General features: G+C 41.8%; 51 protein-coding genes, 1 tRNA gene and 1 CRISPR repeat array (2 of these 53 only partly in view). Of the genes, 27 read left to right on the top strand and 25 right to left on the bottom strand.

The genetic code is table 11. From position 1 onward, the window contains the following. Positions 1–328, bottom strand: the beginning of a protein-coding gene (gene rsmI, locus Q8J82_RS03725; protein WP_305327232.1) for a 16S rRNA (cytidine(1402)-2'-O)-methyltransferase. The gene continues 515 nt to the left of window position 1, outside the view; only the first 328 of its 843 coding nucleotides appear in the window; its start codon is at positions 326–328; the stop codon falls past the left edge of the window. Between the two features lie 35 nt (positions 329–363). Here rsmI and Q8J82_RS03720 point away from each other — a divergent pair, with 35 nt between their 5' ends. The 3 genes from Q8J82_RS03720 (at position 364) to Q8J82_RS03710 (ending at position 1,798) form a co-directional block, all read left to right on the top strand. Next, positions 364–717, top strand: coding sequence for a YraN family protein (locus Q8J82_RS03720; protein WP_305327233.1), 354 nt, complete (start codon positions 364–366; stop codon positions 715–717). 63 nt (positions 718–780) lie between these two features. Next, on the top strand, positions 781–1,365 hold the full coding sequence (locus Q8J82_RS03715; RefSeq protein WP_305327234.1) for a BON domain-containing protein: 585 nt from the start codon (positions 781–783) through the stop codon (positions 1,363–1,365). A 136-nt stretch (positions 1,366–1,501) separates the two neighbouring features. Further along, positions 1,502–1,798: a DUF3579 domain-containing protein gene (locus tag Q8J82_RS03710; protein WP_370868140.1), complete on the top strand. Its 297-nt coding sequence runs from the start codon at positions 1,502–1,504 to the stop codon at positions 1,796–1,798. A gap of 51 nt (positions 1,799–1,849) precedes the next feature. On the opposite strand, the gene Q8J82_RS03705 is transcribed toward Q8J82_RS03710, so the two are convergent. Next, positions 1,850–2,302 carry a TlpA disulfide reductase family protein gene (locus tag Q8J82_RS03705; protein WP_304890700.1) on the bottom strand — a complete coding sequence of 151 codons (453 nt, stop codon included), beginning with the start codon at positions 2,300–2,302 and terminating at the stop codon, positions 1,850–1,852. 247 nt (positions 2,303–2,549) lie between these two features. On the opposite strand from Q8J82_RS03705, the gene Q8J82_RS03700 reads away from it, so the two are divergent. The 5 genes from Q8J82_RS03700 (at position 2,550) to Q8J82_RS03680 (ending at position 8,251) form a co-directional block, all read left to right on the top strand. Next, positions 2,550–4,133 (top strand): hypothetical protein, encoded by a 1,584-nt coding sequence (locus Q8J82_RS03700; RefSeq protein ID WP_305327786.1) that lies wholly within the window; start codon positions 2,550–2,552, stop codon positions 4,131–4,133. 144 nt (positions 4,134–4,277) lie between these two features. Beyond that, complete coding sequence (trxA, locus tag Q8J82_RS03695) at positions 4,278–4,604, top strand: thioredoxin TrxA (protein ID WP_013149111.1); 327 nt, start codon at positions 4,278–4,280, stop codon at positions 4,602–4,604. A 138-nt stretch (positions 4,605–4,742) separates the two neighbouring features. Beyond that, a complete protein-coding gene (gene rho / locus Q8J82_RS03690; RefSeq protein WP_304909506.1) occupies positions 4,743–6,002 on the top strand; it encodes a transcription termination factor Rho in 1,260 nt (419 codons plus the stop codon). A 162-nt stretch (positions 6,003–6,164) separates the two neighbouring features. Next, positions 6,165–6,407 carry a type B 50S ribosomal protein L31 gene (locus tag Q8J82_RS03685; RefSeq protein WP_292839276.1) on the top strand — a complete coding sequence of 81 codons (243 nt, stop codon included), beginning with the start codon at positions 6,165–6,167 and terminating at the stop codon, positions 6,405–6,407. A 215-nt stretch (positions 6,408–6,622) separates the two neighbouring features. After that, positions 6,623–8,251, top strand: coding sequence for an ArnT family glycosyltransferase (locus Q8J82_RS03680; RefSeq protein WP_370868613.1), 1,629 nt, complete (start codon positions 6,623–6,625; stop codon positions 8,249–8,251). A gap of 30 nt (positions 8,252–8,281) precedes the next feature. On the opposite strand, the gene Q8J82_RS03675 is transcribed toward Q8J82_RS03680, so the two are convergent. The 5 genes from Q8J82_RS03675 to Q8J82_RS03655 all read right to left on the bottom strand — a co-directional run bounded on the left by Q8J82_RS03675 (position 8,282) and on the right by Q8J82_RS03655 (position 14,456). Beyond that, complete coding sequence (locus tag Q8J82_RS03675) at positions 8,282–8,473, bottom strand: formate dehydrogenase subunit delta (RefSeq protein ID WP_370868612.1); 192 nt, start codon at positions 8,471–8,473, stop codon at positions 8,282–8,284. Positions 8,474–8,559: 86 nt separating this feature from the next. Beyond that, complete coding sequence (gene fdhD, locus Q8J82_RS03670) at positions 8,560–9,399, bottom strand: formate dehydrogenase accessory sulfurtransferase FdhD (RefSeq protein WP_305327783.1); 840 nt, start codon at positions 9,397–9,399, stop codon at positions 8,560–8,562. Positions 9,400–9,421: 22 nt separating this feature from the next. Further along, positions 9,422–12,358, bottom strand: coding sequence for a formate dehydrogenase subunit alpha (fdhF, locus tag Q8J82_RS03665; protein WP_305327782.1), 2,937 nt, complete (start codon positions 12,356–12,358; stop codon positions 9,422–9,424). Between the two features lie 32 nt (positions 12,359–12,390). Further along, the gene (locus tag Q8J82_RS03660; RefSeq protein ID WP_305327781.1) at positions 12,391–13,959 is read right to left on the bottom strand and encodes an NADH-quinone oxidoreductase subunit NuoF; all 1,569 of its coding nucleotides are present in this window, start codon (positions 13,957–13,959) and stop codon (positions 12,391–12,393) included. 2 nt (positions 13,960–13,961) lie between these two features. Further along, positions 13,962–14,456 (bottom strand): formate dehydrogenase subunit gamma, encoded by a 495-nt coding sequence (locus Q8J82_RS03655; RefSeq protein ID WP_304892180.1) that lies wholly within the window; start codon positions 14,454–14,456, stop codon positions 13,962–13,964. An 85-nt stretch (positions 14,457–14,541) separates the two neighbouring features. On the opposite strand from Q8J82_RS03655, the gene moaA reads away from it, so the two are divergent. Both moaA and mobA read left to right on the top strand, forming a co-directional pair. Continuing rightward, the gene (gene moaA, locus Q8J82_RS03650; RefSeq protein ID WP_370653587.1) at positions 14,542–15,567 is read left to right on the top strand and encodes a GTP 3',8-cyclase MoaA; all 1,026 of its coding nucleotides are present in this window, start codon (positions 14,542–14,544) and stop codon (positions 15,565–15,567) included. Further along, positions 15,567–16,169, top strand: a complete 603-nt coding sequence (gene mobA, locus Q8J82_RS03645; RefSeq protein WP_305252089.1) for a molybdenum cofactor guanylyltransferase MobA — start codon at positions 15,567–15,569, stop codon at positions 16,167–16,169. The genes moaA and mobA overlap by 1 nt, the downstream gene beginning before the upstream one ends. 69 nt (positions 16,170–16,238) lie before the next feature. After that, positions 16,239–18,056: direct repeats of the CRISPR family, unit length 36 nt; unit sequence GTTCCGATACCCCACCATCGGAATGCCTGATAAAAT. 39 nt (positions 18,057–18,095) lie between these two features. Here the strand turns inward: mobA and cas2 are convergent. From cas2 to cas9, 3 genes are read right to left on the bottom strand one after another with little or no spacing between them, the layout of a single operon-like run. Beyond that, entirely contained in the window at positions 18,096–18,428 is a 333-nt protein-coding gene (gene cas2, locus Q8J82_RS03640) for a CRISPR-associated endonuclease Cas2 (RefSeq protein WP_304891174.1), read from the bottom strand. After that, the gene (cas1, locus tag Q8J82_RS03635) at positions 18,419–19,339 is read right to left on the bottom strand and encodes a type II CRISPR-associated endonuclease Cas1 (RefSeq protein WP_304891173.1); all 921 of its coding nucleotides are present in this window, start codon (positions 19,337–19,339) and stop codon (positions 18,419–18,421) included. The genes cas2 and cas1 overlap by 10 nt, the downstream gene beginning before the upstream one ends. 2 nt (positions 19,340–19,341) lie before the next feature. Further along, positions 19,342–22,641 carry a type II CRISPR RNA-guided endonuclease Cas9 gene (cas9, locus tag Q8J82_RS03630; RefSeq protein WP_304908955.1) on the bottom strand — a complete coding sequence of 1,100 codons (3,300 nt, stop codon included), beginning with the start codon at positions 22,639–22,641 and terminating at the stop codon, positions 19,342–19,344. Positions 22,642–22,855: 214 nt separating this feature from the next. Here cas9 and glp point away from each other — a divergent pair, with 214 nt between their 5' ends. The 6 genes from glp to lplT all read left to right on the top strand — a co-directional run bounded on the left by glp (position 22,856) and on the right by lplT (position 29,832). Beyond that, positions 22,856–24,154, top strand: coding sequence for a gephyrin-like molybdotransferase Glp (glp, locus tag Q8J82_RS03625; RefSeq protein WP_304890222.1), 1,299 nt, complete (start codon positions 22,856–22,858; stop codon positions 24,152–24,154). A gap of 146 nt (positions 24,155–24,300) precedes the next feature. Beyond that, a complete protein-coding gene (locus Q8J82_RS03620; RefSeq protein ID WP_305252090.1) occupies positions 24,301–25,047 on the top strand; it encodes an energy transducer TonB in 747 nt (248 codons plus the stop codon). A gap of 21 nt (positions 25,048–25,068) precedes the next feature. Beyond that, positions 25,069–26,532: a HAMP domain-containing sensor histidine kinase gene (locus Q8J82_RS03615; protein ID WP_304890219.1), complete on the top strand. Its 1,464-nt coding sequence runs from the start codon at positions 25,069–25,071 to the stop codon at positions 26,530–26,532. 148 nt (positions 26,533–26,680) lie between these two features. Then, entirely contained in the window at positions 26,681–27,136 is a 456-nt protein-coding gene (locus tag Q8J82_RS03610) for a peroxiredoxin (RefSeq protein ID WP_305327956.1), read from the top strand. A gap of 45 nt (positions 27,137–27,181) precedes the next feature. Continuing rightward, positions 27,182–28,579, top strand: a complete 1,398-nt coding sequence (locus Q8J82_RS03605; RefSeq protein WP_304890217.1) for a PhoH family protein — start codon at positions 27,182–27,184, stop codon at positions 28,577–28,579. 92 nt (positions 28,580–28,671) lie between these two features. Further along, positions 28,672–29,832, top strand: a complete 1,161-nt coding sequence (gene lplT / locus Q8J82_RS03600) for a lysophospholipid transporter LplT (protein WP_305327955.1) — start codon at positions 28,672–28,674, stop codon at positions 29,830–29,832. A gap of 46 nt (positions 29,833–29,878) precedes the next feature. On the opposite strand, the gene Q8J82_RS03595 is transcribed toward lplT, so the two are convergent. The 5 genes from Q8J82_RS03595 to Q8J82_RS03575 all read right to left on the bottom strand — a co-directional run bounded on the left by Q8J82_RS03595 (position 29,879) and on the right by Q8J82_RS03575 (position 35,902). Then, positions 29,879–31,213: an NAD(P)/FAD-dependent oxidoreductase gene (locus Q8J82_RS03595; protein ID WP_305327780.1), complete on the bottom strand. Its 1,335-nt coding sequence runs from the start codon at positions 31,211–31,213 to the stop codon at positions 29,879–29,881. Between the two features lie 92 nt (positions 31,214–31,305). Next, the gene (locus tag Q8J82_RS03590; RefSeq protein ID WP_304890214.1) at positions 31,306–31,836 is read right to left on the bottom strand and encodes a c-type cytochrome; all 531 of its coding nucleotides are present in this window, start codon (positions 31,834–31,836) and stop codon (positions 31,306–31,308) included. Between the two features lie 119 nt (positions 31,837–31,955). Beyond that, the gene (locus tag Q8J82_RS03585) at positions 31,956–32,459 is read right to left on the bottom strand and encodes a cytochrome c (protein WP_304890213.1); all 504 of its coding nucleotides are present in this window, start codon (positions 32,457–32,459) and stop codon (positions 31,956–31,958) included. A 338-nt stretch (positions 32,460–32,797) separates the two neighbouring features. Continuing rightward, positions 32,798–33,721: a quinoprotein dehydrogenase-associated putative ABC transporter substrate-binding protein gene (locus Q8J82_RS03580; RefSeq protein ID WP_305327779.1), complete on the bottom strand. Its 924-nt coding sequence runs from the start codon at positions 33,719–33,721 to the stop codon at positions 32,798–32,800. Positions 33,722–34,024: 303 nt separating this feature from the next. After that, positions 34,025–35,902: a PQQ-binding-like beta-propeller repeat protein gene (locus tag Q8J82_RS03575; protein ID WP_304909516.1), complete on the bottom strand. Its 1,878-nt coding sequence runs from the start codon at positions 35,900–35,902 to the stop codon at positions 34,025–34,027. Between the two features lie 284 nt (positions 35,903–36,186). Between Q8J82_RS03575 and pip the strand changes: the two genes are divergently transcribed. The 6 genes from pip (at position 36,187) to Q8J82_RS03545 (ending at position 44,185) form a co-directional block, all read left to right on the top strand. Further along, on the top strand, positions 36,187–37,158 hold the full coding sequence (gene pip, locus Q8J82_RS03570; RefSeq protein WP_304909517.1) for a prolyl aminopeptidase: 972 nt from the start codon (positions 36,187–36,189) through the stop codon (positions 37,156–37,158). 71 nt (positions 37,159–37,229) lie between these two features. Beyond that, positions 37,230–38,570 (top strand): YhjD/YihY/BrkB family envelope integrity protein, encoded by a 1,341-nt coding sequence (locus Q8J82_RS03565; protein ID WP_304909518.1) that lies wholly within the window; start codon positions 37,230–37,232, stop codon positions 38,568–38,570. A gap of 45 nt (positions 38,571–38,615) precedes the next feature. Next, entirely contained in the window at positions 38,616–40,148 is a 1,533-nt protein-coding gene (locus tag Q8J82_RS03560; protein ID WP_304909519.1) for a tetratricopeptide repeat protein, read from the top strand. 268 nt (positions 40,149–40,416) lie between these two features. Further along, positions 40,417–41,487, top strand: a complete 1,071-nt coding sequence (locus Q8J82_RS03555) for an HD domain-containing phosphohydrolase (protein WP_305327778.1) — start codon at positions 40,417–40,419, stop codon at positions 41,485–41,487. Positions 41,488–41,530: 43 nt separating this feature from the next. Further along, positions 41,531–41,971 carry a response regulator gene (locus tag Q8J82_RS03550; RefSeq protein WP_305252654.1) on the top strand — a complete coding sequence of 147 codons (441 nt, stop codon included), beginning with the start codon at positions 41,531–41,533 and terminating at the stop codon, positions 41,969–41,971. Positions 41,972–41,980: 9 nt separating this feature from the next. Continuing rightward, the gene (locus Q8J82_RS03545; protein ID WP_305327777.1) at positions 41,981–44,185 is read left to right on the top strand and encodes an ATP-binding protein; all 2,205 of its coding nucleotides are present in this window, start codon (positions 41,981–41,983) and stop codon (positions 44,183–44,185) included. Between the two features lie 6 nt (positions 44,186–44,191). Here Q8J82_RS03545 and Q8J82_RS03540 read toward each other — a convergent pair whose 3' ends face one another. Next, positions 44,192–45,091, bottom strand: a complete 900-nt coding sequence (locus tag Q8J82_RS03540; protein WP_305327776.1) for a crotonase/enoyl-CoA hydratase family protein — start codon at positions 45,089–45,091, stop codon at positions 44,192–44,194. A 241-nt stretch (positions 45,092–45,332) separates the two neighbouring features. On the opposite strand from Q8J82_RS03540, the gene Q8J82_RS03535 reads away from it, so the two are divergent. Beyond that, a complete protein-coding gene (locus Q8J82_RS03535) occupies positions 45,333–46,583 on the top strand; it encodes an OmpP1/FadL family transporter (protein ID WP_305327775.1) in 1,251 nt (416 codons plus the stop codon). A 150-nt stretch (positions 46,584–46,733) separates the two neighbouring features. Here the strand turns inward: Q8J82_RS03535 and Q8J82_RS03530 are convergent, their stop codons facing one another. Further along, a complete protein-coding gene (locus tag Q8J82_RS03530; RefSeq protein ID WP_304892048.1) occupies positions 46,734–46,940 on the bottom strand; it encodes a hypothetical protein in 207 nt (68 codons plus the stop codon). 66 nt (positions 46,941–47,006) lie between these two features. Between Q8J82_RS03530 and Q8J82_RS03525 the strand changes: the two genes are divergently transcribed. Next, positions 47,007–47,234, top strand: coding sequence for a hypothetical protein (locus tag Q8J82_RS03525; protein WP_304909428.1), 228 nt, complete (start codon positions 47,007–47,009; stop codon positions 47,232–47,234). 139 nt (positions 47,235–47,373) lie between these two features. On the opposite strand, the gene Q8J82_RS03520 is transcribed toward Q8J82_RS03525, so the two are convergent. From Q8J82_RS03520 to Q8J82_RS03505, 4 genes are all read right to left on the bottom strand, one after another. Then, positions 47,374–48,387 carry a serine protease gene (locus Q8J82_RS03520; RefSeq protein ID WP_304892047.1) on the bottom strand — a complete coding sequence of 338 codons (1,014 nt, stop codon included), beginning with the start codon at positions 48,385–48,387 and terminating at the stop codon, positions 47,374–47,376. Between the two features lie 93 nt (positions 48,388–48,480). Further along, the gene (locus Q8J82_RS03515; RefSeq protein ID WP_304892046.1) at positions 48,481–48,897 is read right to left on the bottom strand and encodes a hypothetical protein; all 417 of its coding nucleotides are present in this window, start codon (positions 48,895–48,897) and stop codon (positions 48,481–48,483) included. 268 nt (positions 48,898–49,165) lie between these two features. Beyond that, positions 49,166–50,512: an AsmA family protein gene (locus Q8J82_RS03510; protein ID WP_305327774.1), complete on the bottom strand. Its 1,347-nt coding sequence runs from the start codon at positions 50,510–50,512 to the stop codon at positions 49,166–49,168. 136 nt (positions 50,513–50,648) lie between these two features. Next, on the bottom strand, positions 50,649–50,894 hold the full coding sequence (locus Q8J82_RS03505) for a FaeA/PapI family transcriptional regulator (protein ID WP_304909525.1): 246 nt from the start codon (positions 50,892–50,894) through the stop codon (positions 50,649–50,651). A gap of 400 nt (positions 50,895–51,294) precedes the next feature. Here Q8J82_RS03505 and Q8J82_RS03500 point away from each other — a divergent pair, with 400 nt between their 5' ends. The 3 genes from Q8J82_RS03500 (at position 51,295) to Q8J82_RS03490 (ending at position 53,630) form a co-directional block, all read left to right on the top strand. Then, entirely contained in the window at positions 51,295–51,756 is a 462-nt protein-coding gene (locus tag Q8J82_RS03500) for a toxin-antitoxin system YwqK family antitoxin (protein WP_305327246.1), read from the top strand. Positions 51,757–51,876: 120 nt separating this feature from the next. Then, positions 51,877–52,038, top strand: coding sequence for a DUF2256 domain-containing protein (locus tag Q8J82_RS03495; RefSeq protein WP_304909526.1), 162 nt, complete (start codon positions 51,877–51,879; stop codon positions 52,036–52,038). Beyond that, on the top strand, positions 52,038–53,630 hold the full coding sequence (locus tag Q8J82_RS03490) for a cryptochrome/photolyase family protein (protein ID WP_305327773.1): 1,593 nt from the start codon (positions 52,038–52,040) through the stop codon (positions 53,628–53,630). The genes Q8J82_RS03495 and Q8J82_RS03490 overlap by 1 nt, the downstream gene beginning before the upstream one ends. Positions 53,631–54,242: 612 nt before the next feature. On the opposite strand, the gene Q8J82_RS03485 is transcribed toward Q8J82_RS03490, so the two are convergent. The 4 genes from Q8J82_RS03485 to dnaG all read right to left on the bottom strand — a co-directional run. Beyond that, a complete protein-coding gene (locus Q8J82_RS03485; RefSeq protein WP_304909528.1) occupies positions 54,243–54,488 on the bottom strand; it encodes a FaeA/PapI family transcriptional regulator in 246 nt (81 codons plus the stop codon). 66 nt (positions 54,489–54,554) lie between these two features. After that, positions 54,555–54,633, bottom strand: a tRNA-Ile gene (locus Q8J82_RS03480). 49 nt (positions 54,634–54,682) lie between these two features. Next, positions 54,683–56,617 (bottom strand): RNA polymerase sigma factor RpoD, encoded by a 1,935-nt coding sequence (gene rpoD, locus Q8J82_RS03475; protein WP_304891809.1) that lies wholly within the window; start codon positions 56,615–56,617, stop codon positions 54,683–54,685. Positions 56,618–56,705: 88 nt separating this feature from the next. After that, a protein-coding gene (gene dnaG, locus Q8J82_RS03470) for a DNA primase (protein WP_305327772.1) crosses the window boundary here: on the bottom strand, positions 56,706–57,671 show its 3' portion. It continues 774 nt past the right edge of the window; the window shows 966 of its 1,740 coding nt (coding positions 775–1,740); the start codon falls outside the window, past its right edge; its stop codon occupies positions 56,706–56,708.

The raw sequence follows: 57,671 nt of genomic DNA, 5'->3' as shown, positions 1-57,671 counted from the left end.
CAACTTTTACGCCAGCCTTACGCACCAAATCTACCACTATTGCACCCGGATCACTAATGCCCGGCGTGCCGGCATCAGTCACCAAAGCAATATCTTCACCCGCCTTTAGCAGATTTAAAAGTTTTTCAGCGGATTGATGTTCGTTATGCTCATGCACGGCAATCAATTTTTTACTAATGCCAAAGTGCGACAATAAGCCTGAAGTATGACGTGTATCCTCGGCAGCAATGGCGTCTACAGCTTTAAGTATTTCTATGCCGCGCAGGGTAATATCGCCCAAATTGCCGATTGGTGTTGCCACCACGTATAATGTACCAAAATTATTCATATTAGAAGTTTACAGCTTTAGGTAAAATCTCGCCTATGAAATTAAGTAAAAACAACGCAGGACTTGAAGCAGAAAAAATAGCTGCAACTTTCTTGCTGGATCGTGGCCTTAAATTAGTGACCCAAAACTATCACTGCAAATTTGGAGAGATTGATTTGATAATGAAAGAGGCCAAAATCCTTGTATTTATTGAGGTACGACTAAGATCAAACAATCAATTTGGTAATGCCGCCGCGAGCATTACACCCCAAAAACAACAGAAACTTATTTTAACCGCGCAACATTATTTACAACAGCATGGTGATTATCAATGTCGCTTTGACGCCATTTTAATGGATAAAGCAGATGTTAGGCACATAGAATGGGTGCGTAATGCATTTGACGCATAAAAGGCGTATCATTCGCAAAAAATATCTTGTTTCTCAATTGCTCTCAATTTTAAGGAGTCCCGCATGAACCCTAAAAACAAACAAACAGCCCTCAAACTCATTTTATCAGCCGCTCTAATTTCCCAAATCACAGCCTGCGTGCCCGTGGTGGTAGGTGGTGCAGCCGCTGGCGGCGCAATTGCTGCAGATAGACGCACCTCAGGCATTTTTGTTGAAGATCAAAATATCGAGCTAAAAGCGATTAAAAAAATGGAAACAAATCTTGGTGAAGACGCTCATGTGAACGTAACCAGCTACAACCGCAACGTGCTACTTACAGGTGAAGTACCAATTGCTGAGTCAAAAACCAAAGCTGAGTCTTTAATTAGAGAAATTGCGAACATTCGCGCAATCACCAATGAAATCACGGTTGGTCCCAAATCAACTTTGGGTTCACGAAGCAATGACAGTTACATCACCACTAAAATCAAGACAAAGTTTGTGACTGAAAATAAATTTCCCGCTAACTATGTAAAAGTAGTCACAGAAAATGGCGTGGTGTATTTATTAGGAATAGTCTCCAGTGCAGAAGCTGACGCTGCAGCGGAAATTGCCCGCAATACGGAAGGTGTAACTAAAGTAGTTAAAGTGTTTGAATACATGCCTTAAAAATACAAGCGCGTCTTAAAGGCGCGCTTTTAGCATCAAACCATAGCGTTTGAAATGTTATAATGTGAAGTGATAATTTTGCTGCTAGCAGCGCAATAAACGGTAAAAAAACGAAATGACTATTGAAGAAACTACAATGCAAATACATGGCGAAATCATCATCGAAGGTAACACGAGGGCGGGCAAGCCTTTCCGCCCTAGCGACTGGGTGGATCGTATGTGCAGTACTTACGCGACCTTTGGTGAAGATCGCAAACTTAAGTACTCACCTTACTTAAAGCCTAAAGTAGTCAATGGCGTGCGCTGCTTGGCTGTAGATTTAAAACTGAAAACAGTAAACCCTGAAGGCTATGCACAATTGATGCACTTTGCAGACGAAAACCAGCTCAACGTACTGGATGCTGCCGGCAATAGTATTGCGGTACCCCACTAGATTCTAAACTAAATAAATAGCCACCACATTCCTGCTCATAAGCCCCAGTAGTTAATTTTTACTGCTGGCTATCACTTTCTCGATATATTGCTTAGTAATTAATCCGCGTTTGATTTTTACAAGCTCTCCTTGGGGATTGTAAATAAAGGTGGTTGGCATCACTTCTGCCGCCCCTATTTGCCTAGTGACATCATCATCTCCCAGTACTATCGGGTAGGACATCAGCATATCATCCACGTAATCTGTAACCTCTTTTTGATTTTTATAATCAAAAACCACTCCAATCACCATCAGGTCTTTTTTTCTGTGGCTATCATACAAGTTGACTAAATCAGGCACTTCTTCAAGGCATGGCGGGCACCAAGTTGCCCAATAATTAACCAACACCCACTTACCCTTATAATCTGACAATTTGTGCTGTATACCTGCAATATCTTTCAGTAAAAAGTTATTGCCAGCGGCGGTTTCGGCTGACGCATGCAAGCTTGAGACTGTAAGAAACATACCTACAACCAGACTAAATAAAATTTGTCGCATTAATCATTCTCAATAAAAACCAAATAATAAAGTTTAATCAAACCAAGCAGTTATCGCATCAAAATACATATTAAGCTTGCCATCCACACACATTGACTAGATCAGCTCAGATAAAATTGCATTTTATATTTGCGCTGCCCAATATAAACTAGTGTAAACATGAACATTATCATACAATCATGTAACTACTTTACGGCTGATAAAAAGTAAAAAAATGGCGTTAAATCTCTACATTCCTGCTCTTAAAGATAATCCCATTATCATCTCTGAAACACGACCACTGAAAATCAGTCAATCACTAACGGCTCTTCATGGTAAAAATCCCTTAGATATTGCATCTTTTTTAAATAGTGAATTAGAAATACTGAATCGCCAGAAAATCTCTCCAAGCAACAGAGTGCAGGCGCTGGATACATACCGCCCAATATTGATAAGCACCGTACAAGCACTTTCTGAAGACTATAGTATTGCTGCATTGCCCTTACATGACAAAGCTAAACTGGCTGCTGCCGCAGTTGAATCACTGTGGCTGGAACTGGGCTATGGCTACAAACTTGTATTGGTTGATTTGCAAAACCTATTGATTAAACTTGGCACTGACAAAAGCTCTGCGAATGCCCTACTTCGCGCCATGCATGCGGTGGCAGAACACGCGCTGGTATGCTATCAGACCTACGTTTCACCTCCAGAACATATTTGGAGTGACTTGCATCAGCTATATTTTTGTGCGATTAAACTTGGCATTCAAAACGTTAAAGTTGATGAAGATAAAACTATTGTAGGCTCAACCTCAACGCATACAAATACCATAGAAAACACTTACAAACATGCGCTATTGATGTCACTAGCAGACCCCCAGCATTTAACTCAAAAAAATATGCGGCTTGCAGCTGAATATCTAGCATTCCATGTTGATAACGCTAAAATATCTATTGTTGCGCCCTTGGAGATGACAACAAGCTGTTTTATTGTCAACTTATCTTCAAACAAACCACCAGTTTCTTATAGCAAACAAAATACCGCGCCTAATCCAGACAGCGACATGCTATTACAGACACTGGATTTAGTTATCGCAATTCATCAGGATTTAAGCTCATTACAAAACAATCAATTACCCCAAGATGGTGGCATTCCAGCAAATGCAAACCGCGATGAATATATTGACTTGCTGACCTATCTTATCAAGCACTGGGGAGTGACACAAAACCGCATATTTAACCGCACTAAATCCAATGGTGAAATTGAAATAGTGACAGGAATTCCTGCAATTCATTTCTTTTCTAGCACCTGCACAGAAAACGCTAACATTACCAAGAATAAAATTGAGGCAGAACAGGCTGGTGGCACACATACACCACAAGCATCGCTGTGGCACATCACCAACATCAGCGCCATTGGCATGTCGGTTCGTCGCCACCCTACTGCTGAAAAAAACATCCGAATCGGCAGCCTGTTAGGCCTTAAAACAAAAAGTGAGCAGAACTGGTCGCTGGGCTTAGTCCGCTGGGCTAGCTGTGGCAGTAGAGACAGATTAGATATCGGTGTGCAGCTTATTGCACCGCGCGCGCAAAGCGCGATGGCGTGTATTAATCAAAATGGACGTGAGGAAATGGTGTTATTATTGCCGGAAATTGTAGCTGCAAAGCAGCTTGCGACCATTATTGCGCGAGTTGGCACCTATGAACCTGCGCGGCAATTGACGATCACTTACAATAACAATACCCATGTTGTGATGCTAACCAAAATAATAGAGCGGTCACATCATTTTGAGCGCATACAATATAGCGTTATCAGTTAGTATTATTACTTTGAATTAAACTATGTGACTTATTGATTAAGTTTAAAAAATTAAGCATATCTTTCACATTTGCCACTTCACTAAAACGTTTTTTTTCGTTACGATACGAATTAATTTAAGCATACATCAATTAGAGGTTTTATCATGAGCGAGCATATTACACACCTTAACGACGCAAGTTTTGAACAAGATGTTCTTCAATCCCAGCTCCCGGTATTAGTGGACTACTGGGCCGAGTGGTGTGGTCCCTGCAAAATGATTGCCCCCATTTTAGATGAAATCTCCAAAGAATACGCTGGACGCCTAAAAGTGGGTAAACTCAACATTGACGACAACCAACTGACACCTCCAAAATATGGTATTCGCGGCATTCCAACACTCATGCTATTCAAGAATGGCAATGTAGAAGCCACCAAAGTGGGTGCTCTATCAAAATCTCAATTAACGGCATTTATTGACAGCAACATATAAACACATTACGCTGTGCACATAACGATGAATGCTTGGTTTTAAATCGTTAAAAATCAAGCATTCGTTCTAACATACCCTTAAATTTAATCCTGTAGTATTCAACTATTCCCCACACAACTCTCGTTTTAGTGAGCATCTATGCACTTATCAGACCTTAAACACCTGCCCGTTACTGAATTAGTAGAAATGGCAATTACCGATGAAATCGACAACGCTAGCCGTATGCGCAAGCAAGATTTGATTTTCGCCATTTTGAAAAACAAAGCAAAAAAAGGCGAGAGTATTTACGGAGATGGCACGCTAGAAGTATTACAAGATGGGTTTGGATTTTTACGCTCACCTGATACATCTTATTTAGCAGGACCAGATGATATTTATGTGTCCCCATCACAAATTCGCCGTTTTAACCTACATACGGGCGACAGCATTCAAGGCGAGATTCGCATCCCTAAGGATGGCGAGCGCTATTTTGCTTTAGTAAAAGTTGATATGGTAAATGGTGAAGCGCCAGAAAACACCAAACATAAAATTCTGTTTGAAAACTTAACCCCACTATTTCCTACAATTCCTCTCACTCTAGAGCGTGATATTAAAGGCGTAGAAAATATTACTAGCCGCGTGATTGATATGATTGCGCCTATTGGTCGCGGTCAGCGTGGCCTGCTTGTTGCCAGCCCAAAAAGCGGCAAAACGGTCATGATGCAAAACATAGCGCATGCCATCACAGCTAACCATCCTGACGTAATCCTGATTGTTCTGTTAATTGACGAACGCCCTGAAGAAGTGACGGAAATGACGCGCTCTGTGAAAGGTGAAGTAGTCGCATCAACTTTTGATGAGCCGGCAACTCGTCATGTACAGGTAGCTGAAATGGTGCTTGAAAAAGCTAAGCGATTGGTAGAACATAAAAAAGACGTTGTAATTTTGTTAGACTCAATTACTCGCTTGGCCCGTGCATACAACACTGTGATTCCATCATCAGGCAAAGTGTTAACTGGCGGTGTAGATGCAAACGCATTACAGCGTCCAAAAAGGTTCTTTGGCGCAGCGCGTAATATTGAAGAAGGTGGCTCACTTACCATTATCGCTACTGCACTTGTAGATACAGGCTCTCGTATGGACGATGTCATCTATGAGGAGTTTAAAGGTACGGGAAATATGGAAATTCATCTTGATCGCAAAATGGCTGAAAAGCGCCAGTACCCAGCCATCAATGTGAACAAATCTGGAACAAGACGTGAAGAGCTGCTGATTGAGAAAGATGTACTACAGAAAATCTGGGTATTGCGTAAATTACTTTACCCTATGGATGATCTAGAAGCAATGGAGTTCTTGCTAGATAAAATCAAAGCCACCAAAAATAATGCCGACTTCTTTGACAGTATGCGTAGAGGTTAGGCTACAAAGGCTCAATTAAATTATTGTCTTAACCTTGCATAGCTATGCGAATGTAAATATAATGCTGGGTTATTGCAAAAATATGCATGAATCAAATTTGCATATTAAACTGTACTTACTAAATGCCGTATCTTTCGGCAATCAATACTGAGGCTATATATTATGAAAGATGGAATTCACCCAGAATACCGCGACGTTGTTTTTCAAGACATCGGTGCAGATTTTAGTTTTATCACACGCTCTACTATTAACGCTAGAGACACCATCAAATGGACAGACGGTAAAGAATATCCATTAGTAAAAATTGAAGTATCTTCAAAATCTCACCCGTTTTATACCGGCAAACAAATGATTTTAGATACCGCTGGTCGTGTTGATAAATTCCGTAAAAAATACGGCATGTAATTTTTATTTGCTGGATTTATTGCAAATTAAAAAGGCAGCTTTAGCTGCCTTTTTAATTTGTCAGCACCTGCACTTTCTTTGGGCAAGCCGCCAATAGAAATTTATGCTGCGCACTACAATCAGTTAGAATTACTGTAAATTAGATTTAACCACTAGGACAAACTCAGTCATTTAAAAATATGCGCTTTCAACTTGATCACGATTGGCAAGGCAACATGTCAACACCTCGTGCGCGCGTAGGTGACGGCGTTAAAACACAACTTTTGCTATTGTTATGCGCCATTTGGATTTTATTAGGTTTAGTTGGTCATGCGCCATGGAAACCATTAGAGTCGACGGGCATCAGCATTGTCAAAAGTATCTTAGATGGCGGTAGCTTAATCGCCCCAATGGCTAGTGGCGCGACATCCATTGAAACCCCTCCGTTGTATTACTTAAGTGCGGCCGCTAGCGCCAAACTTCTCTCCCCCATTCTAAGCATCCATGATGGGGCCAGGTTATTTAATGCGGTATGGCTAACAATATTACTGCTGATGGTAGGTATGTCTGGGCGAGAGCTTTGGACGCACGGAGTTGGTCGTCACGCTACATTTATTATGATAGGTACGATAGGCTTAGTAACAAGTGCGCACAGCCTGAGCGCAGAAGTTGCCAATCTTGCAAACTTAGCCATGGGATTTTATGCATTAGCACTGTCAAAGCGGCGTCCATGGCGTGCAAGCGGTCTATTAGGCACTGCGTTAGGTTTTGGATTTTTATCTTATGGCTTTATGCCGCTACTCATATTGTTATGCTTAGTCATTATGTTACCAATCCTATTTACAGCATGGCGCACCCTCAGTTTTGCTAAATTCGCATTCTCCTCTATTTCTATTGCTATCCCATTGATAGTGACTTGGCTTTCATTATTACATCAATACTACCCCGCAATATTTTTAAGTTGGTGGCAATTAAATCTTAATAGCTTTAATCAGCTTAATCATCTGTATTTTTTACGGATTTTAATTTGGTATGCATGGCCAGCACTTCCTTTTGCGCTTCTAGGCTTATGGCGATATCGCCATCAACTACTTAACAAACCAAAGTTTCAGTTAATAATATTGTTTTTTATTACCACCTTAACTTTCTTGGGTTTTGGCGCAACCTCCAAAGACATCAACGCTCTCCCTCTGCTATTACCCCTTGTAGCCCTTGGTGCAGGTAGTGTAGAGCATATGAAGCGCGGCTCAGCTTCTGCACTCAACTGGTTTGGTATCACACTATTTGGTTTAATAGGGAGCTTAATTTGGCTGGGCTGGCTCGCCATGTTGACAGGTTACCCGGTAAAAATTAAAGAACGTATGCAGTTTTTATCTGGCATGAATAATCTACATTTCAATTGGGTTACTCTGATTATTGCGCTTGCAATTACCATTATTTGGCTGTTTGTTTGCATTCGTGCTAAACAAACGAATAAGTCTTCCGTCACCAACTGGGCTGTAGGCATGACTTTCGGTTGGGGTTTGTTAATGACGCTTTGGCTGCCCTTATTAGATTCAGCAAAAAGCTATCAACCAGTGTTTGATAGCTTAAGCAAAGCTTTACCTAAGGAATACCGATGCATAAACAGCCTGAATGTGGCCCAGTCACAACGCCTGCTACTTAACTATCACACAAATATTGAATTACGCCCATTTGAAACCACGCAAAAACTCGATTGCGATTTATATCTGCTTCAAGATGTAAGAGGAACTGGGAAAATGCAACCAGGGCAGGACTGGAATTTGATCTGGACTGGCAAGCGCGTCGCTGATAGAAGGGAAGGTTTTAGGTTGTATCAACTCACCTATCAAACAACCTACTAGTCGAGCAGTTACGAAAATTAACTGTTAACCTCAGTCAATATGCTCTTTAATAGCATCACGCACTATATCTTCTAACCCTGCACCATTTTTTTCATTCACGTGCGTTAAAATTTGTTGTCGCATACTTTTGGCCCAAAAGCGCTTTAAATGCTCAGCAATATCTTTTTTTGCCTGCTCTTTATCAGGAAAAGATTTAAAAAAATCACCAATTTGATTAGCCATAGTGATGAGATTATCCATTTGCATATGAGGTTTGCTCGTTTAATTTAGATTAATTTGAATATTTATTGTGCTTTAAAGTGTTTGTATTAAGTTACTAGGTTTTCTGGGTGAGAATAGACCACATAATTATCTTCACGCGCGAACCCAACCAATGTTAAACCACACTGGTCAGCGACCCTTACTGCTAAACCAGTTGGCGCCGAAATAGCTACCAACATGTTGACACCTGCACTAGCTGTTTTTTGCACCATTTCATAACTTGCCCGGCTACTTGTGATAATAAACCCGTTATTATTGTTATTACTTTTTGCAATTGCCCCAATCAGCTTATCAAGTGCATTGTGCCGACCAACGTCTTCTCGCAACAAGCTTACTGTGCCATCGGCTAAGACCCATGCACTTGCATGTGTTGCCCCTGTTTGTTGCTGCAGGTTTTGCAGCAACGGCATATCATGTAAAGCACGCTGAATAGCATCTCTCTGAAAGACAATCTTATCCTTCAACTCCTTCGGATAGCGTATAGCTTGTTCCAAGCTTTCCGAACCACATAATCCACACCCAGTTCTACCCGCAAGTGTACGACGCCGATCTTTTAGCTGCGCAAAACATTCACTGGCAATGTCGCAATGCAGCTCTATACCATTTGCTTGCGGGCGAATCTCAATGCCGTACAACTCACTTTTATCTTTCACAATGCCTTCTGATAGTGAAAAGCCTAAAGCAAAGTCTTCTAAGTCTTGCGGAGTGGTCAGCATTACCGCATGCGAAATACCATTGTAAATTAACGCAACTGGCACTTCCTCTGCAAGTTGATCTATTACGCTATGCTGCTCACCATTTCGCCGTTTAATAACGTCAAAAGTACTGAGCGCAGCATTTGAAACCAACATTCCTAAGAATGGCACTTTACTCAGCAACTTTTCCATTTCTAGCCACGTTATTTACCTATCACTCAATCTTTGCTGCTTCTTGGTCTCTACCTGCAAAAGCTAATTGCGCCTCGCTAAAGGTTTTATAATGTTGCTGCCAATCAGAAAGTTGATTTACACGAGTCACCTGCACTGCAGTCACCTTAAATTCCGGGCAGTTAGTCGCCCAGTCTGAATTTTCAGTGGTAATCACATTTGCGCCAGATTCTGGATGGTGAAATGTTGTGTAAATAACCCCCGGCTGCACACGCTCTGTGATTTTTACGCGCAATACCGTTTCACCTGCACGGCTAGTAATGCCCACCCAATCACCCTCTTTAATACCGCGCTCTTCTGCATCATGTGGATGAATCTCTACAATATCCTCACTATGCCAAGCTACGTTTTTGGTGCGACGCGTTTGTGCACCTACATTGTATTGCGAAAGAATACGGCCCGTCGTCAGAATCAATGGGAATTTAGCGTTAACTTTTTCCGTGGTTGGCACGTATTGCGTGATAAAGAACTTGCCTTTGCCACGCACAAATTCGTCTATGTGCATGGTGGGCGTGCCTAAAGGCGCTTCATCGTTACATGGCCACTGTATGCTGCCCAACTCGTCTAATTTTTTAAAGCTCACACCTTTAAAGGTGGGCGTGAGTGCGGCAATTTCATCCATGATTTCGCTGGCATGGTGGTAATTCATTTCATAGCCAAGCGCTTTTGAAAGTTTGGCGGTAATTTCCCAATCTTCATAACCAGCTTCTTGTTTGCCATTGACTAAGGCACCATTTTTCGGGTTCATCACGCGGCGTACGGGTGAAATGCGGCGTTCCGCGTTGGTAAAAGTGCCGCTCTTTTCTAAGAAAGAAGCGCCTGGAAAAAACACATGCGCGTACATGGCGGTTTCATTCAAAAACAAGTCCTGCACAATCACGCATTCCATTTGCTCGAGCGCGTGGGTCACGTGTTTTGTGTTAGGGTCAGATTGCGCAATGTCTTCACCCACACAGTACAAGGCTTTAAAGCTGCCCTCGCTGGCTTGGTCTAGCATATTGGGAATGCGTAAGCCTGGCTCGTTGCTTAGCGGCCGACCCCAAGCGGATTCAAATAATGCGCGGGTGGCTTCATCTGAAACGTGGCGGTAGCCAGGATATTCATGCGGCATAGAACCCATGTCACATGAGCCTTGCACGTTATTTTGACCGCGTAGTGGGTTCACGCCCACGCCTTCGCGACCCACATTACCCGTTGCCATGGCGAGATTGGCAATGCCCATGACCATGGTTGAGCCCTGAGAATGCTCTGTTACACCTAAGCCGTAGTAAATTGCACCATTACCGCCTGTAGCAAACATTCTCGCTGAAGCGCGCACAATTGCAGGATCTACACCCAATTCGTCAGCCAAAGCTTCAGGTGAGTTTTCTGGTTTCGCGACAAAATCACGCCATGCGACAAATGAATCCCACTCGCAACGTGCTTTAACGAAATCTTCCTTCACCAAACCTTCGGTCACCACCACATGCGCCAAAGCTGAAATTAAGGCCACATTCGTACCTGGGCGTAGATTCAAGTGATAATCGGCATGGACGTGAGGAGAATTTTTCACCAAATCAATTTCGCGCGGATCAGCTATAATCAGCTTTGCGCCTTCGCGCAAACGGCGCTTCATTTGTGAAGCAAACACAGGATGACCGTCAGTCGGGTTCGCGCCGATAATCAGAATCACATCAGACTTCATCACAGAATCAAACGTTTGCGTACCTGCAGATTCGCCCAGCGTTTGTTTTAAACCGTAGCCAGTAGGCGAATGGCAAACGCGCGCGCAAGTATCCACATTATTCGTGCCAAACACTGCGCGCACTAATTTTTGTGTCACATACACCTCTTCATTGGTGCAGCGGCTTGAGGTAATGCCGCCCATCGCATGTTTGCCATATTTAGCCTCAATACGTTTAATTTCGCTCGCGGCGTAATTAACGGCCTCATCCCAGCCCACTACTTGCCACGGGTCTGTGATACTTTTGCGTATCATGGGCGTGGTAATGCGGTCTTTATGGGTGGCGTAACCCCATGCAAATCTTCCTTTAACACAAGAGTGCCCATGGTTGGCGCCGCCATTCTTATTTGGCACCATGCGAACCACTTCCTCACCCTTCATTTCAGCATCAAACGAGCAGCCAACGCCACAATAGGCACAAGTCGTAGTCACACTATGCTCTGGTACACCGTGTTCAATCACGGTCTTTTCTATTAGGGTTGCGGTTGGGCAAGCTTGTACACAGGCACCACAAGACACACATTCAGAATCTAAAAAGTTGTTAATGCCAGATGCAACTTTTGATTCAAAGCCACGCCCAGAGATAGTGAGTGCATACGTACCTTGCGTTTCTTCACAAGCCCGCACACAACGTGAACAGACAATGCATTTACTTGGGTCAAAAGTGAAATACGGGTTTGACTCGTCTTTTTCAGCCTTAAGGTGATTCTCACCTTCATAGCCATAACGCACCTCACGTAAGCCTACAGCGCCCGCCATATCTTGCAACTCGCAATCGCCATTAGTAGCACAGGTCAGGCAATCTAATGGGTGGTCTGAAATGTACAGTTCCATGGTACCGCGACGAATATCTGCAAGTTTTGGTGTTTGCGTATGTACCTTTAAGCCTTCAGCCACAGGTGTAGTGCATGAAGCAGGATAACCTCGACGACCTTCAATTTCCACCACACATAGGCGGCATGAACCAAACGCTTCCAAACTATCGGTAGCGCATAACTTAGGCACATTAATACCAGCCATGATAGATGCACGCATGATAGACGTGCCTTCCGGCACGGTAATTTCTCTATCGTCAATCATCAGCGTGACTTGCACGTCTGATTGACTTGCAGGCGTACCATAATCCAATTGATCATCATAATTTGTACGGCTATGCTCATGCTGATGATGAGTATTACTATATTTAATGTCGTCCATGGTTACTCTCCTACACACAGTTTAAGTAAAACTTACGCTGTGGCTTTGGTTTTCTTATCTTCAGAATCTCTAGAATTAAAATCTTCAGGGAAATGGTTCATCGCACTCAGCACAGGGTATGGCGTCATGCCGCCCAATGCGCATAATGAACCATTCAACATGGTGTCGCTTAAATCACGCACCAACTTAATATTTTTAGCAGTATCTGTACCCGCGATAATTTTATCAATCACTTCTGCCCCACGCGTTGAACCAATACGACAGGGCGTACATTTCCCACATGACTCAATGGCACAAAATTCAAAAGCATACCGTGCCATTTTCGCCATATCGACGGTATCGTCAAACGCCACAATGCCGCCATGACCTAGTACCGCCCAAATATTAGTAAAGGCTTCGTAATCTAAAGGTGTATCAAATTGGCTTTCGGGTAGAAAAGACCCTAGCGGCCCACCTACCTGCACTGCACGAATCGGCCTTCCAGTCGCTGAACCGCCGCCATACTCATAAAGTAACTCACGTAAAGTAATACCAAATGCAAGTTCAACCAAACCGCCATGCTTAAGATTACCCGCCAACTGAATAGGCAAGGTACCGCGTGAGCGGCCCATACCATAGTCGGCATAATATTGCGCCCCTTTATCTAAAATGATGGGCACTGTAGCTAATGAAATAACGTTGTTCACTACTGTTGGCTTGCCAAACAAACCCTCGATTGCTGGTAATGGTGGCTTAAAGCGCACCATCCCTCGCTTACCTTCCAAGCTTTCTAGTAATGAAGTTTCCTCACCGCACACATAGGCACCAGCCGCACGGCGAACTTCTAGGTTAAACTTGTGAACTGTGCCGCATATTTTTTCACCTAAATAACTAGCATTTTCAGCTTTAGCAATCGCTTCATTCAATGTTTTAAGCGCATGTGGGTATTCACTTCGCAAATAGATATAACCTTTGGTTGCACCCACTGCGATACCAGCAATTGTCATGCCCTCTATCAGCACAAATGGGTCATTCTCCATAATCATGCGGTCCGAAAAAGTACCGGAATCACCTTCATCTGCATTACACACGATGTATTTTTGGTCAGATTCACAACCAAGTACCGTCTTCCACTTAATACCAGTAGGGAATGCTGCACCGCCACGTCCGCGCAAACCAGAATCTGTCACGGTTTTTACAATATCTGCGCCAGATAAGGCAAGCGCATTTTTAAGGCCTTTATAACCGTCGTATGCAATATATTCATCTAGAGAAACTGGGTCAGTAACACCGACGCGCGCAAATGTTAAGCGTTGCTGTTTTTTCAGCCAGTCAATTTCTTCTGTCAATCCCAAACTTAAAGCATGAGACTTGCCGTTAAGAAAATCAGCTTCAAAAAGAGAGGCTACATCTTTCACTTTTACAGGGCCATAAGCAACGCGGCCTTGATTGGTCGCCACTTCTACCATAGCCTCTAGCCAATATAGGCCCCGAGAACCATTCCGGATAATCTCAACATCTAAACCACGTTGTTTTGCTTCTTGCGCAATTGCAACCGCTACTTTTTCTGCACCCATTGAAAGCGCGCTTGAATCTCGGGGAACATAAACTCTAGTTTTCATATTTAAGCCTTTGCCTCCACAGACCGTGCTTCTAAAATCAACGCATCTAAATCAGCGGCAGATACACGGCCATACACTTCGTCATCCATCATCACAGCAGGTGACAGCGCACAATTACCTAAACAGTATACTGGCTCTAAAGTAATTGCTTCATCATTTGTAGTTTGGTGATAATCAATATTTAAGCAAGTTTTAGCATGCGCTTCTAACGCTTCCGAGCCCATAGACTGACAAGATTCAGCACGGCAGATCTGCATCACATGGCGGCCTGGCCTGTGCGTACGAAAATGGTGGTAAAAAGTTACCACGCCATGCACCTCAGCCACAGATAAACTTAAAGCCTTAGCTATTTGTGCATAAGAAGACTCTGGCACATAACCAACATTATCCTGAATAGCATGTAACAACGGCATCAATGCGCCAGGCATGCTTTGAAGCTCTTTGATTAAGGCATCAACCTTAGTGTGTAATTCTTGTTTTGATTCTATCTCTTGCAACTTATTCTCTCCAAAACAACTAACATTATATTTGCATACATATTAGTATAATACACTTGTAACAAGCTATCCAATTCGACAATCAGTGATAAAAAAAGTGCCTAATTCCGCTCAAAATCTGCAACCTAAGTTAACAGACCAATTTGGCCGCGCGATTGATTACATTCGTCTATCTATTACTGACCGCTGCGATTTTCGTTGCGTATATTGCATGGCAGAAGAAATGACCTTTTTACCACGTGACGAAGTGCTTAGCCTAGAAGAGTGTGCGCGCCTAGTTAAAATTTTTGTCGGTTTAGGTGTAAATAAAGTACGTATTACTGGTGGCGAGCCCCTAGTACGTAAAAATGCATTATGGCTATTTGAAGAGATTGGCAAGCTAAAAAACTTAAATGAGTTAGTGCTTACTACCAACGGAAGTCAATTAGAAAAACAAGCGCAGGATTTAAAAAATGCTGGCGTTAAACGCATCAACATCAGCGTAGACAGCTTAGATGCGGCACGTTTCAAAAAAATTACCCGTACAGGTGAGCTTGATAAAGTGTTGCGTGGCATACAGGCCGCCAAATTAGTAGGCTTTGAAAACATTAAATTGAATACAGTGTTAATGCGCGGTATGAATGATGACGAAGCACTTTCGCTAGTCAACTTTGCTATTGCACAATCCATTGATATTTCATTCATTGAAGAGATGCCTTTAGGCGATGTCAACCACATCAGAGAATCAACATTCTGCAGCAATGAAGATACACTTAAAATACTTAAAAGTGAATACCCACTCATAGCCAGCACAGAGACTACAGGCGGTCCGGCACGATATTGGCGCGTGGCAAATACAGATACAAAAATAGGCTTTATATCACCACACTCACATAATTTCTGCGAAAGCTGTAACCGCGTACGCATCACCTGCAAAGGTGAATTGTATTTGTGCTTAGGCCAAGAAGATAAAATCGATTTAATGCCTCTTTTACGAAGGTACCCAGAAGACGATCAACCGATAATTGATGCAGTTTTAGCGAGCATGGCAATTAAACCCAAAGGGCATGATTTTGATTTACGACGTGCGGCACCCGCAGTGATTCGATTCATGTCGCACACTGGCGGGTAATGGCGTCCATTTCAGCCATCATTCTTTCAGGCGGCCGCGCCACCCGCATGAACGGCGTAGATAAAGGCTTGGTCTTACTGAAACAAAAGCCGTTAATTCAACATGTGATTGAACGTTTGGCGCCTCAGGTCGATGAAATCCTCATTAACGCCAATCGCAAAATTACCCACTATCAAACCTTCGGCTACACAGTGCTAAAAGATGAAGTTGAAGACTTTTTAGGGCCACTAGCAGGCTTTAGTTTAGGCTTGCAACATGCCGAGCATGATTACCTTCTCACCGTGCCTTGCGACTCGCCTTTGTTACCACTGGATTTAGCACATCGCTTAATGTTAGCTTTGCTTGAACACAAAGCAGAAATTGCCGTAGCAAGCAGTGATGACAATACGCACCCTGTATTTTGTTTATGCAAAAAAAATGTGCTGCCCTCACTTACAGCATATTTACAGCAAGGAGAGCGCCGCGTTAGCGCTTGGCAAAAAAGCTTAAATTATATTGAGGTAGATTTTAGTGACTGCAGTGATGCATTTGTTAATCTAAATACGTTTGAAGACTTAGCTGCTTTAGAATTAAAACTAAATAACACCCAAAACCAAAAATGAGCGCCCATTATTTTTCGAGATTTATCTCGAAAAATAATGGGCGCTTGTATCAGCTAAACGCGACCGTTTTCTAAAATACCCCACCATCGGAATGCCTGATAAAATGAAGCATTGGGATGACACACCAACCTTTAAGTTCCGATACCCCACCATCGGAATGCCTGATAAAATTCTGTGTGAAATGCCGAGAATTCCAAACACGTTCCGATACCCCACCATCGGAATGCCTGATAAAATAACTTAACCGTAAGGCACTACAGGCAGGTAGTTCCGATACCCCACCATCGGAATGCCTGATAAAATTGTGTAATAACGCAAAACTGGAGGTTTAATGTTCCGATACCCCACCATCGGAATGCCTGATAAAATTTTTTAATAGCGTGTGCATGTCTGTTACCTGTTCCGATACCCCACCATCGGAATGCCTGATAAAATAAACCTCGCCCTCTGACGTGACGAAAACTGGTTCCGATACCCCACCATCGGAATGCCTGATAAAATAGTAAGTGATTCATTTGTACGATTGCCTATGTTCCGATACCCCACCATCGGAATGCCTGATAAAATTGCGCCTGTTGTTTTAACTGCTTTGACAGAGTTCCGATACCCCACCATCGGAATGCCTGATAAAATCAATTTAAGCTCTGGAATGCCATAATAATAGTTCCGATACCCCACCATCGGAATGCCTGATAAAATTTTTATCGATCCTTTAACTGGGCAGATTAAGTTCCGATACCCCACCATCGGAATGCCTGATAAAATACATCTTAGTGGCTTGTTGACTAAAACAGGGTTCCGATACCCCACCATCGGAATGCCTGATAAAATTTTTGGGGCATTAACGAAGGCTGGTCTACAGTTCCGATACCCCACCATCGGAATGCCTGATAAAATTTGTTTATTTGCTTATCAGCAATTCAATAAGTTCCGATACCCCACCATCGGAATGCCTGATAAAATTTTTAACTCTTTGACCAGTCCAAACATGGGGTTCCGATACCCCACCATCGGAATGCCTGATAAAATTACAGGCGGCAGAACGAGTGCTGAAAATATGTTCCGATACCCCACCATCGGAATGCCTGATAAAATCACAATCAAAAGCCAAACATTTAAAACCGAGTTCCGATACCCCACCATCGGAATGCCTGATAAAATTGTTCCTAGCGGTTTCAGCTGCTCAGGTGAGTTCCGATACCCCACCATCGGAATGCCTGATAAAATTTTCGAAGATAAATTTAAACCGCTCTTACGGTTCCGATACCCCACCATCGGAATGCCTGATAAAATTTATGAAGTTGCAAGTGTTGTTATTTATGAGTTCCGATACCCCACCATCGGAATGCCTGATAAAATTCAAATTCTGGGGGCTTGTTTATCTCTTTGGTTCCGATACCCCACCATCGGAATGCCTGATAAAATCATTGAGCCCTGCGATATTAGATATAACACGTTCCGATACCCCACCATCGGAATGCCTGATAAAATTATTGCGCGTATGCTTCCGCGTGTTCACATGTTCCGATACCCCACCATCGGAATGCCTGATAAAATACAGACCGATGAAATGCCTACGCGTTTGGCGTTCCGATACCCCACCATCGGAATGCCTGATAAAATAACCCCAAAAAAATAGCTTGCAAGCCTAAAGTTCCGATACCCCACCATCGGAATGCCTGATAAAATCATCACCATCATTGTTATTGTCATTAGTACGTTCCGATACCCCACCATCGGAATGCCTGATAAAATTCTGTTTTGGTTTTGGCTCTAGCCCGCATGGTTCCGATACCCCACCATCGGAATGCCTGATAAAATCATGCGCGCGCACAGGGTGTTTATTTCAAGGTTCCGATACCCCACCATCGGAATGCCTGATAAAATAGATTATTCACAATCTATTGTTTTAAATGGTAATTGTAGTTAAAAAAGCTCAACTTGCTCTGGCATGTTGGGCTTTTTCCTTGTGGGGCGTGTACCAAAAAATTCTTTGGTCATGCCGTATTGTTTGTCTGTAACGATAAAAAAAGCCACTTGTGCGTCTTTTGGAATGAGCGGACGCAGCCTAATAATCGTCGCCTCACCCACCGCAAGGGTTGGAAAATGGTGTACATAAAGCGAATTTTGCAGTTGCACAAAATTTTCTTGCAACAAACTTTTGCGAAAAATAGTGTAATCGTGCCGCGCATCAGAGTCTATCATCGGGCAATCATATACACATATCACCCACATTACGCGCCACCCATTTACGCCCATGATTCTTCATCATCTGCTTGCGTAAGCATATCTTCTGGCAGGCTTAATTGCTTGGCTCTGCCATCTAATATGCGTACAAAGCTCGCCACACTTTCATTGATGGCTGCGGGTAGGCGGTAGCCAGCACCGTTAAGTTTAATTTCTTGGGTCACAAAATTTAGCATTTCTTTTCGCACTTGGCTGTTAAATTCGCCCGCATGGTTGCTTGCAACATGCCGCTCCACCACAAAGCGATACGGCTCAATAAAGTCATCCGCCAAATTGAAAGGATTTTCCATACTGCAATGCCCTAAACCTAACGCAGGGTTTAAACCTGCCATCACTAAAGACCTTGCAATCATTGAACGCAACACCGCGTAGCCAAAATTAAGCCGTGCGTTAATCGCGTCTTCCGCACCTTGCTTTTCACGACTAAATTCAGCCTCAAACAAATACGCCCAATAATGTTTTGCACCCTGCCCCTCGCATTTAGTTTTGTCAGCGGGTTGCACTTCTTGCGCTAAACGCTCTAACCGTAATGCGCCTTTGCGGTTTAAGGTGCGTAAGTTTGTGGCTTGCGTATTAAGCCTTGCCTGCACAAGGGCTTGCCACAGCTTGCCTTTGGTTTCACTACTATCGAACACCATTTGCTGACGTAGCCGTCGCACTAAATCGCCATTGCCCGCATGCGGCAAAAACCATGCGCAGGGGTGGTGGATTTCATCGGTCACCAATACACTCGCACCCGCTTCTGCCAAGCCTCGCAACGCCTGCACTGATACTTGGATTGTATGATGATGCAAACACAACACGGCAATGTCTTTGGGCAATACGAAGTGATCGTCGAAGCCGTCCCGCCTAATGCGTAACCTGCCTAAATCGACTGAAAGCGAAGCAGGATTTTCAATGAGCAGAATACGGTGTTCTGACATAGCTAATCAAGTCGTTTTAATCGTATTACTTGACTAAAAGAGACTTTCTTCTTACCTGATTCAGCCTCTTTAATTGCATCAAATGCACGTGGGTCAACAATAGGAATTAAGAACACACTGCCAACAGCAGCGAAATACCCTATTCGGTACTTTTTACCGTCTTTACTATCTAAAACCGTATCACCTTTATGTAAACGCACCATATTTTCAGATAATGGTTTACGTTTGCGCTTCATGGCTTGGTGCGTATTAACAAGCTCTTGTTTGCCTATACGGCCATCAAACATTTCCGTTTCAAGATAAGCATAACCAGCATTAGGTAACCGCTTCAAATGCTCACGCCCATCTTTGCTAGTATGGCTAATAATCGCCACATCATCCGCATAATTACCTGTAAAACATTTCACCTTTTTAATCTCTACGCGCTGACCGTACATTGTTTGGTAAATAGGCATAGCCAAGGCTTCAGGGGCAGATTTACCCGAAGCAATTCTACTTTCAAATTCTTTAAAAATAATTTCTCTAATCGTTACGCTCACAATACTTTGAATGGCTTTATGCGCTTGCTCTACCGTGCCTTTTTTGCGGTCAATTAAATCTGCCACTTTAACGCGCAAAGCTAATCGTGCTTTATCTTCGCCCTCTTTAACCGCTATCCCATAGGCCGTTTCTTGAAATATCGCCCCATCAGGATAACGGTCAGGCTTAATTGAAAGTGGGCATTCTCTAATGGCCGCTAAAGCTACTTCACGCACATTTTTAATCGGCGGCTCACCAACTTCTAACCTAGGCTTCTGCCCTCTCGCCTCGCGCTCGCTATCTATTTTGTATTGGCTTGCCATTTTTTGAAACAAGCTACGCGAAGTCAGTCCAATGGTTATCGCATCAATCAAATGATGTCTGTGGTCTATACGTTTATTGAGTTTTCGGTCGGTATGGCGCGATTTATCTAAATGCCCATGACTATCTAGCACCCTGTGACCTTCCCACACGTCACGATATTTTTCAAAATCTTCCACGCTGATGACTTGCATTTCTTCATCTAAAATCGGCAATCTTTCTTCCGCTCGCGCTTGCGGAATCACCGTTTCCAGCTTCCATTTACGGCGCAACATGGCAGTGAGTTCGCCGCGCGAAACTGAAACGGGCGTTTTGCAAACACCTTGCAACCATTGCGCGGCTTCTTTGGCTATCCATGAGGTTTGGTGAAATTGTCTATCAGCAAAGCCGTCAATAGATTCATCTGTCAGCACTTCTGCTTCAAAGTCTGCTAGCAATAATAACTTGGCTTTACGAAATTGCCTGTTATCAACAAAGTATTTAGCCCGCACTTGTATGATTTGCCAGCGATTATCATCATGCCCCCATGCTTGATAAGGTGTGCGATTGCCTTTTTCTTGATTGCAATTGCGATGCGCTAAGACAATCTCGCTACGCTTTAAACCCACTTGCGTGAGCGATTTTGGCAGAATATGCTCGTATTCAGTTTCTGCGCCATTGAGCGCATCACCCAAAGTGATAGGCTTGGTACAATACGGGCAATGCCCTTTGCCTTGCTCTACCCAAAGCAAGTAACGGCGCACACGTGATGGCGTAACGGTTACACCGTGATTGCATATTTCATCTTCTGCCTTAATGCGTGCAGTGCGATTTTTGTTATTTTCACTTTCACGTTCATTACGCTTACTCACGCCCACGCTCATCTCACGAGCCATTTCCACCACAATTTGCTCTGGCTGTGCGCCTAAATCCGCCATCATGCGGTTTAACACATAGCGCATTTGGCGTAGCGAGCCATCCACCACGGCGTTGCCAGTGCTTAGCGCAAAATCCAGCTTATCTTTCAACGCAACAGGCTTATTAAAACTTTCTGGGTAACATACGCGAACCGCAGCATCTTCATCAGGTCGCATTTCACCTTGCCAGCCATCGAGCCACCACGGCGTATCTAGCCAATCAATCAGCTTTTTGAGTGCTTTAATTGAGTAAGAGGCGCGCCCACCCTCAAAGCCCATTTTGCTTAGTCGGTCAAATTTCTCATGGCTTTTTAACAAGTTGATAAACGCCACAAAAGCCTCTGGCAATTGACGCATGGTGCCGTCTGCTTTAGCAAAACGTGTATGCCACAGTGGGTCATCTAACTGCTCAGGCGAGCCTAAATCAGCCAAAAAGTTAATCACTTGAATTTGTGTGCGCTCGTCTAACGCCTGCCACGCATCACCCAAATCTAACTTACGAAATACTTGGTTGGTTTTGTTACCTGGTATTTCATCACGGCTTAATCTATCTAAATTTAAGCCTTTGGTTTCAGGTTTGGGGCTATCTGCGGTTTCTAGTGCTTTGTAAATCGCTTCAAATTTCACTACGTCTTTTTCATCACACAATTGGCGGATTACTTGTTTTTGCGCTGCTGATAATTTCTCTGCCCGTTTACCCGCACCCCAACGTAAATCAGCCAGTGTTTTTTCAATTCTAAAATGCTGAAAAGCCAACTGCGCACGTGGTGCGCGAGCTAATGTAGGCTCTAATCCACATTGCCCCACCATGCCACCTACGGCTTTTAATGGGCGTTGATAGAAAATTGCACGATGAAAAGCTTCTTTAAGAGGTTTGCCTTCGTGTTGTGAATTTAAGATTGGATAAAAGGCAGATTGCGTTTGCCAGATTTGCTCAAATTCCACAACTAGCTGACTACGCAGTGCGTAAAGGTTTTTGCCCTCAGTGGTTTTATCTTCAGGTTCTTTAATTTTTAACTTGGTTGGCTTGCCGTTTAACCATCGCTGATATAAAAATTCGCCCAGAGTTACAGCATCAAGCCCTTTACTTTGCGCCAATGCCTGCATCTCAGTTTTGAGGTCATGGTTGCCACCTTCCACTTCTCCGAGTTTTGCGCCTTCTTTCTTAGGACGAAATTCACCGCCATATCCTCGCCGCTTACCCAAGCGAATAAACACACGGATTAAATCGGATAATTCAATTTGTTTACGTGCGGCTTGCGCACGAATTTCTAAAAGAGTGCGCCCACTATCAATAGATGGCTCAATTTGAATACCTAACAAAGACGATAAAGTAGCAATCGCTTTGGTTCTACCTAAACGTCTATCAATTTGACGTCGTTGCATACGCGCGGCTCGACGACCCGCTTTTTTAGACTTCAGCCCTGCTTGGCTTTTTTCTAACGGCTCATCAAAAATTCGCACGTGCTTCCAAACCAAATCTAACGGATTATTACTTTCATCAAGTGAAAATGCCGCTACGCCTAATGAAGCCGTCCCCACATCCAAACCAACACGATAACGCATGCTATTGCCCTTTATTGTTATTGATGTAACAATGCCAATATATCAGGTATTCCGATGGTGGGGACTATCGGCAACAAGGGTTCGTGTAAAAGCGACCCACCGATATAAGGGGCAAACTTAGGTTTGCCCTTTTCTTTATATTGTTACCCATAGACTGAAATTTAAGTATCATCACTTAATTTTGTTATCTAGATTTTTAAATAAACACACTAAAATGACTCAGCCAACCACCATTTCACAGTTAATTACCAACCCCAGCTGTATGGATGACTACGACCCAAACTCCATGCCTGTAGCTAAAGCACGGCAATTTATCAAACAGTTTTTAAGCCCTGTGATGGAAACTGAGCATTTATCGATACGTGAGAGTTTAGGGCGTGTATTAGCTGCTGATATATTATCACCATCTAATGTGCCAAATTACGATAACTCAGCAATGGATGGTTATGCGTTTAATGCAGATGATATCAACCTTGAAAAATCTACAGCGCTTAAAGTAATAGGCACTGCATTTGCCGGAAAAGCTTTTGACGGTGAAGTTAAGCCCGACGAGTGCGTGCGGATTATGACTGGCGGCATGATGCCTAGGGGAACTGATACCGTCATTGTGCAAGAAAGAGTGACACTGACTGGTGATCAAATCAATTTCTCCGAAGCGCCAAAACGCAAAATGAACGTACGTTATGCTGGCGAAGATTTACAGCAGGGCCAAATGGTATTGGGTACAGGCCACATGATACGCGCGGCGGATTTAGGGCTAATTGCTTCACTGGGTATTGGCAAAGTGAGCGTTTATCGTAAGTTAAAAGTTGCTTTTTTTTCTACCGGCGATGAATTAGCAAGCGTAGGTGAACCTTTAAATACAGGCCAGGTATACGATAGCAACCGCTACACGCTTTATGGCATGTTAAGTCGCTTAGGTGTTGAAATTATCGACTTGGGCGCGATTGCTGATGATGCTGAATTACTTGAAAGTACACTGCTTAAAGCCGCAGAACAAGCCGATGTTGTCATTACCAGCGGCGGCGTTTCAGTAGGTGAGGCAGATTACATGAAGTTACTTTTAGCTAAACATGGCCAAGTAGTATTTTGGAAAATCGCCATGAAACCAGGGCGGCCTCTTGCTTATGGTAAAGTTCAAGGAAGCAAAATAAAAGCCGCGCACTATTTCGGCCTGCCCGGTAACCCTGTTGCGGTGATGGTAACGTTTTATCAATTTGTGCGTGAAGCGATGCTCATGTTAATGGGGCAAGCCAGCCCTGCACCTTTACCAATATTCAATGTAGTGTGCACTGAAAATATTAAAAAACAAACTGGCCGCACTGAGTATCAGCGTGGCATATTATTTACTGATACTGATGGTGTATGGAAGGTAAAACCAACGGGAGCACAAGGCTCGGCCATTTTAAGTTCCATGTCACTGGCCAACTGTTTTATTGTCCTAAATGAGTCTATAGGCAATTTAGAGGCTGGCACTATTGTACAAGTGCAAGTGCTGGATGGTATTGTTTAGTCGTGATACTTTTGTACTTAGCTAAATTTTTTCTATTTAGCTCAATTACAATACGGTATCAGTGACTGAGCAGGCTTGTTGTATAATTTTCAATTGGTTTAATTTTTTCAATCAAACTCTTCAAATTTGTTAGGTATTTTTTTGTTTTGAATCTCGCAGTTAAACATTCCACTATTAATGAAAATACTCTTATCTGGGCCATTATCAGCTCAATGCTATTGCACGGCTTGCTGGCTTATGTAATTCCTAATCTAAAATCTGATGAAGTTAAGCAACCTGATTTAATAGTTGTGCAGTTGGCAAAGAAACCTGAGCCGCCGCCAGTTGCAATACCAGAGCCTGTTCAGCCGCAACCTGAGCCAATTAAACCCAAAGTTAAACCTGAACTAAAACCCATCGTCAAACCCTTACCAACACCTACTGTGGTGAAAGATGAGCCTACGCCTTACCAGCCACCACCTGCCACAGTAACGCCTCAAACTGAGGTGATTGCAGTTTCCCCTAAAACCGATGCTACGCCATCACCTGTGCCACCTGCACCTGTGGCCATACCTGAACCACCAAAACCTGTAGGCCCAAGCCAAGAAGACATTGATGATGCGCGCGGTAGATATGGCAACACTTTATGGGGGGCCATTGGTAAACACAAACAATACCCGAGAATCGCACAGATGCGTGGCTGGCAAGGTGAAGCTGTTGTCGAGTTGCAACTTGATGGTAATGGCAAGCTTAAATCAAAAAAAATTATTCAGTCTAGCGGATATGAAAGTCTAGACAAACAGGCATTGGAAATGGTTGAAAAAGCATCGCCTTTTCCTGCCCCGCCAGAATCTTTGCGCGGCAATAATTTTAGTATCAAAGTGCCCATCCCATTCAAGCTTGAAGAACAGTAATCAAATATTTCCCAGACAACTGTGATTAAAAAAAACAGATCTCTAAAAGACTTACTGCTCATTCACGAGCTGGCTTTCATTTTACTTATCATACTAGCTGCCGCAGCGGGTGCAATCGGCATCCATTTGTGGGAAAAATCCAGCCAAGAAGCGAGTCGAATTAGCTCGTTAGTCACAGAAGTTCAACAAACTCGCGGCGACTTGTACCGACAAATGAAAGAGTTATTTGATGCCTATTTTTTAGATGACGAAGGCGCGCAAGCTGAATATGATAACTTTACAATTACAGTAGAAGCGCACTTTGTTGAATTAAAAAAAATTACTGTTGGCGAGGCTGAAAAAGCAGCCATTAACGACCTTCATGAAAATTACAAAAAATTTGTCATTGAAACACCTGCACTATTTAACCAATATCAAAGTACTAATAGCGATGTACTGAAGCGCGCCTTAAATACAGACATAGAAACAGGCCTTTTTAAGCGTTATGAAGAAATTCTTGCGCGCACTGAGGAACTACTTCATCAAAAGCAAATTGAGCTTGATAGCCAGCTTATAAAGACCAAACAAACCTCAACTATATTACTTATTATTCCACTGGCTCTTGCTGTGTTATTACTCATATTTTCAAGAGTGTTTCTAAAACGCGCCATTGTAAAACCGCTGAATGACGTATTAAAAGCAACGTCTGAGATCAGTGCTGGCAACCTTACTTTTAGAGCACCAGATGAAGGTGTTGCAGAGCTTGCTGCCGTTTCAAACGCTATTAATAACATGGCAGATAGATTAATAATTAGTCAGGAATCTTTAGTACGAACAGAAAAACAGGCGGCACAAGGTCTACTGGTTCCCATGCTGGCACATAACATTCGCAATCCATTGGCGAGTATCCGTGCAACCGCTCAGGTGATGGACGATCCTGGACTAGACCTGGATGCGAGAGAATCAATACGCGGCATCATTGATACTGTTGACAGGCTGGAACGCTGGACTGGTGCGTTGCTAGCTTATTTACTGCCGCTTAAACCTCAGCCTAGCTATACCAGCATCAAAGATATTATTGAAGGGGCGTTGGCGCCGCTTCAGCAAAAAATTAAAGAGAAATCAATACCACTCACACTTCCGAAGTGGCCTGAAAATATTACTGTTTTTACAGACCAGCATTTATTAGAGCAGGTAATCTACAACTTAGTCTTGAATGCAGTTGATGCTTCAACAAAAGGTAGTGGTATAGAAATCATGCTTAAAGTTAAGCCTACAACATTTACACTCCAACTGCTAGATCGCGGTTGTGGCATGCCGTTTACACCAGACCCAAGCGCGATGAGCGCGCCAACCACCAAAAGATTTGGGACTGGTTTAGGCATTCCTTTTGCATTTAAGGTATGTGATGTCTTAGGCGGTGAGCTAAAGTTTGTTGCCCGACCTGGAGGCGGCACGATCATTACAATCTTATTACCTAAAACTTTAAACTTATCAGTTAATTAAAAGTGGAAATTAAAAAACATATTGAATGTCCTATTGGTAAGAAAATTATTAACAACTAAATAATGTAATTTTCATGGCATATGCTATTGCCTTAAGCTGGCTTTTTATCAACAATGGAGGGAGGCTCTCACTTACTATGGAAACATCAATGCTCAATCACGCAGTACCCGATTTTCAGTTACCCGCAACCAGCGGTAAGTCTTTTCAGTTAGCAAACCACCTTGGTAAGAATTTAATCCTCTATTTTTACCCAAAAGATTCAACGCCAGGATGTACCACGCAAGGCATCCAATTTAGAGATGCTTATGCAGACTTTCAAAAACATAATACCGAGATTTTTGGTATATCACGCGATAGCTTAAAATCTCACGAAAACTTTAAAGCTAAATTTTCCTTTCCGTTTGAATTACTGTCAGACACTGAAGAACTAGCCTGCACATTATTTGGCGTGATGAAAATGAAAAACATGTATGGTAAACAGGTGCGTGGCATAGAGCGCAGCACATTTATAATAGATAAAAATGGAGTATTGGTAAAAGAATGGCGCGGTGTTAAGGTAGATGGGCACGCTGCAGAAGTGCTTAATTTCATACAAACACTTTAAAGTAAATCACAAAACTCACTTAACCACTTCAACTGAAAGAATTTCATGGCTAAAAAACAGTTAATTGCCACTAAACTTTTTGTACTTGATACGAATGTGCTAATACATGACCCTTCTAGCTTATTTCGCTTTGAAGAACATGACATATTTCTGCCGATGGTGACACTAGAAGAGCTGGATAACAATAAGAAAGGTTTAACTGAAGTTGCACGCAACGCACGCCAAGCCAGCCGTAATCTTGAGGAGATTGTCGGTACAGACTTAACTAACCTCGAGCTTGGCTGCCCGCTAAACGTCAATGGCAATCGACATTTAACTGGCAGGCTGTTTTTACAGACAATGCAAGTTACTGCCGAGTTACCAGGGCTTGCAGGCCTGAAAGCAGACAACCAAATTTTAGCCGTTGTGCTGGATTTACAAAAAACCAACCCAAGCCGCCATGTTATTTTAGTTAGCAAGGACATTAATATCCGCATTAAAGCGCGTGCCATGGGCATGTCTGCTGAGGACTACTTTAACGATAAAGTATTAGAAGACACCGATCTTTTATATAGCGGCATGAAAGAACTGCCTGCCGACTTTTGGGAAAAACACAGCAAAGCCATGGAGTCATGGCAGGAAGCTGGTCGTATGTTTTACCGCATTAACGGGCCGCTTTGCAAATCATTTTTAGTGAATGAATTTGTTTATTATGAGTTTGAAAAACCTTTTCACGCCATGGTGCGAAGTGTGGATGGTAACAGCGCAGTTCTAGAGGTGGTTAAAGACCATCTCAATCCTAAACACAACATTTGGGGCATCAATGCACGTAATCGCGAGCAAAATTTCGCACTCAATTTATTAATGGATCCTGAAATAGATTTTGTAAGCTTGTTAGGTCAGGCCGGAACAGGAAAAACATTACTGACGTTAGCCTCTGCACTTACGCAAGTACTCGATAAAAAAATCTATTCTGAAATCATTATGACGCGTGTCACAGTGTCAGTCGGTGAAGATATTGGCTTTTTACCAGGTACCGAAGAAGAAAAAATGGGCCCATGGATGGGGGCACTTGACGATAATTTAGATGTCCTGAATAAAAGTGATGAAGATTCTGGCGAATGGGGGCGTGCCGCCACACAAGATTTGATTCGTAGCCGCATTAAAATTAAATCACTCAACTTTATGCGTGGACGTACATTTTTAAATAAGTTTTTAATTATTGATGAAGCACAAAATTTAACCCCTAAACAAATGAAAACACTCATCACGCGCGCAGGCCCAGGCACCAAAGTAGTTTGTTTAGGCAATATCGCACAAATTGACACGCCCTATCTCACTGAAGGCAGCTCAGGCCTTACCTATGTTGTTGATAGGTTCAAAGGCTGGGGCCACAATGGTCACATTACTTTACTGCGTGGTGAACGCTCACGCTTGGCAGACTTCGCAGCAGAAATTCTATAGGTGTCAATCGCCAGGTTATCTATCGCAATGTGTCATTTAAAAACCAATCATAAGCACGATTACTGCTACATTAAAGGTGAAGTTTAATGAAAATGTGTAAAGGTTTTTACACATTACTCATGGCGCAATTTTTATCTGCCTTGGCTGATAACGCATTGTTGTTTGCTGCCATTGCATTACTGGCACAAATGAGTGCGCCAGACTGGCACACACCATTACTGCAACAGTTCTTTGTTATTTCTTACATAGTACTCGCACCTTTTGTTGGCTCATTTGCTGATGCTCTACCTAAAGGGCGTGTGATGTTTATAGCCAATGCCATCAAATTTATTGGCAGCCTCTCTATGGTGTTTGGCATGCCTCCTTTATATGCCTATGGCATTGTGGGCATAGGTGCGGCAGCATACTCACCTGCAAAATACGGTATTTTGACTGAACTTTTACCACCTGAGAAACTCGTGAGTGCTAACGGCTGGATGGAAGGCTCAACAGTCATGGCAATTATTTTAGGGGCAATTATTGGCGGCATCATGGCAAGTGATGACCCTTATTTCGCCATGATTATCATCACTTTACTCTACATGCTTGCCGCCATATTTAATACCTATATACCAAAATTACCCATTGATCACAAACTCCCCAAGAAAAATCCTGTATTTATGCTAATTGATTTCTGGTATTCATTCAAAGCACTGTGGAAAGATACACATGGACAGGTTTCGCTGGCCGTTACTACGCTATTTTGGGGTGCTGGTGCTACATTACGGCTGGTGGTAATTGCGTGGGCAGCCAGCTCACTGAGTTTTGGCTTAGAGCAAGCTACGCAACTCATGGCGCTCCTTGCGGTGGGTATTGCAGTTGGCTCTGTAATTGCGGCGCGCTATATAACATTAGAACATTCGACTAAAGTACTACCCGCTGGCATCATTATGGGGGTACTTGTCATCATCATGGCGTTTGTTCAGCATTGGCAAATGGCAGCCTTACTGCTATTTATAATTGGCGCGCTTGCTGGTTTCTTTGTAGTGCCACTCAACGCATTATTACAACACCGTGGGCATGAGTTAATAGGTGCAGGGCACTCAATTGCCGTACAAAACTTCAACGAGCATATTGGGATATTGGTAATGCTCGGAGCTTACCTACTGATGGTCAAAGCTGAAATCTCCATCAATCTGATTGTTGTTGCATTTGGACTTTTTGTGAGTTTATGCATGACAATTATTCATCGTCGTTACCGTCACTTAAATTAAGCTTTAATATTCATTTAAGGCTACAGAAATCCACATCACATATAAGTTAATGAAGCTTCACTTGTGACTCTGTGCGCCTTGTAATGGTACGCGCCAGCGTTTGCAATGCCATACTCCAAAAACCGTGTAACGCCATCAGATGCATTTTATACAAGGATTGATACATAAGCCTTGCAAACATGCCTTCAATAAATAAACTGCCTCCAGAAAGTGCCCCCATTAAATTACCAACGGTTGTATATCTACCTAAATTTACTAAAGAGCCGTAATCTCTATAGGTAAACTGCGGCAACTCTTTTTTACCGGTTACACGGCATTTGATTGTTTTAATCAGCATAGAAGCCTGCTGATGCGCCGCTTGGGCCCGGGGTGGTACAGTTTCATCCGTATGACCAACCCACGGGCAAGCTGCACAATCGCCAAAGGCAAATATATTTTCATCTAAGGTCGTCTGTAATGTCCGATTCACCACAAGCTGATTGATGCGGTTTGTCTCTAAACCATCAATTTCATGCAAAAAATCTGGCGCTTTAATTCCCGCAGCCCATACCACCAATACAGATGGAATAAAGCGACCACTGTGCGTATGTACACCTTTATCTGTCACCTCGGTAACACGCTCCCCTGTATAGAGATGTACCCGCAGTTTCCTAAGCTCCAGTTCCACTGAGTTAGAAAGCTTTGGAGGAAGTGCGGGAAGTACGCGACTACTCGCTTCTATTAATGATATTTGTATATCGCGGTCCGGATCAATCTTATCCAGCCCATAAGCCGCAAGCTCCCTAGTTGTATTATGCAACTCTGCGGATAACTCTACGCCTGTCGCCCCTGCCCCAACAATCACCACCTCTAATTGACCTGCTTGAACCGGTGCTACTTGAGTTTGCGCACGTAACAGCGCATTGTGTAAACGTCTATGAAACCTCTCTGCTTGATCTTGCGTATCTAAAGCAATTGAATGCTCACCAGCACCTTTAACACCAAAATCATTGGTTGTACTGCCTACAGCAATAATCAATGTGTCATATTGCAATGTCCGGCGCGGAATTACCTCAATACCATCTTCATCATAGTATGGAGAAACGGTTATTTCGCGTTTAGCCCTATCAAGATTATCCATGCTTCCTAGGCGAAACTTAAAGTGATGCCAGTGGGCTTGTGCAAGATAATTTAACTCATGTTTGTCGGGATCCATACTGCCAGCGGCAATCTCATGCAATAGCGGTTTCCACACATGCGTTTTAGATTTATCAATCAAGGTAATAATCGCCTTACCTTTACGCCCAAGGGAATCACCAAGCCGGGTTGCCAACTCAAGCCCGCCAGCACCACCGCCCACGATAATAATATGATGCAAATGTTGCTGTTTATTGATACTCACGAAATCCCCCGCCCACTATTTAAATGACCATCATAAAGCAAAAACGCGCTTACTGTTCTGCAGTAAGCGCGTTTCTTATACAAAACAAATAATTACTCGTTACCTGTAATCCCTGTACTTACACTGCGAATCCATGCAATCACCTTTAGCGTCTCGTCAACAGTAACGCCATTTTTAGGGTCTGTTGGATCCATCAAGCCAATACCTTTAGCCCCCATACCGCCATTGGTACCGTGCCAAATCGTTTCAAACATACCTTTGTTGGTTGCATTTTTAGCGTACTTAAAGTTAGGTCCAATCAAGCCAGTTGCTACCGCACCTTCAGCATGGCCACCATGACATGCAACGCAAGAATACATTTGAAATACTTTTTTACCTTTTACAATTGCTTCATCGTTACCAATATAAGGGTTTTTACCAGTTGCTAAAAAATCTTTAGCTGCAGGAGTATCAAATAAAGCAGCATCTATTTTTATTGGCGCACCGTCTTGCGTTGCAACAAATTCTATCGCTTTAACTGCCGCAGCCTCGGGGGCTGATCCACCAGATGAAGCATCAGAGCCAGATTTATCACATGCGCCTAACGTGGCTAAAAGCACTGTTAAAAGTAAATATTTATTCATATCAATTATTTCCATTCATTGTCATAAAAATGTAACTGTATGTCATTTTACAATAAAACAATAAAAAAACGGCCATACAAATGACCGTTTTTCATGCTACTTTAATTTAGCTTACCTAATTACTCATTCCCTGTAATAGTAGAGTGACTACGAATAAAGGCAACTACTTTTAACAAATCATCCACTTTCAAACCTTCAGTTGGATCATCTGGTACCATTAAACCTAAACCTTTTGCACCCATACCGCCGTTAGTCCCGTGCCAAATCGTTTCAAACATCCCTTTGTTTGTTAGATTTTTGGCATATTTCATCGTAGCACCCGTTAAACCTGGGGCAATTGCTCCCTCACCATGACCACCGTGGCAGGCATTACAGGAATATAAGTTATATTTCTTTTTACCAGCTTTAATAGCCTCCTCATTACCTACATATTTATTCTTTCCTGTTGCTAAAAATTCTTTAGCTACAGGCGTATCAAATGCTTCCGGCTTAATGTTCAGAGGTGACCCATCTTGCGTTGAAACAAGTGCAATATCAGCTGCTATTGCATTTACAGAAACCAAGCCCGTCAACGCGAACAAACTAACAAACAATGCTGACTTTAATGTTTTATTGCCTAACATGCTTTCTCCTAATCTTTATCACAAAAATAAGCTACGTATCTTTTATGCTAACGCATTACTGACCGTGTAACTACACAACGCACTTATTATTTAATCGGTTGACGCGCCACCTAAATAACACGCTGCTAATCTACAGCTATACATCAGCGCATCAAATCCAGAAACATGGACATACCAATATAAACACAGCTTTTAATTATACAATACCCATTCCACTTATTAAAGTGCCATTGTGCTTTTTTGACGTAGTCTGCTTAAGTTAAATTCAATATTATGATTACTTAAATGCAATCTAATTAATAGCCGTAAAACTACGGCTATTTTGAATTATGGTTAAATTATTTTGCCTCTTGAGTTTTATTACTTGCCCCATATTTTTGGTAGGATTTAGCCAAGCTATCACCTTCAACTACTGCAACGTGTGGAATACCATAATCATCTAGTATTTTAATAATTTTATCCTGGTTTCTATCTAATGCGCCCTGAATCATGGCCATACGTTCCTTGTCCTTTTTACGGACGCCAACAGAAATATTCCAAAATTCCTTACCTTTAGCGTTGTTAGTTTCATATTCCGGGATTAGTGCGACCACCATTGGCACTTTCGATTGCTTTGCAAAGTATCCGCCGATTGGACCCCAAGAAATAGCGATATCAATGTCACCTTTTGCCAAGTCATCAATCATAAAGCTAGGTGGTAAATTTAAGTCACGTTGAATACGATATGGCCGTGCGTTACCGATTAAATTATTAGCATCCATCGGTATAGTTGCAGGGCTATGGTCAACTACGCCAATAAAACCTTTGCGTAAATCAGGCGAACTCCAATCAGTAATGTTGAAATTACTGTCTTTACGCCACACAAACACATGCCCAGAACGATAATATGGCTTAGTTGTTCTCATTGCATCATTGTCTGCAGTAGTACTCATCACCACATCACAACGCATAGCATTTAATGTATTTCTTAAAAATCCCTGGCGATTATAGGCATAGGTATAGCTTAATTTCCTACCTAAATCCTTTGCTAATACTTCAGCAATTTTATCTTCAAACCCCTCTTGCTTCGAGTTAGAAAAAGGCATGTTATCCGGGTCTGCACACACTTTAAACTCTGATTCATCCACAACACGTCTAACTTCACCCATGCGGCCTTCATCAGCGTTAAGTGATGGAATGTCAGGCTCTGCCGCTTGGCTGATATTAGCTGACACTGCCAGCAGCGCAATCAATGCTATCTGTTTCTTAACATGTTTTAACATTTCTTATTCCTTAGTTGTTAAATATGTAGCTTATCAAAAGCCACTTGCCCTCTTTGGAGTGCTTTTCCATTTAAAAAGTTCTCTTCATTTGTAAATGCCAAAACTCGACATAAAAACAACTATACATTGTAACCAATTTGATGCTTTGTAAGGATTTTTTTGTAAGCGTAATTACTACAGAATTACTACAGAATTACTACAGAATTACTACAGAATTACTACAGACATAAAAAAACACCTCGCCGAAGCGAGGTGTTTTATTGAACTAACTTGTATTAACTTATAACCAGTTTTTCAACTAAATTATAGTGCGAATACTGATAATGCACCGCCGCCAGGAGCCGCGTTGTATTTAACTAGTTCTGCATAACCACCCGCAGCGCCTAAAGCGTCTGTTGGGTTAGTCATACCAAGGTTCATTGCAACGCCAGCCCAGCCACCGATACCTGATAGCACGCCAACGTGTTGTTTACCTTTGTGACCGTAAGTGAATGCATTACCAATCACGCCAGAACCTACTTGGAATTTCCAAAGTTCTTTACCTGATTGTGCATCAACAGCCTTGAACCAACGATCTAAAGTACCGAAGAACACTAAGTTTGAAGCAGTTGTTAAAGCACCACCCCAAGCAGAGAATTTCTCTTTGTTGTACCATACTTTTTTGTTGGTCATTGGGTCATAAGCAGCAAAGCCACCCATTACACCGTCAGGACCCGGGAACATAGTCAATGTCGCACCAACCCAAGGTTGACCAGCAACATATTTAGACTCAACTGGCTCGTATGTCATACATACGTGGTTCAATGGAGAATACATTAAACCAGTTTTTGGTGAGTATGCCGCTGGTTGTTGGTCTTTAGTACCCAATGCAGCTGGGCAAACGCCTTTAGCATTGTAATCCTGGTGAGTTGAAGCTGAAGCCAATTTGTTTGGCACGCCAGTTTTCAAATCAACGCCAGTGGCCCAGTTTACGAATGGGTGTACTTTTTCAGCAGCAATTAATTTACCGCTTTCAGCTACCCAAGTGTAAGCGAAACCGTTACGGTCATGGTGCCAAGCGTAAGTTTTGCCACCTTTGTCGAACAAGATTACTTCGTTAATACCATCATAATCCCACTCATCATGTGGAGTCATTTGCATACCCCAACGAGCCATACCAGTGTCTAAATCACGTGCGAAAATAGTCATAGACCATTTGTTGTCACCTGGACGGACATCTGGATTCCAAACTGATGGGTTACCTGTTCCGTAGTAAACCAAGTTTGTTTTTGCATCATACGGCCACCAGCCCCATGTTGAGCCGCCGCCATGTTGCCAGCCATCTTTAACCGCTTGTGGTTTCAACCATGTGCGTGTACCTAATTCTTTTTCGCCAATTTTCAATTGGTCATTAGGAATCATTTTGAAAGAACCGCCTTGTTTGTTACCGCCGTTTACGTCTTGGTAAACTGACAATGCACTGTACTCAGGTGTATCTTTATTGAAGCCTTCACCAATCAACGCTTCAGCATCTGGGCCTGTTGAGTAAGCTTTCCATGCCAATGAACCGTCTTTAGCGTTGTAAGCTGCCAAGAAGCAACGTACACCGAACTCAGCACCTGAACAACCAGTGATGATTTTATCTTTAATCACGTGTGGCGCGTTAGTGTTTGTAGCACCAACTTTTGGATCATTTACCAATACTGACCATACTTTAGCACCAGTTTTAGCGTCTAAAGCCACCATGTTGCCGTCATTTTGTTGTAGATAGATTTTACCGTCGCCGTAGCCTAAACCACGTGAAACGTTATCGCAACATAAAACAGCTTGTACTGATGGGTCTTGTTTTGGGAAATAAGACCAAACGATTTTTTGATTGTCGTTTAAATCAAGTGCGTATACGTTGTTTGGGAACGCTGTGTGTACATACATCATGTTACCAACAACTACTGGTGAACCTTCGTGACCACGGTTTACACCGGTTGCGAATGTCCAGGCAGCTTTAAGGTTTTTAACGTTACCTTTGTTGATTTGTGCCAAAGCGCTGTAGCCTTGGTTGTTGTGCTGACCACGTGGGTGAGCCCAGTTGTTTGCATCTTTCATTGCTGCTTCTTGGTCTGCTGCTGCTGATGCTACCATTGGCATTGCCACTGACAGACCTGCAACCAAACCTAATGCTAATTTGATCTTGTTGATTTGCATATTAATCTCCAAAGTTGAACTACTAAGGGTTTATAAATAATTTCTCTTACCCACTAAAGTTTTGATGTATTCTCAAATTTTTAGCAACTAATTGATCTTATTTCTCATCACATTTTCATGTGCGTACAGCACTATATTCTAGTCACACACGAATTGCAATACATTAGTTACAATTTACTTACAATTAGTTCATGTTTTATACAAATAAGTGTTTTGACGAATGATAGTTAATGCTAATATTTAAAAAAAATCATTTATAATCAAATAGAAAGATAAATTTTGCCATGCAAAATAAAACTTACAACTTATACCCGGAAATAGATTATTTTGATACAAACACCTTAAATACAGGCAATTCTCACGAAGTTTATTATGAAGTTTGTGGAAGTCCAACCGGGGTGCCTGTGGTGTTTTTACATGGTGGCCCAGGTAGCGGTTGCAATCCGACACAGCGCCGTTTTTTTGACCCTGCGTATTACCGTATTATTTTAATTGATCAGCGCGGTTGTGGTCGCAGTAAACCACAAGGCTCTATAGAAAAAAATACCACCGATGATTTGGTCAATGATATTGAGGCGATTCGGGCTATATTAGGGATTAAGCAATGGCTGGTGTTTGGCGGGTCTTGGGGTAGCACCCTAGCTCTTTGCTACGCGTTGGCATTTCCTCAGCGAGTAACAGGATTGATATTACGCGGTATATTCTTAAGCCGGCCTTCCGAGTTAAGCTGGTTTTTGGGGCAGGTTAAGACATTTTTTCCTGAATCTTGGGATGCGCTATGCGCTTACCTTCCAGACAACAAAAGACATAACCCTTTAGAAGCTTACGAACAACTTATTTCTTCCGATGATATCAATGTAAATATTCCTGCGGCTATTCGCTGGAATGCATTTGAGGGCAGCATCATGAGTTTACTTCCAAGAACTCCAGCTTCCGTAAGCACTTCCAAAGCCGACAGTGAAATCAATGGGGAGACTGAACTTGCGCGCGCTAGAGTACAAATTCATTACATACAGAATCATTGCTTTGTAGGTCACCGTGATTTACTTGCAGAAGCTAAAGCAAAACTAGCGCACATGCCAACGCAGATAATTCAGGGCAGGTATGACATGGTTTGCCCACCTATTACAGCATGGGAGCTTAGTCGCGCGATGCCGCATGCCGAATTTCAAATCATTCAAGATGCGGGGCATTCTGCAATGGAGACTGGCATCACTTCTGCACTTGTTGCTGCGACTGAAAAATTCAAGCATTAAGCTAAGATTTTTTTCAGCTTAAATATTAAAACTTATAGTCAATTTCCACTGTTGCGCTAAACTTTACTTTAATGAAAAAAAATCCACTTACCGATAAACCAGATAGCGAATTACAACCTAGTAAGCATAAGTTAACTTACAGTCTGCAAAACGCAATCAACAAGCCACGCAGTGCTTATGCTAAGCAACGCTATAGCACGCCACTATTCGTCTTGCGCGAAATGCTCAGCGCCATTCGACGGCATAATACATTTGGCTTATCCGCGTCACTGTCTTTTTACGCCATGCTGGCACTCATTCCGATGGTATTGTTAATGTTCTTCACAATCAGCCATTTGGTATTTAGCTCCGACTATGCGGTGGTCAAGCTCGCAATTATTATGGGTAATTTAGTACCCAGGTTTAGCAGCGCAATTATGGTAGAAGTGTATAACGTATCTCAACACAAGGCTGCTTGGGGTGCAGCAGGGCTGTTAGTTTTGCTATGGGCGGTTACGCCTCTGGCGGGGGCTATGCGCTCAACTTTTTATACGATTGCAACGCTGGTTGAAGCGCCCTCATTCATTCGTCGAAAATTAAAAGACATGATTGCAGTGGTGGGTGTGTTGCTGCTGTTTTTTTTATTTACCTTTGCCGGCCACATGCTGGAGAAAATCATTGCATTTTTAGTAGCCAACAATCAATTGTTTCAATATGAAATTTTAGCTACATTAGCCTCGCTAATGCTAACCACTTTGCTGATTGCAGTATTCTATTTTGCTTTCTTCCCAGTTCGCTTATATATAAAGCATATTTTTATTGGCGCGCTGTTTACCGCTGTACTTTGGTTATTGATGCGACCAGCGTTTACTTTGTTTCTATCCATCAACGAATCATACGGCTCTGTTTTTGGCAGCATGAAAAATTTGTTCATTTCAATTACTTGGCTATACGTTAACTTTATTGTTTTTTTGCTAGGCACCGAGCTGATTGCCACTTTACGAAAAAAAGATGTGCTCATATTAAAAGGGCTCTTTACAGATCAAGCACAAAATGCACAGTCACCTAAATCCAAACCAGAATCCAACTACTTAGATAAATTGATGCAACGCTACGGTAAAAGCTATCAAAAAAACGAGCACATATTTAATCAGGGGGATTTAACACGCAACTTGCACTACTTGGTAAATGGGCAAGTTCAGATTGTTAGAAAAGGCAAGATCATCAACACAATAGAGGCTGGTGAATATTTCGGCGAAATGGCGCTGCTTTCAAACTCGCCAGCAAATGCGGACGCTATCGTCACCTCTGAACAAGCTGACGTAGTTTTAATCTACCCAGACAACATTGAAACATTGCTGTTAGATGAACCTAAAGTGGCGATGATGTTTTTACGCCAGATGGCCACAAGATTACAAATGCGTAATGATTAGTTTTAATCTAAAATGTACTCATTACAAGTTAAGCGGCCCCTTATCATGGCAAATCAAACACAGTCCACCACCAAGCAACCCAGTCAATTAGAGATGCAGCCAGTTTTAAACCTGTTTAATGCTGGCAAACTTGCAGAAGCCGAATCTGCCGCAAAAAAACTGGTGGCTCACTACCCTAACACGTTTATTCTTTATCAGATTTTAGGGATTGCTCAGGATGGCCTTTCTAAGTTTGCTGACGCGGTTGAAAGTTATACGAAAGCACTCGCTATTCAGCCAAATATGCCCGACCTTCTTTTCAATTTAGGCATTGATTTAACCAATGTAGATAGATTACCTGAAGCAGAAACAAGCTACCGCAAAGCCATTGCATTACAACCTCGATTTTTTGAAGCGCACGGCAATTTAGGTACGGTCCTGCAAAAACAAGGTCGACTTGAAGAAGCGATTGAAAGCTACCGCAAAGCACTTGATATTCATGAAGACCCTAGAGGTCATTTTAATCTGGGCACCGCATTAAGAGACGAAGGCAAACTAGACGAAGCTATTTCGCATTTTAGACATGCAATTAGCATGTTTCCCAATTACGCAGATGCGCACAATTATTTAGGGGAATGTTTACGCGACCAAGGCAATATGGAAGATGCCATTAAAAGTTACCTAGATGCTCTTAAGCTAAATCCTGGCCATCCAGGTGCCAATTACAATATGGGCGAATTTTGTTACCTCGCCGGGCGTTTTGATGAAGCAGTCACTTATTTTGAAAAATCAAAGCTGGATGACTGGCAAGAACGCGCACTTTACTGCACTTATAAAGCCGAACACTTTGACGACTTTAAAAACAAATTAGACAACATTGCTAGCACCCATAAAAAACATGACGCGCCATTTTTAGCCACATTGTCCACGCACTATGCCACCAATTTTGGCGTAGAAGACACTTATAATTTCTGCAAAAACGGCTTTGATTTTGTCTATCAAAAAAGCATTCCGGAATTAGCCGAACCAGATAGCCAGTTTCTTAAAGATTTACTGAATGACATCGACAACACCGCCATTGAAGTGCGCGCACAAGGCATGATTATCAATGGCAAGCAATCAGCTGGCAATTTATTCAAACGGCCTGAGGCTTCTTTTAGACGATTAGGCGAAATAGTCAAACAAGAGTTCCTCAACTACAAAAATCGTTTTGCTGGCGCCGATTGCGAACTCATTAAATCATTTCCGAATGAGCTGGAATTTACTAGTTCCTGGTACGTCAGGTTACGCCGTGGCGGCTATGTAGATAGACACATCCATGAAGTGGGTTGGATTAGCGGAGCGGTGTATCTCGTCCTGCCAAAAGACAAAAAAGACCCTACCGAAGGTTGTTTTGAATATGGCTTACACGGTGACAACTATCCACAAAAGCACAATAACTTCCCAGTGGGCATTGCCACCCCAAGTGTAGGCGACATTGTATTATTCCCATCTTCCTTATTTCACCGCACCATCCCCTTTAACTCTAATGAAGAACGTATTTGTATTGCTTTTGACTTAAAACCAGAAGGTGATATTTTTATTAGATCCAGTTATTAATCAATCGTCGAATGTGTCAAAATTAAATACTTAATCGTCGAAAGTTTGACAATTAACCTCAACATCAATAACAAAAATACTCAACTCTTCTAAAGAGCATATAGTACTCAGATTATCATTTACTCCATTTAACTATTGATTTACTTAGATAATTTTATATTATATTTTACATAAATTTACAATTTGTAAGTTTTCATGAAATTGGCGTAAATATTGCTTATCTAGTTGAAACTAATGTATTAAATGGCTTTTTACAGGATAAATACCAGTGATAAATATAGATTCATTTGATGACTGCTCAGTACTCATTGTTGATGACCAATCAACAAGTCGGGCCATACTTGCGCAAGTAGTTAAAAGTATCAATCCCAACATCAGCGTTGCAGAAAAAAGTAATCCTGAAGAAGCTTTGGACTGGGCAGCTGAACATACAGCAGATTTGGTATTTGTAGATTACTTGATGCCTGAAATGAATGGTATCGAGTTTGTCCGTTTACTGAAACTGCTGCCTGAGTACACATCTGTTCCAGTCATGATGATCACCATTAAAAAAGACTCTGAAACGCGTTACGCAGCTTTAGATGCTGGCGTGACTGACTTCATCAACAAGCCTGTCGATATGCACGAATGCGTAGCCCGTAGCAAAAACTTACTGACCATGCATGTTCAGCATATTACGCTGCAAAATAGAAGTATTTTGCTTGAAAGCCTTGTAGATGAAGCGACTGCAGATATAAAAGCACGTGAAAAAGAAACTTTGATGAGGCTTGCACGTGCTGGTGAACACAAAGATTATGACACGGCGATGCATTTACAGCGTATGTCATTATATAGCCGAGCGTTGGCAGATGCGATTGGTCTGGATGAAGAAGAAGCAGAAATCATCGAACTTGCTGCACCTTTGCATGACATTGGAAAAATTGGCACGCCTGACGTTATATTGCTTAAAAAAGGTTCTTTAGATAATGAAGAGCTCAAAATAATGCGCAGACATCCGCATGTAGGTTTTAAAATTTTGGAAGACAGCCCTTCTAAATACCTGCAAAAGGGGGGCGAAATTGCACTATCTCACCATGAGCACTTTGATGGTTCAGGCTACCCAAGCGGGCTTTTAGGCAACGAGATACCGCTTTCTGCACGAATTGTAGCGATTGCTGATGTATTTGACGCATTAACCAGCATACGCCCGTATAAGCAAGCATGGAGCTTCGATCAGACTTTTAAATATATATGCGATGAAAGCGGCAAACACTTTGACCCTGAATTAGTCAACGCCATGATAAGAATTCGGAGTATTTTTGAAAAAATTCATTCTGAAAACTCAACGACTTCAGAATAACTACAGCCACAATTAGCAATATCTATGAGCGTTAGCAATATCTATGAGTGTAAGCAATATAAGAAGTGCAGCAAAATTTAGACAGACAGCCCTATTGATTGACGACCAGTCAACGGTATTGGATATACATGCGGCGATTATAAAGTCACTTAAAATGAATCTCAAAATTGTGAAAATGACCGACCCGGTTGAAGCGCTGGAATGGATGAAAAACAAACAAGTGGATTTGATTATTACTGATTTTCGTATGCACCAAATGAACGGTATGCAGTTTGTACAAGCCATTAAAAGTGCAGGCCATGACCTATGGCGCTCTATTATTGTCGTGACTGCACTTAAAGATGAAAGCATCCATCAAGAACTGATTACTGCTGGCGTTGCCGCATGCTTAACAAAACCGGCACAAACACAAGAACTAGCAACAATTGCTAAAAATTTACTGGAAAAAAGCAAACATCACTACAGCCAAGCGCTAGTGAATTAAGGCTCAAATATGCTGTTATTACTCAAAAATTGGTACAAAAATGCTGCTACTCACTGCGACCCGCTGGAGCTTGAGCAAGCGACGACAAGACTAGCTATTGGCACCATATTCACCCTATATTTACTTTTTTCTTTTGCATTTAGTGAAAATATTATGCGGGGAGAAATTATAGGGTTTTATTGCCTAATAATTTATGAAATAGCCGCATTCATTTTATTAGTTGTCGTAAGTATGGGGGAGAAAAAATCTATTGCTAGAAAATTATTAGGCGCTTGGCTTGACATTATTGGAACTTCAGCATTTTTAGCACTAGCCGGCGATATAGGCGTTGTTTTGATAGGCGTCTATTTATGGGTGATTTTTGGAAACGGCTTCCGTTTTGGAAAAAATTATTTATACCATGCACAGGCTATCAGTATTGCCGGGTTTTTAATTGCCACACAAGTTAACCCTTTTTGGTCACTGCACCAGCCTATTGTCTATGGTTTTTTCTTGATGCTAATTGCCTTGCCTATCTATGTTGCTAAATTGATTGAGCGGATGCATGAGGCACGTCATAGAGCCGAAATTGAAAGTGTTAGAGCAGCTGAGGCCAACCTTGCAAAAACGCAATTTGTAGCGAATATGAGTCATGAAATTCGCACACCGCTGAATGGGATTGTTGGTATTAGTACTCTGCTTAAAACCACCCCGCTCAATGCAGATCAAAAAGACCTGCTTAAAACCTTAGAAAGTTCTTCAAAATTATTACTTTCACTCCTCAATAATGTATTGGATTTTACAAAAATTGAAGAACGTAAGTTCACTGTTGAAAATATCCCATTCTCGCCAAAAGAAGCGGTATACGAGACATTGGAAATTTTCCAAGCTCAAGCTAACAGCAAAGGCATCCAATTAGGAGCCAGCGTTTCTGACTTGCTAGGCACACTTAAAGGTGACGCTTTTGTATTGCGACAAGTGCTGGCTAATTTATTAGGTAACGCAATTAAATTCACGCAAGAAGGTAGCGTAACCATATCAGCTGCACTATTGCAAGAAGACTCAAAAAACACAACCGTTCGTTTTGAAGTAGCCGACACTGGCGTTGGCATTGCTGCCGACAAACAAAATAAAATATTTGAAAGTTTTACCCAGGCAGATTCATCCACAACACGTAAATTTGGCGGCAGCGGCTTAGGGCTTACTATTGCCAAGCATATGGTTGAAGAGATGGGCAGCACACTAAGTTTTCAAAGTACTGAAGGCGTCGGAAGTCACTTTTGGTTTGTACTCACATTAGAAAAAATCAATCTTGATAAAGCTTCCATTGAAGGATCTGTCCCTAATGAGCAAAGCACTGAAAAACCAGCAATTGCCTCAATAGATCCTATTAGCAAAGCGCAAGTAAGCACAATAGCTAAATCGCTTAAAATTTTAGTATGTGAAGATGAAAGTACCAACCAAAAAATCATCACACGCCTACTTTCCCTGCCAGGGCATCAAGTTGAGATTGTGAGCAATGGCGATGAAATGCTAGATGTCTTGGAGCAAAGAAAATTTGACCTTGTCATCACCGACCTAAACATGTCGGGTATGAACGGTGCAGATGCATTAAAGCTTTATAGATTTACACAACCAAATGACCATGACACACGCTTTATTCTATTTACGGCAGATGCAACCTTATCTGCCAGAGAAATGGCTAGCGATGCAGGATTCGACGCATTCTTAACAAAACCTATTGATGCCGCCACTTTATTTAACACTATAGAGCGTATTCTAAACTTGGCGCCCAATACGGCCACGCAGTGGATGAACAATGCCCTTAACAGCCCGGTTAGCATTAAGCATGCGCTAGAAATTGATAATGCCGCGCTTGATTTACATACATTAAAAGAACTGGAAAAAATTGGTGCAGGCGATGATTTGTTTATGCATAGACTGCTCAGAAACTATTTGTCTGATTCTGGCAAACAGATTACAAAAATAGAAACTGCTGTTAAACAAAAACAGTATGGTGCACTACAAGATTACTGCCACGCCCTAAAAGGCAATAGTTTAAGTGTAGGCGCCACGCAGTTAGCCGCTACCGTAGATATATTTGGTAAGTTAAATGCATCAACTAACTCAGCGCAAATACTTGAAATGTTGGAGTTTTTAAATAATGACTTTTCTCAACTGACCATTGCCATAGAAGGCTACCTCAAGCGTCCTGAGGCAGCCTTGAATAAATAACTCATCTTAAGCAGATTGCTTTTCATGTATATGAGCAACATCAGAATTTACTTTTGTGTTCTGCGCGCGCACTAAACGCTCCATGACTTTTAAATTACGTTCATCTAAACGCAGTGCAGCATCAACCCAAATTTCAGTAATATCATAAAGCTCTTCGATGGTAAGCGGATTCACGCGCTGTTTCGCACGATTTATCGCCTGAAAAGAATTAAGCGAACGATGATGCTTTTTTATCCAATTATTAAGCGCATATTCACCCTGACCATCTTCTGCCAGTACATCTACCACACCTAGTTGATACAATTCTTCACCAGTATAAATTTTGCCAGAACGCACCATTTTTTCTGCCGCTGGCATACCAATTTTACGAGACAAAAAGCTTAATGCGCCCATACCAGGAAATAAGTTAAACAGCACTTCTGGTAACCCCATCAATGCACTCTTTTCCGCCACCATGATATGTGCCGCAAGTGCAGCCTCAAAACCTCCACCCATAGCCTGACCTTGCACCAAGGATATAGTGGTCACTGGTGCCTGCATATTATAAAAAGTCCAAACATTATTTACGCATAATTTAGCATAGGCTAGTAAATGATCACGAGCTTTGGCTCTTATTAAATCTCCAAAAACTGACAAATCACCACCTAAATTAAATATACCAGGTATATCAGAAGCAAGAACCAAATAGTTAGCCTGACTTACTTTGCCATTCGCAATAACTTCACCTTGCATCTTTTCTAAACTTGTTTGGCTCTGATGTAACTCCGACATGCAAATTTTGTTAAAGCAGGGTCTAGGTGCAGGGTTCATGAAGTAAGTCATTACACCAAACTCTTCTTCAAATCGTGTTCTTACTTGCTCCAATGTTGCATTATTGAATTGCTGGAAATCTACAATAGTGTTCATACTAACCCCCTTAAATTGACATTGTTATTGATTAAGAATAATGAATGATTACAACTATAGGCTTAAAAATTATGCCTCTCAACTAAATGATTTTATTTAACTATATTTTTATAGTTTGAATTGTTGGAAAATTGCAACATTATATGTTTTAATCAAATTGTTACAAATTTGTATAAAAAAGTATTTTGATATGTTATTTTTTGTTTTCCACTAATCTTTCTTTTACGAAACCCTAAATATTATGAAAAAAATATTGTTATCTTTTGTGATTTTTACCACTCCAATCGCTGCACAAGCTGCGGGGTTCGCGCTTATTGAGCAAAGCGCCAGTGGCATGGGCAACGCCTATGCTGGCGGAGGTGCAGTAGCCGAAGATGCAAGTACAATATTTTTTAACCCAGCGGGCATGACTTATATTCAAGGCACACAAATTGTTGGTGCGATTCACCTTATTAAGCCTAGTGCAGAGTTTAATAATAAAGAATCTGTCGCTGGAGGTGGCGGCAGACCATTAGGTAGCGAAGGTGGCGATGCAGGAGATTTAGCTTTTGTACCTAATTTTTACTACAAAATGGATTTAACCGACACCCTAAAATTTGGCATAGGCATGAATGCGCCTTTTGGCTTAAAAACGGAATATGACCCAACTTGGATTGGTCGCTTTCAAGCGATTAAATCTGAGCTTAAAACAATTAACATCAATCCTGCAATTGCTTTTAAAGTGAATGATCAGCTTTCTTTAGGCGTTGGAATCTCTGCTATGTGGGCACAAGCGGAGCTTACTCGTGCCGTGAATCTTGGCGTTGCAGAACCTAGCGTAAAGATTAAAGGCGATAATTGGGGTTTCGGCGTAAATCTTGGTGCTATTTACCAAGCAACTGCAGATACTCGTGTAGGCGTAGCTTATCGCTCTAAAGTCAATCAACATTTAGAGGGAAAATCAACGTCTACATATGCCCCGCTTAATACCAACGTGACTGCAGCCGTCTCACTACCAGAAAATTTTTCCGTCAGTGCATTTAGTCGCTTAAATGACACCTGGGATTTAATGGGTGACGTGACATGGACACGCTGGAGCCGCTTTAAAGAATTACGTATAGATTTTGCAAATGCCGTACCTGACTCAGTCACACCAGAAAACTGGAGAAACACCATGCGTTACTCCATTGGCGCAAACTATCACTATAGCGATGACATCAAACTGCGTGTAGGTTTAGCGTATGATCAAGAAGCAATTAGTGACCAGTTCCGAACCGCACGTATTCCTGGCAATGATAGAAAGTGGTTATCACTGGGTGCAGGCTGGCAGGTAACGCCTAGCGGAAAACTAGATGTGGGATACTCGCATTTATTTATTAAGGATGCCTCAATTGATGATAATCAAACAGCCACTTCTCCTACTACACCCGCTACACCTGGTAACGGCCACATTAAAGGCAAATACGATAGCAACGTTAATATTCTAAGCATGCAATACACGCATAACTTTTAACCTAAAATAATCAACAAAAAGCTCACATATGTGAGCTTTTTGTTGACAATCCTACGAGCGTCAAAATTCTAATGATTGATACACCGCAACAAGCAAGGTTTATTAGTCAATATTGACCGTAAAATTAAAAAGCCTATACCCATATTGCCGTTACATATCACTTTTCTTATGCCACAATGTAGCCGCACCAAATATAAAATAGTTGAAAACAGCAACTGTTAAATAACAAAAAGCAATTTCTGAAATCAAATCTCCTATGGGCTGATTTTTTACGACCGCATATCCAAGTCCAACAACCAAAAATATGGTTGTAGCAATGGTTAATAAGTTTGCAAATTTTTTTAATATAATTTTCATATATCTCTTTTTAGGCGTTGATAGGTATACTAGCTAAGGTAATCATTATATTGAAGGAAGCAAATAATGAAAAAACTTTACTACATAGATTACCCTCAGGAACATATAGAGGGTCAAATGCACAAGTATCGTTGTGTTCACTGCAAAGTAGAAACTACTATTATCAACGGTAGGCTAGAGGGGCATCTTCCATCTTGTGAATATAGAATTAAATTAGAGAAGGCCGGATATGAAGCAGAGCCAGTAAAATCTCCAGAAATTCTAGTATCTCACGATGCTGATGATTTTGATTGATTCGTCAATTTATAATTTCCCCCACTATAACTGGGCATTCTTGTGCTAAAAAGCCACACTTTGCGCACGAATAATTAAATTTTTTTATTGATATAGATATTCAATCTCTAATTTTTCACTTTTACGGGGCAGTGATTAATTAATGATTTTTTAAATCACTAATTTTTTGCGCAATTATTTCACCTTGCACTTGGCTAATCAACCCTATTTTCTCTTTGAGTTTTTCAAGAGAACTCAAGTCATTTTGCAAATATGCAATTTTGGACAAAGCAATCATAGCGTCCAAATGACGCTCATTTAATTTTTGTGCCTTACCGAAATTTTCTTTTGCTAATGCAATTTCGTTCCCTCCTTCTTCCGCCAATCCCAGAAAATACCATGCATCTGCAGACTTAGGCTCCTGTATCGTCCAAGCTTGCGCGATTTTTTTTAATGAACTCCATTGATGATTCTGATAAGGAATGACGATTTGCATGAAATAAGGTCTTTTTTCTAAAGGTAACGCCCAAAATGGTGTGTCATTAGTGTTTAATGACAATATATCGGGTGCGTCAAAAAGGCGCTTTATCCATTCGACGGGCAAACTGTAAAAGTAACCTTGTGAACCAGGGCTTTTAAAACTAGTAATCCCAATTAAATTAAACTGTTGATCAAATAAAGCACCACCGCTTGAACCCATTGCAAAAGCAGCATTAGTTCTAATAATCACGCTGCCATCTAAAGGGTATGAGCCTTTAATATTACCGAATGAAGGCTGTGGTACATTATTTCCAACTGGGTAACCAAGACTAAATATCTCTTCTTCATATTGCAAGGTTTTACTATCGCGCATTATTACAGGTTTGAATGGCAAACCATCAAATTTCAGCAAGCACAAGTCATGTTTCCAGTCGGCCTTCATAGCGATAGGTTTATATCCATCACGGTATTTTGTGATACTAGCGCCTTTGGCATTAGCTAAAACATGGCAATTGGTTGCTACATACTCTTTACTTACTACCACTCCCGAACCATTACCAGTTATGCCATTAGGCAGATCTACAGAAACTTGTACCAATGAATCATTAAGCGCTAGGAGTTCTACTATATCAGGCTGGGCGAATGAACTTTGAGCATAAAAGGTAATGATTAAAAACAAATAATATTTTTTCATATTGATACCTAATCTTAATTAAGATTAGCCTTAATAGAATTAGAGCTTTATTCTGAAAGCCAATATTCAGATATTGCAAGTTCTAAGTGCCAATCAATTTAAGCGCGCCCAATACTGTGGCTTTTGGTTTTTGGGCTTAAAATTCTGCATATCAGTTCTTCTAATACTCTCCAGCGCTTCATCAACAGAAATTCCCTCTTTTGCGGCTTTCAAATTCGCTAAGGGTTCAGCATATTTTTTCCAAACCAGACTCTCATGGAAACCATGGTCTTTCATACACTGCTTAAGTACATTAGCCTGACGACTTATCAGCTCTAACTTTTGAAACTCAACAACAGGTGCCATTGCCGCTATAGCCCTTTCAGAGATGCCGACACATTGATCACCAGCCCTCTCAAGCAAGGTAATTTCATTATTTAAAACTTCATTACCTTGGCTTTCAATAAGGTATAGCCACCCCAAAGAAATTGGGATTAGTACAACCGCAACAATAAAAATTATTCTTTTCAAACTGAATCCATATGTTTAAATCACTACAAAAAACTCTGCGACTGTCTCTTAAATACACCAGTATGATTAAGGTGGCTGCGCTTAGTTCAACTACCAAAAAAGCTATGATGAAAATATGCTGATGATGTACCAGCAGATTAAAGTCAAAGAAAAAAGGGTTACGTTTACACATAACCCTTTAGTATTATTTAGCATCTGTCAAAAGTCGCTATTACTGCTTTAAAACCAACTAAATCAACTAACTTGTGATAAAAAGACCGCTATTTTTTCATTTTTTTTCCTTCTTATTGCCGAACAAATTTCCGACCCATCCTCCAACTTTTGCCCCTACAGAAGTGCCTACCCCTGGCCCCATTATGGCAGTTCCAACCGCAGCGCCTGCAATGGTCGCGCCTGTAGGATAAAGTAAGGGTGAGTCGATTGTCCCTCCAACGTTGAGCGGCACAGTGGTACTCATACCAACCGCTTTGACCTGAGCATTTATGCGTCCTGACAGATCTTTTTTCGGTGAGATATCGACGTTGCCTTCAACAGCCAACGTGCCAGAGGCAATCTTAAGCTGCGTAAAACTGTAGCCTCTATGGGCCATCACAAGATGGCCGGATAATTGATCGAACCGGGTTACTCCACCTGAAGATCCCTTCTTGATTAGATGAGTTGCAGCTTGCTGAATATCAACACCGTACAGCACACCGTTTTTAACATTAAAATGAGTTTCCATATGCAGCGTATTCATCATTTTATCTACGGTACCTGCCGATGCGGAGAAAACAGGTTTTGCATCAAGTTTTCCGCTAATGTGAGTTTTAGAAGATAGCATAGAGGCTATCTTCTGCATCTCAACTTGGCTAATGTTAAGATTTCCGCTGAGTTTAAATCCATTCTGCCAACTAAAGAGGATTTTGCCATTGACTGTTCCTCCGTATAGCTTGCAACTAATTTGACTTAATTCGATATCCTTGATTGTTGCAACACCCCTGATACTCAATTCATCAAGCTCGATCTGTGGCCCAATTGGCAAAGTCCATTTTTTTGCACTTGCATCAATCAGATAGTTTGACTGATCGGGCTTGATAAAGATTTTGAGCGTGTCATCTGGAGTGGTAATAGAAGCATTTTCTGGCTTGCCATTACTATCTAGGTTAATGCGTGCATCAAATGGCCCGAAACTCTTCTTGTCAAAATTCATAAGTGCATTACTCAAACGAATGCTCTCGACCCTATATTGCGTTGGCTCTTGCGGCGAATGGGCGGCATCTGCCTTGCTCCATTCTGTAAGTTTATCAATCCCTTTCTGCGTTATTACCGGAGAGTCAATTTCGATACTCTTGATGACAATATGAGACTGCAGTAATGAAAAAATATCCGGGGTCACCACTATTTTGCCTAAGATAATATCTTCGGTTGTGCCGATTGAAATTCCATCTACACTAATGTGCGGCGTTGGCAATGAAGCGAATCTGATGCTTTTAATCGTTACTGGTTCTTTGAGTTTAACCGAGACCTCCCTCTCAATTCGTGGAATGTAATCATTTAATGAAATAAAAAACGGTAAGGCCACCGCAAGTGCAAGCAGCAGCCCGATTAGAACTAATATACGTTTAAACCATTTCAAGATATGTTCTAATTTCCAACTTTTAGAGATGCAAGTGTCTGATAATTTTAACTAGTATTAGTCTCACATTAAGCCTATTAGCGCTACCGGTCATGAATTACAATTAACCACTCTCTTCTATTTACAGTTTACAACACTATACTCCAGATTTTTTACCTGGTGCTGCCGGGGGAATATAGCCAGAAATTCGGCATAACATCCCCTCAGTTGCTACACCATCCTCAAAATTTGTAACGCTGCAACTAGATACCGACTTTGTACTCTCCAGCTCTGAAATTGCGCTGCGTACTTGGGTAAGTGAAATCCCTGTTTCTTTGGCAATCTCTCTATCGAGCCTTTGTCCATGCTTCTTTAGATATTCGAGTACTAATGCGTTATACATTTTCAACTTCTATTGTACTGCAAAAGAAAAAAGGCCTACATGACGTCATCATGCAAGCCGATTTTTTGGTGGCCCCCTGTGAGTCGAACACAGCACCAACGGATTACGAGTGAAAGCGAGTGGTTACTATCACGCCAAAAAACTAAAGAATTGTAAGTTATTTTTAGGCTTAATTTTTATTTACACTAAAATCGACACCTATGCCGAACATTTTTGTACAAAGTCCTACTTCGCTCTTACCTTAAAATATTCAAAACAATCAGTTGTGACCAAAAAATCATCGGTATTTTCACTCACCAGATTACTAGGCTTTTCTTTTTAAATAATTAATAAAATAATACACGGAACAAATAAATTAATTTTGTATCTTAAGTTATCTATTTAACTCATCAACATGATTATGAAAACACTTAACCTAATATTATCTAGCTTAATTTTTACAATTTTTAGCACTAATTCAATTGCACAAACAATTTTTGATAAAAACTTTACTGGAACTCAAAAAGAACAGCATGCAGATGGCAAGCCTAAATACGAAGTGAATGTTGTAAAGGGTAAAAAACAAGGCTTAGAAAAATTTTGGTACGTCAATGGCAACTTACATATTCAAACTAACTATGTAGATGACAAAGAGGATGGCGTTTGGAACCAATGGTATGAAAGTGGACAACTTAAGCTAGAGGCCAATTACAAAGGGGGACGCGAGCACGGCAGCTTCACTCAGTGGTATGAAAACGGCCAAATGAGGGCACAAGCTCACTTTGTAAATGGCAAAAAAGAAGGTGTAGAAACCGTATGGAACAAAGACGGCAGCGTTAAATACAAAAGCTCATATGTTGATGGCCAAGAAATAAAGCAGTAGGTATTTAGGCTTACATTAAATATAAATATTTATGCAGTTATTTCCTACTTCTCAGTCTTTGCATCGCCATCAGCGGCATGATCAGACTTCACTACAATCCGTTAATAAAATCATTATCAAGTGACGAATCAATCTAAATTTAGTGGCCATAAAAGTACCTTACCAAGCAAAGTATGCGCACACTGCGGCTTAAATATGTCATGGCGTAAATCTTGGGCTAAAAACTGGGATTCCATCAAATATTGTTCTGACAAGTGTCGAAAAATATCAAAAGTTAAGTAATGACACGAAACCTAATTTTGATTTTGGGGGATCAATTAAATTTTGATAATCCAGCGCTAGAAGGCTTTGATGCTTCACAAGATGCTATCTTAATGGTTGAAGTGCGCCATGAAGCGACACAGGTTTGGAGCCACAAAGCTCGAATTGTGCTGTTTTTATCAGCTATGCGTCATTTTTATGAGGCACTTATAAGACTGTATTCATGCGGCTTACATAGCAGCTACTTAAAACTGGGTGAGCATGACTTTGTAACGTTAAAAGCTGCTTGGGCACACCAAATCGCAACATTAAAACCACAAAGAGTGATTGTATGCGAGCCAGGAGAATATCGCATTCAGCAAGATTTAATCGGGCTATGTAAAGCAATGAACACACCATTATCTTTGCGCGATGATACCCATTTTATGTGCAGCAAAGCCGATTTTGAGCATTGGGCGACAGATGGTAAAAAATTGCAAAAAAAAGAACTTCGTATGGAGTTTTTTTATCGCAAAATGCGCCAAAAATATGGTGTGCTAATGGAGGGTAGTGAGCCCGTCGGCGGTACTTGGAATTACGATATTGAAAACCGCAAAAGCTTTAATAAAGCAGGCCCTCAAAATGTGCCCATAGCGCCTCAAGTGAATATTGATGAAGTTACCCAAGCTGTTATTGATACAGTCGAGCAGAGTTTTGCTAATCACCCAGGAAGTTTGGCAAACTTTATTTGGCCTGTGACGCGTGCGGAGGCACTTATATTTCTAGATGACTTTATCAAAAATAAGTTAGCAAATTTTGGCGCCCATCAAGACGCGATGTGGCAATCAGACAATAGCAGCCAAAGCCCGTATTTATGGCATTCGCTGCTTTCTACCTCTCTCAATTTAAAACTGCTAAACCCGCGCGAAGTGATTGCGGCGGCGGTTTTTGCCTACCAAAAACATCAATCACCACTTACTAAGGCGTTACCATTAGCAAGTGTAGAAGGCTTTATTCGGCAAATTTTAGGCTGGCGCGAGTTTATACGCGGCGTATATTGGCTAGATATGCCGCAAATGGGAGAGAGCAACCATTATGACCACACACGCTCATTGCCAAACTGGTATTGGACTGGTGAAACGCACATGAACTGCATGCGGCAAACGGTAAATGACACCATGAAACTTGGCTACGCGCACCATATTCAACGCTTAATGGTGACTGGCATGTTTGGTGTTTTGGCAGAGATTAATCCGCGTGAGGTTGAGGCATGGTATTTGGCCGTGTATGTTGATGCCGTGGAATGGGTAGAATTGCCGAATGTGGCAGGAATGGCTTTATACGCAAACGGTGGGCGCTTTACCAGTAAACCCTACGTTGCCAGCGGCGCCTATATTAATCGCATGAGTAACTATTGCAACCAGTGTAAATATAAGCCAGAACTAAAAATGGGCGAAAATGCTTGCCCAACCACCACACTTTATTGGAATTTTCTAATTACGCATTACTACACCTTTAGCCGCAACCCACGCACCGCGTTAATGGCTAAAAATATAGATCGATTAAGTGGGCAAGATATCTCCGCAGTGCAAACACAAGCGCAATATTTGCTTAATAATATAAATGCAATTTAATTAAAAAATTAGCATGTCGAGCATTGAGTGTTACGCATATCTGACTTCAGCCAATGCGTGAATATTTAAGAATCAACAGGCATCACAACCCCTTGATGACCTGAAAGATTAGCACTCTAAGTTCAAACAAGGATTGATGTACTTGTTAATGAAATGGAGAAGCGATATTACGCCTCAAAAAATCGAGAACACCTCGCCACCTTAGTTGCCAAAATATCAGCGATGGTCGGTACCCAATCTCTAAATCAATTGATACTGTCTCCATAGGCCTATAGCTTTGCTTTGCTAGCGGAATAGCATATTAAACTAGAAATTATGACGGGTTTCTAAAACTACTATCATTGCTGGAGGGGAGTATTCGTGAAATTCCATTGTATCTAATAGTAGCTAACCCTCATTTTCAGGACCAGGCATAAGACATCAAGCAGAAATTATTAAGACTTCGGTAGAATGATAATAAATCGAGGGTATTCAAACCGACTTGACGAGCCAGCAGAACCCCTGAATATTGTTAAGGCATGCGAGGGTCTAACTAGCGACAAACGGATTATAGTGTTGCATATGGTCATGAAGAAAATAAACCATTCTGTTCTATACATACCTCACAGAGCTCTACACTCCAGGTTTTCTACCTGGTGCTGCCGGGGGAATATAGCCAGAAATTCGGCATAACATCCCCTCAGTTGCTACACCATCTTCAAAATTTGTAACGCTGCAACTAGATACCGACTTTGTACTCTCCAGCTCTGAAATTGCGCTGCGTACTTGGGTAAGTGAAATCCCTGTTTCTTTGGCAATCTCTCTATCGAGCCTTTGTCCGTGCTTCTTTAGATATTCGAGTACTAATGCGTTATACATTCTCAACTCCTATTGTACTGCAAAAGAAAAAAGGCCTACATGACGTCATCATGCAAGCCGATTTTTTGGTGGCCCCCCTGTGAGTCGAACACAGCACCAACGGATTATGAGTCCGCTGCTCTAACCAAGCATGAGCTAGGGGGCCGAAACCTTTAAAGACGTTATTTTAAACTAAGATTTAAAATCAAGACTAATTAATCTTGTCCTGTTTCTAAAAAGCTACGCAGTCTTTCTGAGCGTGTCGGATGGCGTAATTTACGTAACGCTTTCGCCTCAATTTGGCGTATGCGCTCGCGAGTTACATCAAACTGCTTGCCTACTTCTTCCAGCGTATGGTCTGTATTCATTTCAATACCAAAGCGCATGCGTAACACCTTAGCTTCACGTGGCGTCAGTGACTCAAGCACTTCACTCGTCGCATCACGTAAACTGGCGTATATAGCTGCATCTACTGGCGCTAATGTTTGGCCATCTTCAATAAAGTCACCTAAATGTGAATCTTCATCATCACCAATCGGCGTTTCCATAGAAATCGGTTCTTTGCTGATTTTTAAGATTTTTCGAATCTTGTCTTCAGGCATTTCCATTTTTTCTGCTAACAAAGCCGGGTCTGGCTCTATACCTGTTTCTTGTAAAATCTGGCGGCTGATACGATTCATTTTATTAATCGTTTCAATCATATGTACAGGAATACGTATAGTACGCGCTTGGTCAGCAATAGAACGAGTAATTGCCTGACGAATCCACCATGTTGCATAGGTTGAGAACTTGAAACCGCGACGATATTCAAATTTATCAACGGCTTTCATCAACCCGATGTTGCCTTCCTGGATTAGATCTAAGAACTGCAAACCACGATTGGTGTATTTTTTAGCGATAGATATCACTAATCGCAAGTTGGCCTCAATCATTTCGCGTTTAGCACGACGTGCACGCGCTTCACCTGTGGTCATTTGCTTATTGATTTCTTTAAGCTCTTTAATAGGAATTCCTACGTTGGCTTCCAAATCAATCAATCGTTGTTGTTGGTCTAAAATAGAATGGTTGTAGCGTGTTAACTTTTCGATATAAGGCTTATCTGCTTTGAGCTCTTCAGCAAGCCAATTCAAGTTACTTTCGTTACCAGGAAATGACTTAATGAAATACAGTCGCGGCATGCCTGATTTTTCTACGCAAAAATCTAAAACTTTACGCTCATGTCCACGTACAGTTTCGACTAAATCTCGCACCTGATCACATAAACCTTCTACTTGTTTCGGTGAAAACCTGAAAGCAGTAAGCTCAACTAAAATCTCAGATAAAAGTGCTTGATATTCAGGATCTTGCGAGCCTCTAACAGGCAAGATTTCAGTCATCTTTTTATTTGCTGCGCGAACGATTGTAAAACGATTGACAACCTCTTCTTTTAATTTAGCCAATGCCTCTGCTGAAATAGCAGCCGCTTTAGCACCATCTTCATCTTCGTCCTCACCAACTTCATCATCTTCTGGTTCTTCATCTGCAGATTCTATCGCTTCAGCCGCTACAGCTCCCACATCTGAGTCAATCAAACCATCCACTAAATCATCAACACTTAATTCATCATTCTCAACTTTATCAACCAATGCAAGCAAAGCTGCAATCGTTGTCGGGCACGCTGCAATCGCTTGCACCATGTGCTTTAGGCCATCTTCAATACGACGCGCGATTTCAATTTCACTTTCGCGTGTAAGTAAATCAACCGTACCCATTTCACGCATATACATACGCACAGGATCAGTCGTACGGCCAAAATCAGAATCTACAGTAGCAAGGGCTTGCTCAGCCTCTTCTACAGCATCTTCATCTGTTACCGCTGGAGGTGCGTCCGACATCAACAATACTTCAGCATCAGGCGCTTCTTCATAAACCTGAATACCCATGTCGTTAATCATGCCGATAATGCCATCGATTTGCTCAGAGTTTTGCACATCATCAGGCAGATGGTCGTTAATCTCAGCGTAGGTTAAGTAGCCGCGCTCTTTACCTAATACAATTAACGATTTCAGGCGTGAGCGGCGCTCTTCCGCATTCGCCTCCTGCAGCTCAGGGCTCACAAAATCGATTTTCTTTTTCTCAGCGACCTGATCGCTCTTTTTCGGTCTTGCCATGACACACCTCTAATATATGCCCACCATGTTTTCAAACATTCATGGTGAGTATGATTTCTGTAACCCTCTATTATAGCAGAATTTAACCCTATTTTGACTTGGGCTTGCTTCCTAAACTTTTAAGTAAGTTCCGTTCGCCATCAGTCAGCGCACTTAATGGTTTTTCGCTAATTTTCGCCAACAATTCATTTTCATTTCTATGCAAATAAATTTGCTGTAACTGCTGTCTTGCTCCCACTAGTTCTTGCGCTAAATCCAACGTTTCGTCGAGTGCATTGAGCTCATGCTCTAACTCGCGCATGATTTTTGCATCTACTTTTTGCTCAAGTTCACGCATAATCACTACTGGTTTAGAATGAGGGTGCACTAAACAAGTTTCAATAGTCTGCCTTAACAATATTTCATCATCCGAATGACCTACTATCCATAACAAATCGTCTTTACTCGCAAGCGCAGGCTGCATCAGCATGGTTAAGCAAAAACGCTTATACAACGAATTTGTTGTGCGTGTAAGTTTTGGTCTCGCTTGAACCGGTGTCTTATTAAGGCCAGGCAGTTTAAGCAAGCTCTGCATTTCATCGACCGATAACTGCGCCAGTTCAGCCACTTTTTTTCGCAAATACATCGCACTACGCGGCGCGCTGATTTGCCGCATAATCGGCTCAGCCTCATTAAGAAATCTCACTTTATCTTCCTGGCTTTGCAAGGGATTATCTTCACTTAAATGCTTTAAAATATATTGCGAAAGCGGCATCGCCGTTTTGATTTCCGACTCAAATTTTTCTTTACCAAACTCACGTACATATGAATCTGGATCGTGCTCTTTAGGTAAGAATAAGAATGAAAGCTTCAAACCATCCGTCAATGCAGGTAACGCATTCATGGCAGCGCGCCATGCTGCAGTGCGTCCGGCATTATCACCATCAAAACAGAAAACCACCTCATCAGTTTGCCGCATAAGCTTGGCAATATGAAAAGGCGTGGTTGCGGTTCCCAAAGCCGCGACCGCATACTCAATCCCATATTGAGCTAAAGCCACCACATCCATATAACC

Source organism: Methylotenera sp. (assembly GCF_030684185.1).
GTDB lineage: Bacteria > Pseudomonadota > Gammaproteobacteria > Burkholderiales > Methylophilaceae > Methylotenera.
Note: the sequence above shows the minus strand (reverse complement) of the source record. Positions and strands in the feature narration are given on the sequence as shown.

Coding starts and splice junctions, on each gene's coding strand:
- Q8J82_RS03720 (WP_305327233.1), top strand. CDS start 364: ATGAAATTAAGTAAAAACAACGCAGGACTTGAAGCAGAAAAAATAGCT.
- Q8J82_RS03715 (WP_305327234.1), top strand. CDS start 781: ATGAACCCTAAAAACAAACAAACAGCCCTCAAACTCATTTTATCAGCC.
- Q8J82_RS03710 (WP_370868140.1), top strand. CDS start 1,502: ATGCAAATACATGGCGAAATCATCATCGAAGGTAACACGAGGGCGGGC.
- Q8J82_RS03705 (WP_304890700.1), bottom strand. CDS start 2,302: ATGTTTCTTACAGTCTCAAGCTTGCATGCGTCAGCCGAAACCGCCGCT.
- Q8J82_RS03700 (WP_305327786.1), top strand. CDS start 2,550: ATGGCGTTAAATCTCTACATTCCTGCTCTTAAAGATAATCCCATTATC.
- trxA (WP_013149111.1), top strand. CDS start 4,278: ATGAGCGAGCATATTACACACCTTAACGACGCAAGTTTTGAACAAGAT.
- rho (WP_304909506.1), top strand. CDS start 4,743: ATGCACTTATCAGACCTTAAACACCTGCCCGTTACTGAATTAGTAGAA.
- Q8J82_RS03685 (WP_292839276.1), top strand. CDS start 6,165: ATGAAAGATGGAATTCACCCAGAATACCGCGACGTTGTTTTTCAAGAC.
- Q8J82_RS03680 (WP_370868613.1), top strand. CDS start 6,623: ATGTCAACACCTCGTGCGCGCGTAGGTGACGGCGTTAAAACACAACTT.
- Q8J82_RS03675 (WP_370868612.1), bottom strand. CDS start 8,473: ATGGCTAATCAAATTGGTGATTTTTTTAAATCTTTTCCTGATAAAGAG.
- fdhD (WP_305327783.1), bottom strand. CDS start 9,399: ATGGAAAAGTTGCTGAGTAAAGTGCCATTCTTAGGAATGTTGGTTTCA.
- fdhF (WP_305327782.1), bottom strand. CDS start 12,358: ATGGACGACATTAAATATAGTAATACTCATCATCAGCATGAGCATAGC.
- Q8J82_RS03660 (WP_305327781.1), bottom strand. CDS start 13,959: ATGAAAACTAGAGTTTATGTTCCCCGAGATTCAAGCGCGCTTTCAATG.
- mobA (WP_305252089.1), top strand. CDS start 15,567: ATGGCGTCCATTTCAGCCATCATTCTTTCAGGCGGCCGCGCCACCCGC.
- cas2 (WP_304891174.1), bottom strand. CDS start 18,428: ATGGGCGTAAATGGGTGGCGCGTAATGTGGGTGATATGTGTATATGAT.
- cas1 (WP_304891173.1), bottom strand. CDS start 19,339: ATGTCAGAACACCGTATTCTGCTCATTGAAAATCCTGCTTCGCTTTCA.
- cas9 (WP_304908955.1), bottom strand. CDS start 22,641: ATGCGTTATCGTGTTGGTTTGGATGTGGGGACGGCTTCATTAGGCGTA.
- glp (WP_304890222.1), top strand. CDS start 22,856: ATGACTCAGCCAACCACCATTTCACAGTTAATTACCAACCCCAGCTGT.
- Q8J82_RS03610 (WP_305327956.1), top strand. CDS start 26,681: ATGCTCAATCACGCAGTACCCGATTTTCAGTTACCCGCAACCAGCGGT.
- Q8J82_RS03605 (WP_304890217.1), top strand. CDS start 27,182: ATGGCTAAAAAACAGTTAATTGCCACTAAACTTTTTGTACTTGATACG.
- lplT (WP_305327955.1), top strand. CDS start 28,672: ATGTGTAAAGGTTTTTACACATTACTCATGGCGCAATTTTTATCTGCC.
- Q8J82_RS03590 (WP_304890214.1), bottom strand. CDS start 31,836: ATGAATAAATATTTACTTTTAACAGTGCTTTTAGCCACGTTAGGCGCA.
- Q8J82_RS03585 (WP_304890213.1), bottom strand. CDS start 32,459: ATGTTAGGCAATAAAACATTAAAGTCAGCATTGTTTGTTAGTTTGTTC.
- Q8J82_RS03580 (WP_305327779.1), bottom strand. CDS start 33,721: ATGTTAAAACATGTTAAGAAACAGATAGCATTGATTGCGCTGCTGGCA.
- Q8J82_RS03575 (WP_304909516.1), bottom strand. CDS start 35,902: ATGCAAATCAACAAGATCAAATTAGCATTAGGTTTGGTTGCAGGTCTG.
- pip (WP_304909517.1), top strand. CDS start 36,187: ATGCAAAATAAAACTTACAACTTATACCCGGAAATAGATTATTTTGAT.
- Q8J82_RS03565 (WP_304909518.1), top strand. CDS start 37,230: ATGAAAAAAAATCCACTTACCGATAAACCAGATAGCGAATTACAACCT.
- Q8J82_RS03560 (WP_304909519.1), top strand. CDS start 38,616: ATGGCAAATCAAACACAGTCCACCACCAAGCAACCCAGTCAATTAGAG.
- Q8J82_RS03550 (WP_305252654.1), top strand. CDS start 41,531: ATGAGTGTAAGCAATATAAGAAGTGCAGCAAAATTTAGACAGACAGCC.
- Q8J82_RS03545 (WP_305327777.1), top strand. CDS start 41,981: ATGCTGTTATTACTCAAAAATTGGTACAAAAATGCTGCTACTCACTGC.
- Q8J82_RS03540 (WP_305327776.1), bottom strand. CDS start 45,091: ATGAACACTATTGTAGATTTCCAGCAATTCAATAATGCAACATTGGAG.
- Q8J82_RS03535 (WP_305327775.1), top strand. CDS start 45,333: ATGAAAAAAATATTGTTATCTTTTGTGATTTTTACCACTCCAATCGCT.
- Q8J82_RS03530 (WP_304892048.1), bottom strand. CDS start 46,940: ATGAAAATTATATTAAAAAAATTTGCAAACTTATTAACCATTGCTACA.
- Q8J82_RS03525 (WP_304909428.1), top strand. CDS start 47,007: ATGAAAAAACTTTACTACATAGATTACCCTCAGGAACATATAGAGGGT.
- Q8J82_RS03520 (WP_304892047.1), bottom strand. CDS start 48,387: ATGAAAAAATATTATTTGTTTTTAATCATTACCTTTTATGCTCAAAGT.
- Q8J82_RS03505 (WP_304909525.1), bottom strand. CDS start 50,894: ATGTATAACGCATTAGTACTCGAATATCTAAAGAAGCATGGACAAAGG.
- Q8J82_RS03500 (WP_305327246.1), top strand. CDS start 51,295: ATGAAAACACTTAACCTAATATTATCTAGCTTAATTTTTACAATTTTT.
- Q8J82_RS03490 (WP_305327773.1), top strand. CDS start 52,038: ATGACACGAAACCTAATTTTGATTTTGGGGGATCAATTAAATTTTGAT.
- Q8J82_RS03485 (WP_304909528.1), bottom strand. CDS start 54,488: ATGTATAACGCATTAGTACTCGAATATCTAAAGAAGCACGGACAAAGG.
- rpoD (WP_304891809.1), bottom strand. CDS start 56,617: ATGGCAAGACCGAAAAAGAGCGATCAGGTCGCTGAGAAAAAGAAAATC.